Below are 57,671 nucleotides of genomic sequence, written 5' to 3' on the forward strand. Positions count from 1 at the left end.
CTCCGGTCCCGGCAGCCCCGAGGCTCCGCGTCCGGCCTCCGGTCCCGGCAGCCCCGAGGCTCCGCGTCCGGCCTCCGGTCCCGGCAGCCCCGAGGCCCCGCGCCGGACCTCCGGCCCCGGCGGCTCCGGCGCACGCGTGCGCGGTGGCCTCGGCGCACCGCTGTCCGCGCTGCCGCCGAGCGCCGAGCCGCCCGGTTCCGCCGCGTCCGGTGCCCGCGCCTCCCGTACCACGTCCGGCCCGGACGCCCGGCGTGCTCAGGCCCGCCAGGACCAGGCCTCCGCGTCCGCCGCGGCGCCGCCCACGGGGGCCACGGCGCCCGTGGCTCCGGCGGACGCCCCGTTGCTGGGGACGGCACACGTCCAACGCCGCCTCGCCGACCATTCCTCCACCAGGGACACCACCGAGGCCGCTCACGCCGGCCACGCGACCGGGCCCGCCACACCGCTGGTGACGCCGCCCCCGGCCGCCGTACCCGACCGGCCGCGACCGGCAGGCGCCGTGGACCCGGAACGCGCGGCAGCACATCCGCGACGCCCCGGCACGGCGTCCGGCGGGCCGGGCGCCGGTTGGGCGGACCCGGACGGATCGCGCGCCGGTCGGCCCGGCCCGGCGGGACCGCGCACCGATGGGCCGACGTCCGGTGGACAGCGGGCGGACGGGCCGGGCTCCGGCGGGCAGGGCTCCCAGCGGGCGGACGGGCCGGGCTCCGGCGGGCAGGGCCCCCAACGCCCCGCCGGTCCGCGTGGCCAGGTGGTCGTGGCCAGGGCGGTCGCTGCCGGCGTCACAGCCACCGGAGGCACCGCACGCGCTGCGGGCGGCTCGGCCGCCGGAAGCGGGGACGGCACCGCGAGCGACGGGGGCACCCGGCCTCCCGGCTCCGCGGGCCCCCTCCCTCTCACCGTGGCCCGCTCCGCGGCACGGTCCGCCACGGCCGCACCGCGTACCCTCTCGCTGCTCGCCGCCCGTCCGCTGACCCTGAGCACCGGGACCCCGGAAGGCGCGGTACCGCCCGTCGCCGTCCGTACCGGCAGCCGTCCCGTGGTGGCGGCGCGCTGGTCCGGCGCACCGGCTGCCGAGCCGGCCGGCATCGCGCGGAACAGCACGCGGGCCCGCGAGCGGACCACCTCGCAGGCCACCGCGCCGGCCGGAGCCCGGACCGGCGGGGCCCCCGTGTACCCGGCACCCCGCGCGCCCGCCCCGGCGACGCCGCAGGTCGCACAGGGCGCGACCGCGCACCCCGGATCGCCGGACAGGGGCTCGGGGAGCCCAACGACGGGTTCCCGGGCTCCCGTTCAGCGGGTTCCCGTCGTCCGCCCCGCGTCACCTCCGCCGACGACGGCCGGTGTGACGGCCGGTGCGTCCGCCGCCGTACCGGCGCGGCCCCTGCCGGTGACCGCCCCGCGGACGCCGCCGCTCGCGGACCGGCCGCCGGCGGCCCCGCCGTCGGTGGGGCCCGTGCCCGTGGTTCGGGCGCGGACCGCCCCGTCGGGCCGCGCCCGCACAGCGGGGTCGCCCGCCCCGGTGCAGCGGGACGCCAACGGCACCGCCGGTGCCGACCTGCTCAAGGGCGTACAGGTCAAGGAAGTACCGGCGCGGGGCCGGTCGCGGTCGTCGTCGGCCTCGTCCGCGCCCGCCGAGACCTCCGCATCCGGCCCGGGCAAGACCGCGGCCCACCGCACCGGGACCGCACCGGGTGACGCCGGTCTCGACCTCGACGACCTGGCGCGGCGCCTCCTTGACCCGGTGTCACGGCTGCTGCGCACCGAGTTGCGGCGCGGCCGGGAACGCACCGGCCGCCCCTACGACGGACGCCGCTGAGGGCCCCGATGGACGACGAACGACTGACTGGCGAGTGACGGACGAATGACCGACAGCATCTTCGCGACGAGCGTGTTCTTCCGGCTCGCGATCGGCGGCAACGACCTGGGTGCCTTCCACACCTGCTCCGGCATGGGAGCCGAGGTCGAGATGGAGACGTACGCCGAGGGCGGCAACAACGGCTTCACCTGGCAGCTGCCCAGCCGCGTGTCCTGGTCGAACATCACGCTGACCCGGCCCGTCACCGCCGACACGGCGAAGATCGCCCGCTGGCTCGACGAGACGCTGAAGCGGGTGGAGCCCAAGGACGGCGAGATCGTGGCGCTGAGACCGGACCTGACCCGGATCATCAGCTGGCAGGTGTTCGGCATCGTCCCGGTGCGCTGGCAGGGCCCGTCCTTCGATCCCGCCAACTCGCAGGCCGCGGTGGAGACCCTGGAGATCGCGCACCAGGGGCTGCGCCCCTCCTGACCCGCCGGGCACCACGACCACCACCCTCGACCGCCGTCCCCGGAAAGGAAGTCACGGCCATGTCCCCAGCGGTCCGCACCAGCCGGACCAGGGCCCAGCTGACCCTGAAGGAGCCCCCGGCCTCCGTCGGTGCGAAGCCCGGCGGGACGATCGCGCGGGTGGACCTGCAGTTCAACCCGTCCACCCTGCAGCTGCGCAAGACCACTGAGTGGCGGCGCTCCCCGTCCCGGATGGCGGGGCAGTCGGCGCTGCCCGAGTTCGTCGGCAGTGGACCGCGCGAGCTGAGCCTTGAGGTGTTCCTGGACGCCACCGCCACCCACGACAACTCCGTGGAGCAGGCGGTGGAGAAGCTGATGAAGGCGTGCGTGCCGACCCCGGCGAGTCTGGGCCGCAAGAAGCCGGCCAGCCCGTGGGTGAGGTTCGAGTGGGGCACGTCGCGGACCACCTCGTTCGACGGGGTGCTGTCGAGTCTGTCGGTGACGTACACGCTGTTCGACGTGGACGGAAAGCCGCTGCGGGCCACCTGCGCACTGTCCATCGAGGAGGCGAGCGTCGACCCTCCGGGCCAGAACCCGACCTCCGGCGCGCGCACCGCCCGCAGCACGCACACCGTGGTGGCGGGCGACAGCCTGGCGCTGCTGGCCTGGCGGGAGTACGGCGACGCGACGGCCTGGCGGGTCATCGCGGAGGCGAACGACATCGACGACCCGATGGCGCTCGTGCCCGGCACCGAACTGGTGGTGCCGGGACTGCGCGACGCGGGCGCTGAGGAGGATCAGTGACCACACCCGAGGCGCGGGGCGGCCGGTCGTTCGCGGCGGACCCCGTGATCGAGACCCCCGGCGAACTCCCGCGGATCTGGGCCGCCCAGCTGGTGAGCTGTGTGGTCGACGGGAACATGGGCCTGCCGGACGCGGCGGTGCTCACCTTCCGCGATCCCGACCACGAGTTCCTGCAGGCGACCGGCATCACCATCGGCACCCCGCTGCGGGTGTCGGTGGTGACCGTGTCCGGGCAGGCGCGTGAGCGGCTGTTCGACGGCGAGGTGACGGGCATGGAGCTGGACCGGGACGGCACGGGCTCGTTCACGGTGGTGCGCGCCTACTCCAAGGCGCACCGTCTCCAGCGGGGCCGCAAGGTGGTGGCGTACCGCAACATGACGGCGGCGGCGATCGTCCGCAAGGTGGCCGCGGGGGCCGGGCTGGCCTGCGGGAAGGTGGAGGCCGCGCCGGTCACCTACCGGCAGCTGTCCCAGGCGAACGTCTCCGACTGGGACTTCCTGCAGTACCTGGCGGGGGAGAGCGGCGCGCAGGTGCACGTCGACGACAAGGGACTGCTGCAGTTCACCAGGCCGCAGAAGGCGTCCGGCGCGCCCGCGCCGTCGACCCCGGCCACCCGCAGCCCGATGGTGCTGGAGTACGGGCGCAACCTGCTGGCGCTGCGGGCCTCGCTGTCGGCGGCGGACGGTGCCTCACAGGTGGAGGTGCGCGGCTGGGACGTCACCACGAAACGGCCGCTGGTGGCACGCAAGCCGTCGGTGAACAGCGACACGGTGGTGCCGGGGCTGAGCCCGGCGTTCGCCGCCCGGTTCGGCAAGTCGTCGAAGCTGACCGTCACGGACACCCCGTATCGCACCCAGGCGGAGGCCACGGCGGTCGCCGACGCCACGGCAGCTCACGTCAGTGCGGCCTTCGGCGAGTTGGAGGCGGTGGTCGAGGGGAACCCCGGGTTGCGGGCGGGCAAACCGGTCGCGCTCGGCAACGTCGGGCAGGCCTTCTCCGGCCGGTACACGGCGACGGCGGTGCAGCACGTCCTGGATCCGCACGGCGGGTACCGGACGACGGTGTGGGTCAGCGCCAGCCCGGACCGCTCCCTGACGGGCCTGGTGACCGGGGCGAACGCGCCCGGCCGCAGCCCGCGCATGCCCGGTCTGGCGATCGGCGTGGTGACGGACGTACGCGAACCGGGCGGCTCCGAACGCGGCGCCGTACGGCTGAAGTTCCCCTGGCTGGACGACACGTACGTCACGGACTGGGTACGTACCGTGCAGTGGGGCGGCAAGGGCGGCGGAGGTGTCGTCAGCCCCGAGGTCAACGACGAGGTACTGGTCGGCTTCGAACAGGGCCTGCTGGACAGCCCGTACGTCATCGGCGGTCTGTACAACGGCGTGGACAAGCCCTCGCCGCACGACGTCCCACTGATCGACAAGACCACCGGGAAGGTCAACCGCCGCTCCATCGTGTCGCGTTCGGGGCACCGGGTGGAACTGCTGGACGCGAGGGCACCCGGCCGCTCCGGGGTGCGGCTGACGAGCGCCGACGAACGCCTCGAAGTGTTCCTGGACAACCGCAGGGACCGCATCGAGTTGACCGTGTACGCCGCCAAGGGCCGCCAACGACCCCTCACTTCCGTCCTGCTCGACAAGAAGGGCATCACCCTCGACGCGGGGCGCGGCGACGTGAGTGTGTCGGGCCGCAACGTGGACATCCAGGGCAGGGTCGGGGTGAGGATCGGCGGCCGCACGGTGAGCGTCAACGGCTCGTCGAACGTCACCGTCGACGGCGGTCTGCTGGGCGTCCTCAAGGCCAGGCTCATCCGGATCAACTGACCTCTGTCTCCCCTGACCCCTGCTCTCCCCGAGATTCCCAAGGAGCATCCATGCCGGCCGCAGCCCGTACCGGTGACCCCACCAACCACGGCGGGGTGATCGCCACCCCGCCGCCCGGCGCCGCCGTGGCGGTCGCGACCGTGCTGATCGGCGGCCGTCCCGCCGCCGTCGCGGGCAGCCTGCACACCTGCGCGATGCCACCGCACCTGGCCCTGGGCCCGGGCAACGTGATCCTGCCCAATCCGGCCGCAGTCGCCTCGGGCGAGGTCCTCATCGGCGGGCTGCCGGCCGCCCGGATGCGCGACCAGACCACGTGCGGCGCGATGATCTCGGCCGGCGCGCTGAACGTCCTGATCGGGGGCGTGTGATGAGCGAGCGGTTCATCGGCCGCGGCTGGGGGTTCCCGCTGCGGGTCGGGCCGACCGGCGGGATCGGCATGGTCGAGCGGGAACGGGAGATCGAGGAGGCCATCCGCCTGGTCCTCGGCACCGCGCCCGGCGAGCGGCCGATGCGCCCCGAGTTCGGCTGCGGCATCCACGACCACGTCTTCGCGCCCGGTGACGGCGCCACCGCCGGCCGCATCGCACAGCAGGTGCGCGAGGCCCTGGAGCGGTGGGAGCCGCGCATCGCGGTGGACGACGTGGTGGTCGCCTACGACGCGGTCGAGGCCGGGACCCTCTACATCGACGTGCACTACACCCTGCGTTCCACCAACGACCGGCGCAACCTGGTCTTTCCCTTCTACACGATCCCCTCTGAGGAGGGGGCCGAGGAATGGGGCGCCGACTGATGGCCCTGCCCTCCCCGAACCTGGACGACCGGCGCTTCCAGCACCTCGTCGACGAGGCCAAGCGGTACGTGCAGCAGCGCGCCCCGGAGTGGACCGACCACAATGTCTCCGACCCGGGCGTCACCCTGATCGAGACGTTCGCCTACCTCGTGGACCAGCTGCTGTACCGGCTCAACCGGGTCCCCGACAAGAACTACACAGCGTTCCTGGATCTGCTCGGCATCCGCCTGTTCCCGCCGGCGGCGGCCGTGGCCGAGGTCGACTTCTGGCTGTCCGCGCCCCAGCCCGACACGGTGGCGCTGCCCGCGGGCACCGAGGTGACCACGGCGGGCGGCGAGGGCGACGAGGCCGTGGTGTTCACCACCACCGAGGAACTGCGCATCATGCCGAGCGAGTTGACCCGACTGGTCACCGCGCCCCGCACCGGAGAGCAGGCCGACCGGACCGGGGAGCTCACCGACGGCCGCCACGTGCCCGCCTTCCAGACGGCGCCGGAGCCGGGCGACGCGCTGCTGTTCGGTCTGCCGACGGCGGTGCCGCGCTGCGTGGTCGCGGTGCGCCTGGACAGCCGCGTGGAGGGCATCGGCGTGGACCCGCGCCAGCCCCCGCTGGTGTGGGAGGCGTGGGACGGCGGCGGCTGGCGGGTGTGCGAGACCGGCGAGGACTCCACCGGCGGGCTGAACCGGCCCGGCGAGGTCATCGTGTACGTACCGGCCGCGCACACGGCCTCCGTGATCGGCGGCACCCGGGCCGGCTGGCTGCGCTGCCGGGTCACCGAGCCGGAACCGGGCCAGCCGTTCTACTCGGAGTCCCCCACGGTGCGCGAGGCGTCGGTGTTCACCGTGGGCGGCACCATGTCCGTCGAGCACGCCGAGACCGAGACCGATGTGCCGCTCGGCACCTCGGAGGGGGTCGCCGGGCAGACGTTCCGGCTCGGCCGCCCGCCGGTCCTCGTCGACGGTGAGCCGCCCGTGGTGGAGGTGTCGTCCGCCGAGGGCTGGCAACGCTGGGAGGTGGTCGAGTACTTCGGCCGCTCGGGGCCGGCCGACCGGCACGTCCGGGTCGACGCCACCACCGGCGAGTTCACCTTCCCGCCGGTGCTGCGCGAACCGGACGGCACGCTCAGGCAGTGCGGCGCCGTGCCGCCCAAGGGTGCCCAGATCCGGGTGGCCCGCTACCGCACCGGCGGCGGCCCGGCCGGCAACGTGGCCCGGGGCGCGATCTCGGTGCTGCGCAGTTCCGTGCCGTACGTCGCGCGGGTCGTCAACCGGGAGGCGGCGCGCGGCGGCGTCGCGGGTGAGACCGTCGCCAACGCCAAGCTGCGGGCGCCGGAGGCTCTGCGCATGCAGGAGCGCGCGGTCACCGCCGAGGACCACGAGATCATCGCCCGTCAGGCGGCCCCCTCGGTACGCCGGGTCCGCTGTCTGCCCGCCAGCGAGGGCGCCGGCGCGGTACGCGTCCTGGTCGTGCCGGACGCGGTGGCCGACGAGAGCGACGGCCGGCTCCGCTTCGAGCAGCTCATCCCCTCCGACCAGGTCCTGCGGGCGATCACCTCCAGCCTCGACGAACGCCGCCTGATCGGCACCCGCCTCGTGGTCGAGCCGCCCGTCTACCAGGGCGTCACCGTGGTCGCCCGGCTCGCGGTGGCACCGGCCGACACCGACCGGGTCCGCGACGCGGCCCTCACCGCCCTGTTCCGCCACCTCAACCCGCTGACCGGCGGGCCGGACGGCACCGGCTGGCCCTTCGGACGACCGGTCCAGTACGGCGACGTGTTCGGCGTCCTGCAACGCGCCACCGGCAACGCCCTGGTCGAGGAGATCCTGCTGTTCCCCGCCGACCCGATCACCGGGCGGCGCGGCGCACCGACGGACCGCATCGACGTGGCCGCGGGCGCGCTGGTCTTCTCGTACCAGCACCAGGTGCTCGTCAAGGCCGTGGAACCGGAGGCACGGGGATGAGCCGCGCGGCCGTACCCGGTCTGCCGAGCCGGTACCCGATCGGTGGGCAACTGCCCGCGCTGTACGCCGACGACGACTTCGCGCAACGTTTCACCGCCGGACTCGACACGGTCCTCGCCCCGGTGTTCGCCACGCTCGACAACCTGCCCGCCTACCTCGACCCCCGGGTGACCCCGCCCGACTTCCTGACCTGGCTGGCGTCCTGGGTGGGCGCCGCCGACGATCCGAAGTGGCCGGTGGAGCGGCGCCGCGCGGTGGTCGTCCGCGCGGTGGAACTGCACCGGTGGCGCGGTACCCGGCGCGGCCTGGTCGAGGCCCTGCGGCTCGCGCTCGGCGTGCACGCGGAGGTCACCGGTGACGGCGCCGCGGTGTGGTCGAACACCCCGGGTGCCGACCTGCCGCCGGAGCCCCCCGCCGAAGTCCTGGTCCGGGTGTGGCCGGACCGCGGGGCCTGGGTGGACCCGGACAGGATCCACGAGGTCGTCAGGGCCATGTGCCCGGTCCACACCGTCTGCCGGCTGGAAGTCCTGCCCGGCCCGCCCACCGACGAAGGGAGGTGACGCCGTGCGCGCCTGTCCCGCGTGCGGGGCGTCCAACGACCCCACGGACGACTTCTGCGGCAACTGCGGGGCGTACTTGGGGTGGCCGGACCGCGCGGCGACACAGGGGGCGTCGTCTTCGGGTGCGTCGTCTTCGGATACGGCCTCGGAGCCGCCGACGTCAAGAACGCCGGCTCCGGATGCGGCGCAGGATCCACCGGTCCCCGGTACGTCCTCGGCGCCGCCCGCCCCGAGCGCGCCCCGGCCCACGGCCTCCCAGCCCCCGACAGCGGGCGCGCCCGCCCGGTCGTCGGCGCCGGGCACCCCGGCGCAACCCCCGGCCGCGACGGCTGCCCCCCGGGCCCCCTCGCCCCCGCCGGCTCAGGAGCCGCCTGCCCGGGGCTCGTCGTTGCGGCCCCGGCTGACGGGCCGCGGTCGTGGTGAGGCTCGGGCGGCGAGCACGGCGGCCGCCGCGGGCCCACGCCCCCGCGACGGTGCCGGCGAGACCTCCGGAGCCACCTCGGGCGAGGACGCCACGACGAGCCCCGCGGCCCGGCCCGGCCCCGGCGACGCGCGCTCCGCTACCGAACCCCGCCCGACCACCGGTGAGGCCCCGCGCACCGACGGAGCAGCCCCCACGACCGCGGCGCCCACCGGCCGCCCCGCTCGGGCCACCCCACCGGCTTCGGCCCCCCGGATCGCGCCGGGTCCCCGCCCCCCGGCCGCTCCCACCCCCGAGTCACCGGCCCCCGCCCCCATCCAGCCCGTACGCCCCGCGAAGCCGGTGGCCGCCCGCCCCGTCGTACGCCCCGTGGCGGCGCCCGACGACGTGGCGGGGCCGCCCTGTCCCGCCTGCGGTACGCCCAACCCGCCCGGCCGGCGGTTCTGCCGGCGCTGCGCGGCCGTGCTCGACCCCGCCGCGAAGCCCGAAGCGCTGCCGTGGTGGCGGACCGTGTGGCCGTTCCGCCGCAAGGTGCGGGCGAGTTCGGGCAGGACGGTGCGGCTGCTGGTGATCCTCGCCGTTGTGGTGGCGCTGTGCACCGGTGGTCTCCTGCTGCTCCCCGCCGGACGCGCCCTGTTCGAGGACACCCGGGACAAACTGGGCAAGGCCCAGCCCATCCCCCCGGTGGACATCAAGGCGAGCGCCGAGAGCCCTGGGTACCCGGCGAAGAACACCATGGACGGGGTGAGTAACAGCTACTGGGGCGCGCCCGCGCCCGGCGCCTCGGTGAGGTACACCTTCCGAAAGCCGTTCCGCCTGGTCGACATGATCATCACCAACGGCCCGTCCAAGGACCCGGAACAGTACGTCCGCCAGGCACGCGCCCTTCGCATGGACCTGGTGGTGACGACGCGGGACGGCGGGCAGCAGCGCAGGCAACTCACCCTCAGCGACAAAGCCGGCCCGCAGACGATCTCCACCGGCATCAGCGACGTGCGGACCGTACGCCTGGTCCTGCGCTCGCCCGTGGGTCTGACGGCGGGCCGCCGACTGGCGCTCGCCGAGGTCGAGTTCTTCCAGCGAGGCTGATTCGCACCACCCGCGACGTTCGCGACCGGCCTGCGTCGGCGCCGGACCGGCCGGATCGGCCTTCGCGCCTGCGGCGAGGAGAAGCGGCCTGCGGCCCGTCCGGAAAACTCCTCGGGCGGGCCGCAGATGCGGCAACGATGGTTGAGCTGGTTGATGGCCCGGCGGGTGGCACGTCCGGGGTCGCGTCGGGTGAAGCAGGTGCCGCCGAGTTCTGGTAGGCGACGTTGTGCCGGACCGCGTTGATGACCGCGGTCGCTGAAGTGATCATCGTGGAGACCGGCGGAGACATGAGCCGGTTCGCCTCGGCCCGCCACCCCGCCTCCTGGGCCGGGGAATGCCGTGGCGTACGCAACGTAGGTTTTACCGTCCCGTGGTTGCCGCCCTCACGGGCCCGTCGGATTCTTGGTCACCATGCCGTCTGGCAACTGGTTCTGCTGGTCACGGGGGGTGCATGGGCCCCTCCGCGCTGAGCGGGGGATGTTCATGCACCTCGAGTTCCGGCACCTCCGTGTCCTGCTCACCGTCGCCGAGGCCGGCAGCATCCGCAAGGCCGCCGCACGGCTGCAGCTCTCTCAGCCGGCCACGAGCGCTCAGCTGAAGCGGATCGAACACGAGCTGGGCGGCCCGCTCTTCATCCGCAGCGCCGACGGGGTGAAGCCGAACGAGAACGGACAGTACGTCCTGCGCTGCGCCCGTGACCTCGTCGTCGGCTTCGACCGGCTGCGCGAGTACGCGCGAACGGCGGCCGAGGCGGACAGACAGGCCGCCGCGCTGCTGAGGGCGGGCGGCACCGCCGGCCCCCTGGTGTCCCTGCTGGTCTCCGCCCTCTTCGAACTCGTCCCGGAACGCCGGCTCACCATAGATGCCCGTCGTTCCGTGCACACCCTGGCGAAATCGCTGAGCCTGTCGAAATGTGACATCGCGGTGTTCGGCGAGTTCCCGGGCTTCCCCCTTCCGGTCGGCGAGTCGGTGGCGACACACACACTGCTCCGCGAGCCCGTCTTCGTCCTGCTCGCCGAGGACCACCCGCTGGCGCGCCAGGAGACGGTCCGCCTCCATGAGCTGGCGGGCGAGGAGTGGGTCATGCCGGAGGCCGACGAGAGCGGGGTGCACGCGTACCTGCATCTCACCTGTCAGTCAGCGGGATTCACTCCGCGCATCGCCCATGTGACGCCGGACCTGTCCGTGGCGCAGGTCCTGGTCGCCGGCCGGCGTGCCGTCTGCGGCGTATGGCCGACCGCCGATGTCTCCCCCCACGGCACCGTGCAGCGGCCGCTCGTGGACATTCCGTTCCACCGGCGGCTGCTGCTGGCCTGGAACACGGAATCGGTTCCGCCCGAGCTCGCCGACGCGGCGTGCGAGCGTCTGCTGGCCGCCTATCTGTCGCTGGTGCGGCAGCGGCCGCCGTACCTGGCCTGGTGGGAGGGCGGGGGCGACGAGTTCGCCCTCGGTGAGCGCATGTGACCGGCCGGGCCGCGGCACCCCACGCCCTATAGCTCCGCAGTTATATCTCAAATGAAGTCACGTCAGGGACATGCCACCTGCTGAACACTTCGCGTCAACGTCCGAGGACGTCGTCACCCCACGACGAGCGAAGGAATCACCCCGTCATGTCCCGTCCCCTTCTTGCCCTTTCCACAATGGTCGCCGCCGGTGTCATCACCACGGGTGCGATGGCCGTACCCGCGCACTCGCAGACCCCTACAGTGCAGCGCGGAACCTCCGCCCGCGACACGGCGATATCCCAGGCCGAGGCCAACGTGACCCGGCACGCCGACACCTTCGGTTTCGGTGCGGGCCAAACGCTCAAGGTGAAGGACGTCGTGATCGACGCCGACGGCACCCAGCACGTCCGCTTCGAGCGGACCTACCGCGGCCTCCCCGTCGTCGGCGGCGACTTCGTCGTCCACCAGAAGGCCGACGGCTCGCTCAAGGGATCCACCCGTGCCAAGGCCCACAAGGTGGCGCTCACGTCCGTCACTCCCGCCGTCGACGCCAAGGGCACCGCAGCCAGGGCCCTGAAGCGCTCGCACGGATCGGTGCGCAACGCCAAGTCCACCCCCAAGCTGATCGTGTGGGCCGCCGACGGCATGCCTCGCCTGGCCTGGCGCACCACCGTGCAGGGCCTGGGCGACAAGGGCCAGCCGCACGGCGAGGTCTTCGTCACCGACGCCACCACCGGCGCCGCGATCGAGAACTACGACGCCGAGCGCGAGGCGACCGGCACCGGCCACGCCGAGTACACCGGTGACGTCGGCATCGACACCACCCAGCAGGCCGACGGCACCTTCGCCCTGATCGACCCGGTGCGCGGCCACATCACCAAGGACGCCCACAACCTCTCGTCCTCGTCCGTGAAAAGCTCGTCCGGCACCCTGTTCACCGACGCCGACAACACCTGGGGCGACGGCCGGAAGTTCTCCACCGACCGCGCCACCGCCGCCGTCGACGCGCACACCAACACCGCGCAGACGTTCGACTACTACAAGACGACTTTCGGCCGCAACGGCATCAAGGACGACGGCCGCGGCGCCACCGTCTTCGTCCATGTCGGCACCAACTGGGACAACGCCCAGTGGTCGGACTCCTGCTTCTGCATGATGACCGGCGACGGCAACGGCACCACCGACCCCGAGCAGGTCGACCTCGACACCATGGGCCACGAGATGACCCACGGCGTCACCTCGGCCACCGCCAATCTGCGCTACAGCGGTGAGTCCGGCGGCCTGAACGAGGCCACCAGCGACATCCTCGGCACCATGGTCGAGTGGTACGCCAACAACCCCGTCGACACCCCCGACTACCTCTTCAGCGACCAGTCCACCCCGCCGTGGCTGCGTCGCTTCGACAAGCCGTCCCTGGACGGCCGCTCCGCCGACTGCTGGTCGAAGTCGGTCGGCCGCCTCGACGTGCACTACTCCTCGGGCGTCGGCAACCACTGGTTCTATCTCGCCAGTGAGGGCAGCGGCGCCAAGACCGTCAACGGAGTCTCCTACAACAGTCCTACCTGCAACGGCTCCACCGTCACCGGCATCGGCAACCAGAAGGCCTCCGCCATCTGGTACCGGGCGCTGACCGTCTACATGACCTCCACCACGGACTACAAGGGCGCCCGCACCGCGACTCTGAACGCGGCGAAGGACCTCTACGGCGCCACCAGCCCCGAGTACGCCACCGTGGCCGCAGCCTGGAGCGCGGTCAACGTCCCATGAGGCACCGACGCACCACCTGATCCGCGGGAGCCGGCCCGGACGACGACGAAGACCCCCACGGTCGTCGCCCGGGCCGGGCGTTTCCGACGACGCCGTGCCTCTCGAGGCCGGTGAGCCTCTAGCTCCGCGTACGCCGCCTGATGGACGGCACATACGCCGGTCCCGACGTTGTGAAAACGCCGGTGAGAGGGCACGCCCGGCCGGCTCGCTCCCATCCGGGGTTGCCGCGGGTTGTGAAACCTTCACCCGGGCCTGCTCTGCCCGGACCGCGCACCGAAACCCCCGCGCCCAGGCCCCGGACGGCCCCCAGGCGAGAAGAACAGGCGACCGTCCTCGTCGTCGCTCCGCCACAGGCCGATTTTTTCGCGGTCGCGCAGCGCCACACGCAGTTCGTGCGGTGCTAGCTGGAATTCGACCGGGACGAGGCCGGTGCTGTGGAGCCGGCCCGCCGGCAGGTGGTCGACGGCGATGCCGGCGAGCAGCGAGGGAATGCGACCGCCTTCCTTCCGGGCCGTCATGCCCAGCCGACGGGTGACCGGCCGCCCGCGCCCTGGCTGGTGGTGCGTCAGGTACAGCCTGCGGAACCGCTCCGAGAGCGCCTGTTACGGCGATGTGTGCCGTATCACAGCCTCCAAGGGCTGCCCAAGTTGTCTGCATCACAGCGGATATGTCCATTTGGCGTCCATGCTTGAAAGGGATACCGAAAAGGGATACCGACTCCCGAAGTGGATCCCCTCGGCATCATCTTGGGCGCGAAGTTCCCAAGTCGCCCATGACACAGCCTTCGTGACGTTCCTCCTCGTTCCCCCGGAAAGGTGCCATCATGGCCGCTTACCTCTGTCCTCCTGCCGTAATACACGGCGAGTACGCCGTGGAGACCAGCCAGATCGTGGCGGAGGTGCGCGACCGGCACCCGCACGCGGCGTGGGCGCCGCGGATCGACGGCATCGCGGCCAGTACGGGCATCGAGACCCGCGGATGGATGCTGCCGCTGGAGACCGCCGTCGCGCCCGGCAACGGCGGCGGCCTGCGCACTGTCGGCATCGGGGCCGCCCAAAAGGCGCTGGCACGAGACGGGTTCACCCAGCGGGACGTGGACCGCGTGATCGCCGCCCTCGAGACGATACCCGGGCCGCAGACCGTCCAGGAGCGCACCGCGCCGGCCTGGGAGGCGGTGCAGTCCTATGGGGAGCGTGCGGCGCGCGGGGCCCTGCAGATCGCCGGTCTGGACGCCGCAGACGTCGACTGCCTGATCACCAGTCACTCCACCACCCCGGCGCTGCCGGGTCTCGACATCGCCCTGGCCAACAAGCTTCCGCTCCGCAACGACGTGATGCTGCTGCCGGCCACGCAGTGGGCCTGTATCGCGGGGACCCGCTCCCTGGCGCTGGCGGCGGATCTCGTGGCCGCGGACCCCGAGCGGGTGGTCCTGGTCGTGATCGCGGAGGCGCTGAGCACGACCTATCAGCCCGCGGACGACACCCTCGAGTCCCTGATCGTCCGGTTGCTGTTTGCGGACACCGCGGTCGCCGCGGTGGTCACGGGCCGCCCCAGGCCCGAGTCGGTGCTGCGGCTGGACGCCGCCTGGCACCACACCCTGCCCGGCACCCAAGACCTGCACCGCCTGGATACGCGGGCGGACGGCACCCACTTCGTGATGGACCGGCGCGGGCCGCGCGCAGTACAGGAGACGGTCACCGCGATGTGGGAGTGGCTGCGCGTCCGTTACCAGGACGACCCCGACTCCTGGCACCCCGACGTGCTGCTCGCACACCCCGGGGGGACCCGGGTACTGGAGTACATGGAGCAGACGATGCCCGACGCGTGGCCGTCGGGGCTGCTGGACCACAGCCGGGACAGCTACACCAGCGGCAACCGCGGAGGCGCCGCCGTGTTCGACATCCTGAGGCGCGCGCACGACGCCGGGCAGAAGGCGGGCGATCGCGCCGTCCTGTACGCGGCGGCACCGGGCCTCACCGCCACCGCCCTGGAAGGGCAGTGGCTGTAGCGCGAGCACGCACCACCCGTACCGGCAAACGGGCCGCCCGCGTCACCGGTCACGCCACCGGTACCGCAGAGGGTGCCGTCCGTACCGTCGCCGGCGTCGGCTGACGTGCACGCAGCCCTTGCCCTCGCCGCGCTCGCCTACGCCGACCGCGCTTCTGCAGCCGCGTCACTTCGCGACTTCCGCCCAGATCACCTTGCCGGTGTCCGTCCACCGCACCCCCCACCGGGTGGTGAGCCTGTGCACGACGTGCAGGCCACGACCGCCGTCGTCGAGGAGGCCGCCCCGGCTCAGACGCGGCCTGCCGTTGCCGGTGTCGCCCACCTCGCACAGCAGGCCGCGACCGGTCCTGATCAGTCGTACCGTGATGGGACCGGCGGCGAAGCGCACCGCGTTCGTGACCAGCTCGCTGACCAGCAGCGGCACGGCGTCCCGGACGCTGTCCCTGGTGTGCCATTGCCGCAGCCGCGCGGAGACGTGCGCGCGCGCACGGGCGGGCGCGTCGGCGCGGGCGGGCAGCCGCCAGGTCGCCGTGTCCCCCTTGCGGTAGCCGATCGTGCGCGCGAGCAGCAGGGTCACGTCGTCGCGCCGGCGCACGGGCGTCAGCGTGGAGACGACGTGCCGTGCGGCCTGCTGCAGGGCGTCCCAGGGGTGCACCGCGGACACGGCGTCCGCCAGCCTGCTGATGCCCTCGTCGATCGACAGGGCCGGATCCTCCACCAGGCCGTCGGTGTAGAGGGCGAGCAGGGAGCCCGGGGGCACGGCGAACGTGTGCACGTCCAACGGCTCCCGCAGCGCGAACTCGGCGCCCAGACCGGGGTGAGGGCGGACCGCGAGCGGGCCCGCGTGCCCGTTCGGCAGCACCAGGACCGGGGGGAGGTGGCCGGCGCTGGAGAGCGCCACGTGGTGACTGACCGGGTCGTAGAGGGCGATGCAGCAGGTCGACCCGAGGGCGCTGTAGCCGGCCGTCAGCCCGGACTCCGTGTCGTCCAGCAGCGTCACGGTCTCGTCCAGGTGTTCCAGCACCTCGTCGGGCGCCAGCCCCGCGGACAGCAGCGCGCGGGCCTCCATGCTCAGCTGGCCCATGGTCGCCGCGGCTCCCAGGCCGTGCCCGACGACGTCACCGACCACCAGCGCGGTACGGCCGTCCGGCAGCGGAAAGCTGTTCACCCAGTCGCCGCCGACGCCCGCGCTGTCGGGGCTGGCGGGCTGGTAGACGCTGGCGATCTCGATGGTGTCGCCGCCGGCCCGGGGCAGCAGCCGGCGCTGCAACGCCAGCACCTGCGTGTGCTCGCGCTGGTGCTGACGGGCCAGGTCGACGTGATGGACGGTCCTGGCCACCAGTTCCTGCAGGTCGAGCAGCTCGCTGTCGCGGAAGGGGCAGTCCGCCCGCCGCCAGACCTCCGCCACGCCCAGCACGACGGGCGGCGTGCCGTCCAGGACCAGCGGTATGCACGCCACACCCGCCGACCGGTCACCGGGCACGAGGGCACGCATCACCCGCGGACTGCCGAGCACCCGCTCGACCGCCTCCCGGTCGGGTATGACGATGGCCTGCGGGGCGTCGTCCCGCCGTACCGCCTGCGCCAGCAGGCGACTCGCGTCGCCGGGGAGATCGTCGCCCGGAGTCACGTAGCCGTCGGGCCACGCCCGGTCCGGCACCAGGGCCGCCCGTCGTAGCCGGATGCGCCCCTGCGCCTGCTCGGTGACTCCCTCCCCCGTCCACACCGCGAAGTCGAGGTCGACGGCGGCCACGTCTCCCCAAGCCAGCAGGGACTCCGCCAGCGACTGCGCGGTCTCGCCGATGTCCAGTGAGGTGCCGATCGCGGTCTCGGCGGCGTACAGGTGCAGCCTCTTGGCCATGGCGATCACGGAGACGGTCAGGCCCTCATGAGGGGCCGCGGCGGGCAGGATGCTCATCGAGACCACCAGCTCCGACCCATCGCCGCGCCGCAGGCGCTGGATCCGGGCGACGTGTGCCTCACCGGTCTCCAGGACCTGTCGCAACCGCCGGGTGACCGTCGGTACGTCCCCGGGGGGCAGGAGATCGACGAAAGGACTTCCGGCCACGGCGTCCAGACCCGCGAATACGGGGGCGTCCAGATTGCAGCGGGCGATACTCAGGTCCCTGTCCAGGTTGACCACGCCGAGAATCTGATCCTGACGGTCGGCTGCCGGACTGTCGGGTACGCGTGGGCGGGTGGTGCGGTCGCCCTGCGCGTCGGCAGGACCGCTGGCCGCTACCGCTCCGCCGCGCGGGATGTAGCGCCCTAGGGAGCTGCTGACCAGGTCGAACGGCGACGAGGAGGAGGGGGAGGGGGTGCAGTCCATGCGGCTCTCTCAGCAATCCCCGGCGCAGCGCCGGGGCCGTACTCGAAACCCGTGCGACGGGGCCCCGAGATCCCTGACCGCACACCTCATTGAATAACACCGGGGGGCGCTTCGCCCACACCAGCGGATCGCGCGGTGAACGCGGACAGTGCGGGCATGCAACGAGCGCGCGCCACTCTCCCGCTGGGACAGGGGTCGCCCGGGGGTGAGTCGCGTCGCATCGGAGCGGGCGAGGCTTGCTATGCAACGAGTTGCATAGCAGGATCGGTGTCATGGCGCTCGAACACGCGATTTTGGTGTCGCTTCTGGAGAAGCCGGGATCCGGCTATGAGCTGGCCCGGCGTTTCGAGCGGTCCATCGGCTACTTCTGGACCGCGTCCCACCAACAGATCTATCGCGTGCTCAAGCGCATGGAGAACGACGGTTGGGTCGACGTCCGGGACGTCCCGCAGCAGGGGCGGCCGGACAAGAAGGAGTACAGCGTCGCCGACCTCGGCCGGGCCGCGCTGTCCTCCTGGTTGCACGATCCGATCGAGCCGGAGAGCGTCCGCCACGACCTGGCCGTGAAGATCCGGGGCGCCGCCTTCGACGACCCGGCCGCCCTGATCCGCGAGGTGGAGCGACACCGGGAGGCGCACCAGGACCGGCTGGCGCACTATCTCGCAGGAGAGGCACGGGACTTCACGCGGCCCGAGGCAGGCGCGACCGGTGCAGAGGCGCCGCTCGATGCGGAGCGCGACCTCCAGCATGTGGTACTGCGCGGCGGCATCGCCTACGAGCGGATGATGATCGACTGGCTGGACGACGTGCTTGCCACGCTGGCCCGGTTCGGTCCGGGCTGCTGATCGCCGCCGCACCCTCCGCCGGCCCGACCGCTCAAGCCGGTCCAGCCGTCGGCCTCCCGATTCCCACCCGTCCACCAGCCGAAAGGCGTCCCCATCATGGCTGACCAGCTGCTGTTCAACCCTCGCACGTACGACCCCGCACACTTCGACCCCGAGACGCGCCGCTTGCTGCGTGCCACCGTCGACTGGTTCGAGGAGCGTGGGAAGAGGCGGCTGATCGAGGATTACCGGACGCGCGCGTGGCTCGGCGACTTCCTCGCCTTCGCAGCGAAGGAGAACCTGTTCGCCACCTTCCTGACGCCGTCGTCCGCTGCGGGGAAGGGGGAACCGGACAAGCGGTGGGACACCGCGCGGATCGCCGCGCTCAACGAGATCCTGGGCTTCTACGGCCTGGACTACTGGTACGCCTGGCAGGTCACGATCCTCGGTCTCGGTCCGGTCTGGCAGAGCGACAACGCCGCCGCCCGCTCCCGCGCCGCGGAACTCCTCACGCAGGGAGAGGTGTTCGCGTTCGGCCTGTCCGAGAAGGCCCACGGTGCCGACATCTACACCACCGACATGCTGCTGGAGCCCGACGGCAACGCTGGCTTCCGGGCCACCGGCTCCAAGTACTACATCGGCAACGGCAACGCCGCCGGACTCGTCTCCGTCTTCGGCCGCCGCACCGACGTCGAGGGCCCCGACGGCTATGTGTTCTTCGCCGCCGACAGCCGTCATCCCGCCTACCACCTGGTCAAGAACGTCGTCGACTCCTCGAAGTTCGTCAGCGAGTTCCGCCTGGAGGACTATCCCATAGCGGCCGAGGACGTCCTGCACACCGGCCGCGCCGCCTTCGACGCCGCCCTCAACACCGTCAACGTCGGCAAGTTCAACCTGTGCACCGCCTCGATCGGGATCTGCGAGCACGCGATGTACGAGGCCGTCACCCACGCCCGCAACCGCATCCTCTACGGCCGTCCCGTCACCAGCTTCCCGCACGTGCGGCGCGAGTTGACCGACGCGTACGTCAGGCTCGTCGGCATGAAGTTCTTCAGCGACCGTGCTGTCGACTACTTCCGCTCCGCCGGCCCGGACGACCGCCGCTACCTGCTCTTCAACCCGATGACGAAGATGAAGGTGACCACGGAGGGTGAGAAGGTCATCGACCTGATGTGGGACGTCGTCGCGGCCAAGGGCTTCGAGAAGGACAACTACTTCGCCCAGGCGGCCGTGGAGATCCGCGGTCTGCCGAAGCTGGAGGGTACGGTCCACGTCAACCTGGCGCTGATTCTGAAGTTCATGCGCAGCCACCTCCTCGACCCGGTCGAGTACCCCCGCGTGCCGACCCGCCTCGACGCGGCCGACGACGACTTCCTGTTCCGGCAGGGACCGGCCCGCGGCCTCGGTTCGGTGCGCTTCCACGACTGGCGGCCCGCCTTCGACGCGTACGCGCACCTGCCCAACGTCACTCGCCTGCGCGAACAGGCCGACGCGCTCTGCGCGTTCGTCGCCACGGCCGCCCCCGACGAGGAGCAGAGCCGCGACCTCGACTTCGTCCTCGCGGTCGGTCAGCTCTTCGCCCTCGTCGTGCACGGGCAGCTCGTCCTGGAACAGGCCGCCCTGACCGGACTCGACGAGGACGTGCTCGACGAACTCTTCGCCGTCCTCGTCCGGGACTTCTCCGCGCACGCCGTCGAACTGCACGGCAAGGACTCGGCGACCGAACAGCAGCAGGAGTGGGCGCTGGGTTCGGTCCGGCGGCCGGTCGTCGACGAGGCCCGCACCGAGCGGGTCTGGCAGCGCGTCGAGGCGCTGTCCGGCGCGTATGAGATGGCCCCGTAGGCGCGCCCGCGCATCACCGGTGGCCGGGCCGCGTGGGCCCGGCCACCGGCCGGTCGGTGTTCGGCTCCGTCCCCGTTCCTCTGCGGACAACGAGTACGCGGGGTGTGGCCCGGTGGGCCTGACGCCCGAGCACACGAAGGTGGCGACCCCTCGAAGCCTCCGTCCGCCTGCACCTCGCCGAACCGGCACAACGGCTCGGCCTGCACCGCACCGGCGAGCTCGGCAGCCGAACCGGCTGGGAGATCACCTGCGTGCTACCGGGCCCGAGAGTTACTCCTGTCCGGGGACCGCCATCTCCCCAAGGAGCGACCAGTCGTCCTGCGGCACGGTCGCGTTCACGATGCGCGGCGTCTCGACCAGATGGGGCGGCAGCGTCTGCTGCGCAGCCTTGAAGTGCGCGGACTGCACATGCGCGGCCCCGGACTCGTCGTCGCGGAAGGCCTCGACCAGGACGTACTCGGTCGGCTCCTCCACGCTGCGCGACCAGTCGAACCACAGGCAGCCGGGTTCGGCGCGGGTGGCCCGGGTGAAGTCGGCGGTGATCTCGGGCCAGCGGTCGGCGTGCTCGGGACGGACTCGGAACTTGGCGGTGATGAAGATCATGGGATTCCTTCGCTGATTTCTGTGCGTCCTGCATCACAACAGGCGTTGCGTACGGCGCGGGTGGGGACGACGAGGCGGTCCACGGGCAGGCAGGGCTTTGCCTCCCGGCCGCGCCACCAGCGCTCACGGCGACACGATCGTACGAGCTCGGCTTGCAGTCGCCGGCTTACGGATCCTCCGGCACCGAACGCGTCGCGGCATTCCGCCGCACGGCCCACGGGCCGCGGTTCAACGATCCTTCCAGCAGAGTTACCTACCCCACTTTTCAGCTGGCGGCTGAGCGCTCGCTCAATCCGCCCCGTTGACCCCAGTAGCCGGTGACCCGTCTGCAGGCCGGTAAGGAGGGGAGGTTCGCACATGTCAGAGATCGGTCCGAAACAAACCAGGTGACGTCTCCCCGCCGCTGACTGCTGCCCGGCTTGGGGGCACCTTCTCTCCCGTCGACTCAAGGACTGAGATCGGTCGCTTCATGGACTACTGCATCCCGTGCAGCCGCACGCTCAACGGCGCCGTAACCTGCCCGGAGTGTGGGGCATACGACCCCGACATGGCACAGTTGGGTGATCGGAGAGACGGTGCTCCGGCCGTCGACGCCGCGATGCCCGAGGTCCGCTTCATTGGGGGACCGAGCTCTTCCGGGTCCCCCTCTCCCGGGTCACCGACGCCCTCGCGAGACCTGCCGGCAGACGACCGACCGTCGCGGCTGAAGAAGTATGCCGTCCGGTCTCTTGCCGCAGCCGCCTTCACCCTCCTCGGAGGCCTGGCCACTGCATCGGTGCTCTCCCAGCCGACAGCCCCACGAGCAGCCTCGATTCCGGAACAGCTCTCCCCCGAGGAGCCAGGGGCCCGCGTCACCGAGTCACCGGCTTCACCGGCTTCACCGGAGCGTGTGACCACGCACCCGGCCCGAAAGGGCGTCCGGGACGGAAACAATGACAGGATCCGGCGTCCCCTGCCGACGGCAACTCGCAGCAAGTCACCGGCCTCTCGGCCTCCCGCCGCCACCACCAGTGCGCCGCCACCGGGGAAGGCGAAGCCGACCCCCCGAACCTCCAGTAGCCGCCCCAGCACGCCCTCGCGGAGGGCAACCCCTTCCGCGACGCCCTCCGCCAGTCCTTCCGCCAGCATCAGCGCCTCTCCCACCATCAGTGGCTCACCGAGCGGCAAACGGGAAGCCGGTGGCTGAGTCGCTGGCCGGGCTCCCCGGCGCGCAGAAATCTCCACCTGTCCGCGGGTGCGCGTCGGTGCCATAGGCGGCGTCGGCCACCACGACCGGCGGCCTCGTGCCCCAGCCGGCGAGTGTGTCGAGCATGCCGCGAACCGGCCGGCAGCGCGCAGTTGCCGGACTGACCGTATTGGCCGCTTCCCGCCGCGGGGGTCCAGTGGGCGCCGCACCGCAGTGCGCGGGCAGCCGCGGTCGACTCCACGACCGTGCTCGGGGTTCTCCGTGCCGCCCGCGGTGCCCGAGTACCCACCCGGTTCGAGCAGGTCGAGCGCGAGGCCCGGTCAGCCGATCTTCAGGAGGCCGGCTTGCACGACGGCGCGGCCGAAGGGGCTCGCGAGTTCGGCGAGACGCTCGCAGTCGGCGTCACCCAGGGCGGCGTAGGCGGGAAGGGCCAGGCGGTCGGTGCGATCCTCGATGTGCCGGCGCAGGAGTACGCCTTCCGAGCTGAGGGAGTCGCCGTCGAGGAGACCTCGCTTGCGCAGGCGCTCCTGGGTGTCGGCCCACTCCTCCTCGGGCCAGGCGCGGCTCGCCTTGAGGAAGTCGACGGGAACGTCACCGGTGGCGGCGTGCAGTACCAGGGCCTCCAAGCCCCCGATGCCCTCGCTCAGCAGGCACGCGACATGGCCGTCTCCACGGAACTCCCGAAGCAGCGTCTGGGCGTGCCACAGCCGCAGTACCGGCTCCTCCGGCCAAGGCAGTGCGGCATGCGCGGCGAACAGCGGGCGGCCCTGCGCGTGTTCGCAGGCCGCCTCGGCGGCCCGGCGGGTCAGCACCAGGACCTCGTCCAAGTCGGGCAGCTCGTGGATCCCCGCCCGCCGCAGAGCTTCGCCCGCAGCGGCGTACCGCGCGTCCAGCACCTGCTGCGGCGTCGTTGCGTCCCAGGCTCCGTCGACCGCCCGCCGTACGAAAGCGGGGTTGAAGTTGTAGAAGGTCGAGATGACCAGCTCGGCGGAGGCTCGGCCGAACGCGGCGCTCCGGGAGGTGAAGTACCCGGCGCGTCCGCTCAGTCCGAGGTCCGCGTACCGTCGCCTCGCCTCGGGGACGAAGTAGATCATGGCGTGTACGGGCTCGAGGCGGTGCCAGGCCGTGCGCGCTGTCTTCATGGGGTCACCTCTGCGGAGAGTCGACGAACGGGGTATTCGCTGCGGGTTCAGTACGCGCCGTGCGCTCGCAGGTGTTCGAGCAGCAGGCGGCTCAGCGTTTCGGGTGCTTCCTCGGGGACCCAGTGGCTGACGCCCTGAAGGGTCTCGAACCGGTACGGCCCGTTGACCCACCGACCGGTCTCCTGGGCGGCGGCCGGACCGAACGCGCTGTCCTCCGTGCTCCAGACGTACAGCGTGGGCACGTCGATGACGCCGATCGCGCCGTCGGGGCGGCCGGCCCGGTACCAGTTCAGCGCCGCGGTGAGAGCGCCCGGCTGGGACAGGTGGCGCACGTAGGCATCGGCACTGTCTCGCGGGACCTTTCCGGCGTAGAGGTTGCGAAGCTCCCGGGCGTCGTGGGCGAGCATGCGCTCTTCGGTCGCGGGTGTCTCGCGCCAGTCGATCATGTAGTGCGAGCGTTTGCGCTGATCCTGGTCGGTGCGCAGGGCGGTGGCCAGAGCACGGGGGTGCGGTGTCGAGACAACCGTCAGGGTGCGTACGCGGCCGGGGTGGGCGTGAGCGGTCCACCAGGCCACCGCGCCTCCCCAGTCATGGCCGACCAGGTCGAACGCCGCCCAGCCCAGTTCCTCGCCGATCGCGACCAGGTCGTCGACGAGAAGGCTGATGCGATAGTCCTCGGGCCGCTGTGGGCGGGCGCCGGGGGAGTACCCACGCTGGTTCGGTGCCACCACCCGGTAGCCGTGCGAGGCCAGCGCCGCGATCTGTCGTTGCCACACCAGCCCCGTCTGAGGGAAGCCGTGCAGCAGCAGCACCGGGCGGCCCTCGGGCGGGCCCGCCACGACCGCGTCGAACACGCCCGCACCTGTGGAGATGCTCAGCTGGGTCACGATCCACCTCCCGTACCAACTGGTCGGTACCCTCCAGGGAGGGAAGCGGGCTGTCAAGCGCGAGCAGGCACTCATCGGCCACGGGCGTGGTTGAACATGACGCCGAATTCAACTATAACCGACCGGGAGGCCGACTCCCGTCGCCCCTGCGGTCATGGCTCATGTCCTCGGTCACCGCAAGAGACGATCAATGAGCCCGCGCCGCCCAGCAGTTGGCGCTCGGCACCGCCTATCAGCATCGATCCCGGCTCACGGAGCCCTGAATTCGGGCCCCGAAGCTCCCGGACGATCGGACCAACAGCAGACAGTGAGGCGACATGAGGGAAGCAGTCATCGTTTCGACGGCACGGACGCCGATCGGAAAGGCGTACCGCGGCGCGTTCAACGACACCCAGGCGCAGGAACTCGCCGCCCATGCCCTTTCGCACGCGGTGCAGCGTGCCGGGCTCGAGGGCGGTGAGGTCGAGGATGTGATCCTCGGCTGCTCCGTGCAGCAGGGGTCCTCTGGTGGCAACGTCGCACGTCAGGCCACTCTTCGTGCCGGACTTCCGGACACCGTGTCGGGGATGTCGATCGACCGGCAGTGCTCGTCGGGCCTGATGGCCATTGCGACGGCCGCCAAGCAGATTGTCACGGACGGTATGCACATCGCTGTCGGCGGCGGTGTCGAGTCGATCTCCCTGGTGCAGAACGACCACATGAACACCCACCGCATGGCGGATCCCTGGCTGGTCGAGCACAAGCCGAGCATCTACATGCCGATGTTGCAGACGGCGGAGATCGTCGCCGAACGCTACGGCGTGAGCCGGGACCGCCAGGACGAGTTTGCGCTGGTGTCGCAGCAGCGCACCGCGGCGGCGCAGGAGGCCGGCCGGTTCGACCGGGAGATCGTCCCACTCACCAGCGTCAAGAAGGTTCTCGACAAGCACTCCGGGGAGGTGCGGAACGAGGAGGTCACCCTGACCCGGGACGAGGGCAACCGGGCGTCCACGACGCTCGAAGGCCTGGCCGGGTTGGCGCCGGTGCTGCCCGACGGTCAGGTGACCGTGCATTCCAGCGTGACGGCGGGCAACTCCTCGCAGTTGTCGGACGGGGCTTCGGCGTCCGTGTTGATGGAGTCGAAGGAGGCCGAGCGCCGCGGACTGGAACCGCTGGGCGTCTACCGGGGTATGACCGTTGCCGGTTGTGGGCCGGAGGAGATGGGCATCGGTCCGGTGTTCGCCATTCCGAAACTGCTGAAGCAGCACAACCTCACCATTGACGACATCGGCCTGTGGGAACTCAACGAGGCGTTCGCTTCCCAGGCGTTGTACTGCCGTGACGAACTGCACATCGACCCGGAGCGGTTCAACGTCAATGGCGGCGCGATCTCGGTCGGTCATCCGTACGGAATGACCGGTGCCCGGCTGGTGGGGCATGCCCTTATCGAAGGCAAGCGCCGAGGCGTCCGGTATGTGGTGATCTCGATGTGCGTCGGCGGCGGAATGGGTGCGGCCGGACTCTTCGAGGTCGCCTGAGCCGGGCGGCCCTGCTGAAAACGGGGGATGCAAGGACCGGCCGGGCGCGGTACCAGGGGCGCTTCGTGAGAGCCGGCGAAACATGGCTGCCGTCGCACGGTCCGACGGCAAGCCGACCGCGAGAGAGAGGCGTGGACACCGTGTCCAACGTGGTGGAAAAGACCCGAATCGGGGTCCTGGTGGACTTCGGCGGGGTCATCACCTCCAGTGTGTTGCGGGCTTTCACCGACTTCGGCGCCTCGCTCGGCGGTGACCCGCGCCTGCCTCTGGACCTCCTCGGCCGGGACGAGCCGTCACGCACCCTCCTGGCCGACCACGAGTGCGGCCGTATCGACGCCGAGGCCTTCGAGCGGGGATTCGCCGAACGTCTCCGCGTCCACGGCGCCGACGTACCGGCCGAGGGGCTCACCGCGCGGATGCAGGCGGGAATGTCGATCGACCAGGACATGCTCGCACTGCTCGGTGATCTTCGAGTCGCCGGCCGTCCGGTTGCGCTCGTGTCCAATTCGTTCGGTACCGGAACCTACGACGGCGTCGACCTCGCCGCTGTTGCCGATGTGGTCGTCATCTCCGCCGAGGTCGGGATCCGCAAGCCCTCCCGGAGGATTTACGCGATCGCATGTGAACGCCTCGGCATCGACCCCGAGGAGGCAGTCATGATCGACGATCTGCAGCAGAACCTCGACGGAGCGGCACGGATCGGAATCGGGGGCGTACTGCACACCAGCGCCGCCGACACCCGCCGCCAACTCGCCGAACGCTTCGGGATCACCGCCTGATCGATCGACCTACCGGACGCAGTGAGGCCGGTCATCCGGCCACACCGGCCGCGGACCCTGCCGGGGCCGGGCCAAGTCAACTGATCGGCGAGGGCGAGACCCGCACCGTCACCTCCTCACATCCCGGAAGGCACCACCCATGACCAACGTGTTCGATCCTGTGCGCCGCCACGCGGCCGCCACTCCCGACAACATCGCGCTGCGCGGCGCCGACGAGCAGTGGACCTACCGTCAGCTGCGCGACGCGAGCGCACGGTACGCGGGCGCCTTGGCCGCCGCGGGCCTGTCCCCCGGGGACCGGGTGCTGCTCGCGGCGCCGTCGGTGCCCGAGTTCGTGGTGGCCTACCTCGGGATTCAGGCCGCGGGCTGTGTCGTGGTGCCGGTCAACACGATGTCCACCCGGGCGGAGGTCGAATATGTTCTCGGCGACGCCGGGTGCTCATCGGCGATCGCATGGCACGCCCTCGGCCCCGCCGTCGCGGAGGCGGCAGCGGCGCTGAAGGTGCCCTTCCGGCCGCTGTCCCCGGGCGCATCGGTGACCGGAGCAAGCCCGGCCCACGTAGTCGACCGGGACCGCGACGACACCGCGGCCATCCTGTACACCTCGGGCACCACGGGTCGGCCGAAGGGGGCCCAACTCACCGTCGGGAACCTGTTGTCCGCCGGCGAGATCGGCGCCGAGTGCAGCCGCGCCTCGAGCACCGACCGAACCGGCACCGGACTCCCGCTGTTCCACGTGTTCGGGCAGGCGGCGGTCATGATGGCGACGTTGACCGTGGGTGGTTCTATGTCGTTGCTGAGCCGATTCGACCCGGCGTCGATGCTGGAGATGCTGCGCCGCGACCGGCTCACCATCATGGCCGGCGTACCGACCATGTGGAACGCGTTGCTGCACGCGGCGGGCGATTCCGACCCGGCGGACTTCGCCCAACTCCGTGTCGCCGTCTCCGGCGGCGCCTCGCTGCCCGGAGATATCGCCCGGGCCTTCGAGGCCCGCTTCGGCTGCACCATTCTCGAAGGCTATGGGCTCACCGAGACCACCGCGTTCGGCACCTTCAACGACATCGACCGCGGCGGCAAGACCGGGTACACCGGCCGGGCGGTCCCGGGGATGCAGGTCCAGGTGCGCGACATCGAGGGCAACGAGTGTCCGCCGGGTACCGTCGGCGAGGTCCACATCAAGGGACCCACGGTGATGAGCGGCTACTGGAACCGCCCCGCGGACACCGCCGCGGCACTCTCGTCCGCCGGCTGGTTCCGGACGGGCGACCTCGGCGAAACCGACACGGCAGGCGACCTGCGCATCGTCGACCGGATCAAGGACCTGATCATCCGCGGCGGTTACAACGTCTACCCCGGTGAGGTCGAGGAAGTTCTCTACGAGCATCCGGACATCGTCGAGGCGGCCGTGATCGGCGTTCCCGACGAGCACTACGGCGAGGAGGTCGCCGCGCTCATCGCCGCCCGGCCCGGTTCGGAAATCGGTGCCGCCGAGGTGTCGAGCTGGGCACGAGAGCGGCTGTCCGCCTACAAGATCCCGCGCATCGTCCGGTTCGTCGACGCGCTGCCCAAGGGCCCGACCGGGAAGATCCTCAAGCGGTCCATCGACCGTACCGCTCTGAGCCGCGACACGGCGCCCGGCGACGTTGCCGCCTCCCACTGAACATCCCGTTTCGGCGGCGCCGCCCGTGGGCCCCGCGCGCCCTGCGGGTTTGTGACTATGGCGTCGGATTCAAGTACAGTTTCCGGGATGGACACCACTGTGCCCGAGGGGATCGACGGCGAGAAGGCACCGCCCATGGCGCCCCTCTCGCACCTTCGCGAGCCGCCTACGACGAAGCGCGGAGCGCGGACACGAGCGGCTTTGGTGCAGGCCGCGCGGAAGGTGTTCGAACGGGACGGCTACCTCGACACCCGCCTGACCGACATCACCAAAGAGGCTCAATGCGCGGCGGGGTCCTTTTACACCTATTTCGCCAACAAGGAAGAGGTGCTTGCCGCCGTCCTCCTGGAGGCGCAGGAGGACATGATGCACCCCGGCATGGGCCGGGTGCAGGGCACCGACGATCCCTATGCGGTACTCGAGGCGAGCAATCGCGCGTATCTCGAGGCGTACAGACGGAATGCGAAGCTGATGGCCCTGCTCGAGCAGGTCGCACAGGTCGAGCCGGAGTTCCGTAAGTTCCGAAGCCGGCGCGCTGACGCGTTCATCCGCCGCAATGCCCGCGGCATCGCCGACCTCCAGGCGCGGAGTGTCGCAGACCGTGAGCTGGATCCGATGATGGCCTCCCGTGCACTGTCGGGCATGGTCAGCGTCATGGCCTACAACGCCTTCGTGCTCGGCGAACGGCAAGAGGGTGATGCCCCGGTGGACTTCGAGGAACTCGTCTCCACGGTCACCCGGCTCTGGGCGAACGCCCTGCGGTTCCCCGGCCACCGCTGATCCGGCGGCCTGGCCCGGGACGAAGCCTGCCCCTTACGGCCGTTCGGCGTTTCCTGGCGCCACATCCGAGCGAGGACCGGCTTGCGCGAGCGCGCGCTCGACCGCCTGCCTGATCGCACCGGGTGGTGCCGGATGCCTTCTCTCCGGCCCGTTCGCTGAGCCCGGCGATGCCGACGGTTCCCGATTCGCAGTTCAACGAGGCCGGGCGGCCCCCTCCACGGGGAGCCGCGGGCCCCAACTGTTGAACTTGACGTCAGATTCAATTATACAGGTGGGGAAGAGCACGACGCGGACGGCACCTACGCCGATGCCGCGGCCCGGGCGGAAGGCCTCACGCTTCAGACCTTCCGGGTCCGATGTGGTCGAAGGCGTGGCCAGTCACCTCGACAAGCGCCCGCCGACCTTTCCCTCCCTACCCGTCAGGAGTTCGGATGTCCCTGTTCGAGATGTCGGACCGCGCCCAGAAATACCAGGCGGATCTGCTGGAGTTCATGGATTCGCACGTCTACCCCGCTGAGGCGGTCTACCACGAGCAGATGCGCGCGTCGGGTGACCCGCACTTCCACCCGCCGATCATCGAGGATCTCAAGGCGGAGGCGCGGGGGCGCGGACTGTGGAACCTCTTCCACCCGCACCCGGAGTGGGGCCCCGGGCTGACGAACCTCGAGTACGCGCCGCTGGCGGAGATCATGGGGCGCAGTCACATCGCCTCCGAAGCGTGCAACTGCAACGCTCCCGACACCGGCAACATGGAGGTGCTCACGCTGTTCGGCAGCGACGAGCACAAGGAGAAGTACCTCAGGCCCCTGCTCGACGGGACGATGGCCTCGGCCTTCGCGATGACCGAGCCGCGCGTAGCCAGCTCCGACGCCACCAACATCGAGTTGCGGATGGAGCGCGACGGCGACGAGTACGTGCTCAACGGCCGCAAGTGGTTCGCGTCCAACGCCCTGCACCGCAACTGCAAGGTGCTCATCGTCATGGGGAAGACGGACCCCACCGCTGCTCCGCACCGCCAGCAGTCGATGATGGTCGTCCCGATCGACGCCCCCGGGGTCACGGTGATGCGCGGCCTGCCGGTGTTCGGCTACCAGGACCGTGAGGGGCACGCCGAAATCGACTTCACCGACGTACGGGTGCCGGCCAAGGACGTTCTCAAGGGCGAGGGAGAGGGGTTCGCGATCAGCCAGGCCCGGCTCGGGCCCGGTCGAATCCACCACTGCATGCGGGCCATCGGCGCGGCCGAGCGGGCGCTGGAGCTGATGTGCCGGCGCGCGCAGTCACGGGTGACCTTCGGCAGTCCGGTTGCCGAACGCTCCAACATCCAGGACTGGATCGCGGAAGCGCGGATCGACATCGAGATGATCCGCCTGCTCACGCTCAAGGCCGCGTATCTGATGGACACGGTCGGGAACAAGGAAGCCCGCACCGAGATCGCGGCCATCAAGGTGGCCGCTCCGAACATCGCGTTGAAGATCATCGACCGCGCGATCCAGGTGCACGGAGCGGCAGGAGTGACCGAGGACTTCCCGCTGGCGATGATGTACGCGCAGCTGCGGACGCTGCGGCTCGCGGACGGTCCCGACGAGGTCCACAAGCGGGCCATCGCCAGGCACGAACTGCGGCAGTACCGCGACGAGGTCACCGGCACGGTCACCGCCGGCGGTCACAAGGCAGTGGTGAACTGACATGACAGGACTGGATCTCACCGGTCGCACCGCCGTCGTCACGGGCGCCTCGCGCGGGATCGGGCTGGCGATCGCCCAGGCCATCGCCGCCGCCGGCGGAAACGTCGTCCTCACCTCCCGGTCCCAGGAGGCGGCCGACGCCGCCGCGGCCCAGGTCGGGGGCACGGCGGTCGGCGTCGGCGCGCACGCGGTCGACGAAGAAGCGGCCCGGCGCTGTGTCGATCTGACGCTCGAGCGCTTCGGTAGCCTGGACATCCTCGTCAACAACGCGGGAACCAACCCGGCCTTCGGGCCCGTCATCGATCAGGACCACGGCCGGTTCGCCAAGACCTTCGACGTGAACCTGTGGGCTCCCGTCCTGTGGACGGGTCTGGCCACGCGGGCCTGGATGGGCGAGCACGGCGGCGTGGTCGTCAACACCGCGTCGGTCGGCGGCATGGCCTTCGAGGCGAACATCGGATTGTACAACGCGTCGAAGGCCGCACTGATCCACCTCACGAAACAACTGGCCCTCGAACTCTCGCCGAAGGTTCGCGTCAACGCGGTGGCACCGGGTGTGGTGCGCACGAAGCTGGCCGAGGCTCTGTGGAAGGAGCACGAGCAGGCCGTGTCCGACGCGACGGCACTTGGGCGCATAGGGGAGCCTGCCGACATCGCCTCGGCGGTCGCGTTTCTCGTCTCGGACGCCGCGAGTTGGATCACCGGCGAGACGATGGTGATCGACGGCGGGCAACTCCTCGGTGACGCGCTCCCGTTCAGGCGAGGCGCCGGCACCGGTTTCCAGCGCGGCTGAATCCACGCATCGGCCCGTCGGTCTCGTGTCGTCCAGAGTCAGCGGTATGACGGAGGCACCGGCCCAGGACCGCGGCGCACGGTCCCGGGACGCGATTCTCGACACCGCCGGCGAACTGATGGCGCGGTACGGCTGTGCCGCCACGTCCACCTCGATGATCTCCGCCGCGTGCGGTCTGCCGACCAGTTCCCTCTACTGGCACTTCGGCAGCAAGGACGGTATTTACGTCGCGTGCTGGAGCGCCAGGACCGAGCTGCCGGCGGCCCTGCCTCCGGCCGAGGTGCCGGGCGCCGACGTCACCCACCGCCTGGACACCTTTCTGGCCGAGGTCAGGGACGCGTTCGAACGTCATCCGCACGGGCTGCGGCTGCTGCTGGGGCTGGGCATGGTGCAGCAGGATGCCAGTGCGGCGGCCGTGGCCGAGGTGCGTCGGTACCGCGACGCGCTGGTGGTCTGGGCACGGCACTCGGTGAGCGCCGTCTCCGGGTTGCGTGACCGCCCGGAGGTGGCGGACGAGTTGGCGCGCTTCACGCTCAGGACGGCGAGCGGAACAGCCGTGGCCCGCTGGTTCGATTCGTGGACCGCCCTGGAGACGGCGCCGTTGCGTGTGGCGTTGCTGGCACTGGCCGCTCACCACGGCACTCCGGTACGGGGCGTCCCGGGCGAGGACGCCCCGTCGCACGGCGTCACGAACAGGGAATGACGAACCGGTACCCGGGACGGGCGGGTGTGGTGGCGTCCCGTACGCCGGACCACCGTGCGACGGGTTGCGGCGGACGCCGGCGCAGGTCACCGGTCGGCGAGGCGGCGAACGGAATCCCCTGGAAGATTCGCCCGCCGTCACGGGCGGCTGCCCCGTGAACCCACGGTCGGTGCGCACGACCGGGGAGTCGTGGCCGGCATCGGCATGGGCCGTGGCCGGGGGAGTGGGAAAGGACAGCAGCAGGGCCGCTACGGCGGCCACGGCGGTGGCCAGGGCGGGGCGCGGGCTCGAAGATCTCCATGGCTCACCGGGACCAGGGGCTTCCCGGCTCTCCGGGCACGTTCACAGCCGGCGAGACTACTTCGTACGCAGCATGAGGGCGTAGCGGGTGTTGTCCCCGTACACGCCGGTCTCGTCCCCGCGGATGCCGAACCCTTTCTGGAATCGGGCCACAGCCTGCCGGACCTCCGTGTCGAAGCGGCCGTCGATCGCACCGCCGTCGTAGAGCCGCGGGATCTGGAGCAGACGCACCTGCAACTCGTACACCCCATGCCCGCTGTCGCCCTCACGCAGTACGCCGGTGCCCGGGATCTCGGGGAGCGAGGTGTCGCCGGGCAGCGGCCGTTCGGGTTGCTCCAGGGAGGCAGGCGGCGCCGCCGGCTCGGAGTGCTCGTTCCTGAGCAGCGAAGAGGCAAGGATCAGTCCGCTCACGGCACCCAGCCCGAAGATTCCGGCGGCCCGGACGTGCCGCCGGTTGGTGAACCGCCGATGTCCTGGGCTTCCCTTCGGTACGGGCGGCTGGACGGTGTCCGGGCGCGGTGGCGTCTGATGGGGCGGGGCGCCGAGAGGCGCCGTGTACGGAGCAGAGCGTCCCGGGTCGGCCGTCCAGGGGGAGTCCGGAGGCGAGCCGGCTCCGCAGCGCACGCTCGCCGGCACAGGCCCGGGGACAGGGCGGGCTGCCGACGGCTCGGACCGCGTCGGGCCTGCCTCGCTCGCGGTGGGCTGCGCCCCCGCCTCCTGCGGCACGCCGCGCGACCACAGCGGCTGCACCACGGGGTCCTGCGGAGACCGGCGCACATGACCGGTCCGCGGCGGATCCACGACGGACGGCGGAACGCCTTGCGGAGGGGCGGGAACTGGGGCGGGAACCAGACCTGCGGGCCCAGGCCCCATCCGCTGTGTCCGCGGATACGCGGCCGGAGGCAGGGGAGCCGGCGGGGACGAGGGGGCCTGGGCAGGATCTGCTCGGCTGCCGTTCGCGGCCGCTTCGCCGTGGTGATCGAAGGATCGCGGCGGGCTCGCCGTTCGCCGGTTCCCGTTCTCGACATAGAGCTCGGTGCGTGCGGCGTCAAGGGCGTCCAGGATCGCCTGGAAGGATTCCTGGATCTCTTGCCCGGCGTCACGCTCCAGAGCGAGGGCCGGCTGCGGTTCGGCGCCGTCGCGTTCCATCGGCATTCCTCCTCGGCCCACATCCGTGGGACGCCCGTTTCCTTGTGCAGCGATACGCAGTCCGTCCAGGGCTGTCTCAATCCGCTGCCAGAAGTCGGCAGATGAGAAACAGGAAGGACAGCGGCCGCACCGTCAACCGATGGCGTGAGGACGGCGAGCGGGGTGCCGAGCGCGGGCATGCGGAGAACGCGCCAGTGTCCTGGCCAGGCGAGTTCATCCCCCTCCGGGCCATTCGCGACCAGCGAGGGTAGGAACTCCACGACGCGGTGCGTGGCAACACCGTTGAGCGCGTACGGATCGGCGGCCAGGATCCGGTCGAGGTGCTCGGCAGGAATCCCGGCAGCGAGGTAAACGCCACCCACCGGTCCTGCAGTATCCGGACCGGTGCGGCGGGGCAGTCAGCGAGACTGCCCCGCCGGCCTGCTGGCTACCTGCCCGCAGCCGGCAGTCGACGCTGCTGTGGGCAGGTGCCGGCGGCTGCCACGATCAGCGCCGCCTTGGCTGCTCCTGGCGGTGCTTCCACTGGTCGGAGGGGAGCTACCGGCGCAGTCCGCAGCTGCCGTCGGAGTCCGTGTTGCCACCCAGGTCCTCGAACCGGGCGAGTACGGCACGGCAGTTGTCCTCGCCTGCCAAGCGGGAGTTGTCCTTGACGATGGTGTTCTTGAGCCGGACCGTGCCGGGGCCGACCCTGACCGGCGGGGCCGGAATATAGGCGAGGGTGATGTTGATGCCGCCACCGCCCTTCTCGGCATGGTTGCCGGTCACCTTGGAGCCCACGAGGGTGACGTCCTTGCTGCCCCGTACGTCGATGCCACCGCCGTATCCGGCCAGTTCGCCGGGTCGGGTGGGATCGTACGGGTCGACGACCCGGTTGTTGGTGATGACCGACCGCTCGATCCGCCCCGACCAGTCGAAGCGGATGCCGCCGGCCTCGCCCGCCTCGTTGTGATCCACCAGGCTGTCACGCAGAGTGAATGAACTGAACGGAATGTTCTGGACGGCACCGCCGATCCTCCCGCTGTTCCGGGTCAGACGGACCCGCTCCATCGTCAGGTTGGAGGCGTTCAGCGCGGCGCCACCGCCGTAGTAGTTGTACGCGGACGCCGTGGGTTCGGAGCGGCCACGGGTAATCGTGAGGCCGGAGATCGTGGCCGGCCGCATGACGGTGAACACCCGGTCGATGCCGTGGCCGTCGATCACGGTCTTGTCCGCCCCGGCACCGGTGATGGTGGTGGGCGCGAAGATTTTCAGGTTGCCGTGTGCCGCGTCCGCGAGGGTGTAGTCGGTGAAGGGCCGCCCGAGCAGGGGAGGTATGCCGAGACTGTAGCGGCCTGCGGGGATCGTGATCGTCGAACCGGGGTGCGCGTTGGCTTCCATGACTGCCGCACGCAGCGTGCATCCTCCCTTGGTCGACAGGCACTTCCCGTCACGGCGGGACGCATCGGGGGCGTCCTGCGTGCTGTCGACCACGATCGGCTGAGCTGTCGCCGCGTGAGCGTCACCGTGGCCCGGCACCACGGTGACGACACCGAGCACCGCGGCCGCCACGGCTAACGCTTTCCCGTTGGTTGCTGCTGTCTTCTTGGCCTTGGTCATGGACCCAGAACCTAGAGTCGGCTCCTCACTCCGAATAGGATGAACATCACTTAACGGGATTTTGGCGCAACTGCTCTCATAGTGCCCCGCCTGAGGGGCTGAAGGCTTGATCCGGGTTCCCCTGTTCCCCCGTCCGCACCCCTTTCACCCCCACGAATGAACGCGCAAGGGCTTGGCCTGCCGGCGAGAACTGGCCCTAGCTGCCGCGACGGGCCGCGGACGTCTGACTGCTTCGGCACTGCAGGCTTGAGACAACCTGGCCAAGACCGCTCCCTTGCCGAGGACGGCACGGTGGTCAACCACGGCTACTCGCCACCCTTTGCCCAAGCCGCATCGGAGGACGGATCAGCCTGCTGCCGGCCATCGCCGAGCACGTTCGCATACTGGCGAGAACCGCCCCCGAACCTCCCGTGGCGGCTTGCCGCCCGGCGGCGTGCGTTCCGCGGGGCGGCAGTGGGTCAAGGAGCCTCGTGCAGGGAGACGACGGCCTGCACCAGGGCGTCGGGGTTCTCCCAGTTCAACATGTGTCCGGCGTCCGGCACGGTGACGAGCCGTGCGCCCGGTATTCCGGCGGCCAGGCGCCGGGAGTGGCTGGGCGGTGTGCTGCGATCGGCCGAGCCGACCATGACGACGGTGGGGACCGTGATCGCGGTCAGGCGTGGGTAACGGTCCTCGCGGGCGAACGCCCGCACGATCGGCACGAGGGAGGTGTGGGCCTGGCGGAGGAAGACCTCGAGGAAAACGTCGATCATCGCTGGCGAGGGGCGTTTGCCGCACTGAGCGGCTCCGAAGAGGATTCCGCCCGTGCGGGTGCGTGCCAGCCGCTGGAGGAGGCCCGTCCGCAGCAGCGGGATCTGCAGCCGGTTGTGCGGCGCTCCGTCGTAAATGCGGCCCGCCCACGTCGCGAACAGCACCAGACCGCGCAGTCGCCGGGCGACGCAGGGATGGTCGAGCACGGCACGAAGCGCGACGAATCCGCCCATGGAATGCCCGACGAGCACTCCGTCGTGTACGTCGAAGTGTTCGAGGACCGCCAGGTAGTCCTGCGCCATGGGGGCGGAGCCGATGCCGTCCGCCCCGAACGTCGACCCTCCATGGCCACGCTGATCGAAGACGATGACACGGTAACCGCTCGCCACCAGGGTGGCCTGCACCAGGTTCCACTCCAGGAGAGAGACACCGTATCCATGGGCCAGCACCACCGGTGGCCCTTCACCCGCGACGAGGGCGCGCAGCACCGTCCCGTCGGGACGGGAGAGGAACACTTCCTCGCCCTCGGGCTCGCGGCGGAGCCGTTCGTAGGGGACGGGATCCGGCCGACGTTCGATCCGGCGGGCCGCTGCCCGCGCCGCGATGGCAGCGACGGCCGCCGCAGCGGCACCCCAGATCGGTCGCACCTTCATCGAGACCCCTGAATCCGCCCCCGTGGTGGGTCAGGCCGGTCCAAGCGCGCTGACGGCACCCATTGTGCCTCTCAATGGTCTGCGGTGCGCCGGGGATTCAGCGGATTGGCTCGCAAGCCGCTGTTCCGACGGGCCGTGCGCGGTGGGTGGTTGCTGGTGGGGCATCAACTCGTGTACGGGGGAGAGACGGGGCGTTGTACTTCCTGAAGGCCAGGGAGGGTCGGCAGGGGTGGAGGGCACCGGCGGCCGCGTCCCCGAGGGGATGACGGCGGAGGCCTCTGCCTTGGTCTGCCGACCGATCATGGACGGACTGGGCGCGGGCCCTCACAAGATGCCGCGGGTGGGCATCGGGGACCGGGTCGACAGCTGAAGAAAGGGACGAGACGTGGGTATCCGAACCGCTTGTGGCTCCACACTCGCCGTCGCTCTGCTCTCCTTCGCGGCCGTTCCGGCGTCCGCAGCCGGCGACGGGGCGCGGGCCGACCGCTCCTGTGGTGATCTGCGGTTGACGGGCTCAATGCCCGCGCCGCCCGCGGGTATGGCCTTACAGCAGCAGGTCTCGATCGGCGCCGACTGCAGGCCACGGCTCGGTGAGGTGCGGGTGACGCCGCTCGGCCGGGCCGAGAAAACCGCGGCAGCGGCCGGGGCCGAAGACACCGAGAGCGGCCGGCATCGGCTCTCCAGCTGGAACGAGATGTACGACTGCTGCAATATCCGTATGACCGCCCTGTACTTGACGTCGGACTGGACCACCGAGGGAGGCCGCGTCGTGAGCACGGCCGCGGACGCCACCCAGCAGTGGAACCGTGAGCCGTGGGACGCGGGCTGGTCGCGGAAGTCGGCCACCGAGGGCGTCGGCTGCGCCACCGGCTGCGCCGCCTCCCGCAGCGAGGCACACGCGGACTTCACCTACCGGGGCATCTTCGACGCGACCGGGACCTGGTACGCCAACACCCACCACTCGTACGTCGAAATCAGGGCCGACGGCACCGCCTTCTGCCACTTCGAGGTGGAGCTGCGTCACACCTTCGTCGGCTGGAACTGGCGGCGCGGCTGCGCCTGACCGGCCCCGGACGACGGCCGGAGCGTGCCGCACCGGGCAGTAGTCCGTCACCTGGGTCTTCGCCCCTGGTCCCAGCTTCCCGGGACGGGGGTCGCTTCCGGCGGCCCGCGCAACCGGGACGGCGTGCTGCAGGGTGGGCGCCGTCGTGGATGCGGGGCTCGCCGGGGTGAGCACACGTTCGGCGGCAGGCTGCGGCCGGCCGGGGTCCGCTGTGCGCAGGCCGGGGGCGGGGTCGAAACGCGGCAGGGAGATATGCCGCTGCCCGACGGACCGAACACACGTGAACCGGCCGAAGCAGGGCTGCCGAACACCCGCTCGGCGCGCACTCATCCGGACAGTCGTCCTTCACCTGCTCGCAGTCGACCTGGTAGCTCCGGGCCCGCCGGTCACAAACACAGGCAGCCACACGCCGAATCGCCTGGCGCAGCAGTGCGCCCTCCGGCGGGCTTCCGGGCTGATTCACCACGGAGAGTGAGGATGCCCAGCTTCGGGCGCCGGGTTGCGGACAGGGTGAGTTGTCGTACCAAGCCCTTCCGCTGTCTCCGGGTCACGAACATCCCCAGGCGTGCATGCCCTGAAGCTCCGCCAGGCGCTCGGCCACGGTGATCTGCTCCCTCTTGGTCGCCAGATCCGCCCGATGCGCGTACTTGCGTCCGCCTGCGGCGATCCAGCTCGACTGCGTGAACTGGAGGCCGCCGTAATAGCCGTTGCCGGTGTTCGCGTGCCAGCGGCTGCCTGACTCGCATCTCGCGATGGCTTCCCAGTCGGTGCCCGGACCGGTGGCCGTCGCGGCCCGCGCGGACGGTGTCACGACCGTCAGCAGGGCCGTGACGGGTAGAAGGAGTCCCAGCGTCAGACGGCGCGTCATGTTCGACCTTCTCTCTGCGTGCAGACGAAATTACCTGATTTGAGACCATGTCAGATGATCATAAAGTCGGTTCGTGGATTTGCATGCTTTCGGCGCCTTTTCCGGTGTGCTACGTGTCGGAAAGGGGCGTGTACTGCCGCGGTGCGGGTGAACGCAGGTACGCCGGGTACGGGGGCGCGCAGGCCACCGGACGCCGTGACCGGTGCCCTGCCGGGTGAAGCCGGTCTGGTCGCGGGCGGTGATCGACTCCTCCCACATGGGGAGCCCGGCGGGGCCGAAAGCGGGCCCGGCCCGGTCGACCGCGCACGGCCGGGCGGACTTCCGTCCACGGCACGACGCCGTGGTGGACGAAGCGGGTCCGCCCCAGCGCCGGGCCTTCACCCGACGGCGGCACGGGACGCCGCGCACAGCCGCGCCCCTCCGACTCGTTGCCCTTCAGTGCGGGACACCGCGCCCGCGACCTGGAAGTCAGCTGAGCGACACCGATTACCTGGATGTCGCTTTCCGGTCCCGACCACCACAGTCCTAGACTTCACGAGCGGCGGGAACGCGACGGGGAAGCCATGGGTACGGGTACGAATACGAGCGGTGCCGTGGACGGCGAGTCTCCCCTGATCGCCGCGGTTCGGGTCGGTGACACCGACCTGGTGAAGAGGCTTCTCCTGGACGGCGGCGACCCCGACGCGCGCGACGCTCGGGGAACACCCGTGTTCTGGCTCGCCGTCGGGACCTACTCCGCAGCCATCGGCCAACTGCTGCTCGACCACGGCGCCGATCCCGGCCAGTGCGGGCCGGACGGTCCGCTCCCGTTGCGCGCGGCGGCCGACTGGGGGTCGCCGGCGTTGGTCGAGGTGCTCCTGCACGACAGGGTGCGGGGACGGTACCGCAAGTCCGAGCTGCTGGAGATGCGGGACCTCGCGCGTCACTGGCACGAGACGGGGATCGAAGCCGAGCTGAGCCGCCGCACAGGGGCCGGAAATGCCGTCGGCCGTACCCGGGTCCAGGACGACGAGTTCAACAGCGTCGACGAGTGCTTCCTCGGCGGGACGACTGTACGGGACGGGCACGCGGCGATTCTCACGCGCCTGGAGGAACTGCTCGGCATCCGCGCCTCCTTCGAGGAACTGATGGACCGCGCGTTGGCCCATCCCGACCAGGACCACCCCGCGTGGGGAAGCTCCACCATCCTGCTGGCCAACCGACGGGACAAGGAGACCTGGACGGCGGCCGCGACGCTGCGCACCCATCCGGACCCGCTCCGCCGACTGTTCGGTGCCGAGGTGCTACGGCTGACCCATCTCTTCGACGGCAGCGACGAGGACGCGTTCGCCGGCCCCGCCCTGGACGTCTTCACCGACTGGTCGGCCGAGGAGGCGGACCTCGCCGTGCTCACCGAGGTGCTGGTGGCCCTCGCAGAACACCCCGGCCCCCGCGCGGAGGCGGCGCTCCTGCCCCACGCCGGGCACCGCGACGCCCGAGTGCGGCGGGCGGTGGCCCAGGGGTTCAGCACCTGGTCCTCACCGCCTGTCTTCTCCGACGCCGTCCGCAAGGCGCTGCCGGAGCTGATGACCGATCCGGAGGCGGTGGTACGGCAGTACGCCTGCCTCACGATCGCCGAGGGCAGGGACCGGGACCCCGTCTTCGCCGACGCCCTGGCCGCTCTGCTGGACGACGCGGACCGCAGGGTCCAGGCCAGTGCCGTGTACGGTCTCGCCCTCCACGACGACGAACGGTGCGTGGAAGGGGCACGCCGCCTCGGCCCGCCGCGACCCGACTGCCCGGACGAGGATCGCTACCTCGACGCGGCGTGGCGCTACGAGTGGCGCCGCGACGGCCGATGACGCCCTCGTTGAGGGACGCAGGGCATGACCACGGATTCCCGGTGACTGGGGACGCGTGCTCTCCAGCCGCGGTACATGGACGGCCGGCCGGGCCGGAGTGCCGGCTCGCCCTGGACAGCGGGCTCCTCGAGCACTCGTCGGCGACCTCGGCCCGGCCATGTCTGCCACCAGTTGTCGTGCACCGGTGGTCCGAGCACGTCCCGTCCCCACATCACGGCCTCCGCGCTGAGGGGCTCGCCGACCCAGGCGATGAACCGCAGCGCGCTCAGATCGACGAGTTGCCGTACGGATGGGGCGTGGAGCTGGAGGCCGGGCGGTGCCGGCTGCGGGAGCGGTCGGACGGTGTGGCCTTCGCGAACGCCGCGGGCACTCAGCGAGCGGGCCGCTTCGTGCTCCAGCTCGGCCGGGTGAGCCACGCACTTCTCCACCACGCCCAGTGCCCGGTCGCGGTCGTGCCGGAGCGGGCGTGCTGCTCGCGTCTTCCCGCTGTCAGCCGAACAGGCTCCGCACGCGGATGGTCTCGACGCGCCGCCACGTGCCCCCGGGCAGCAGCATCCAGTCTCCGGACGCGCCGCGGGCACGCAGGTGGACGGAGGCGGCCGTCGGCCGCGCCGCCCGCAGCCGCGCCGTCCTGGTCGACGGCAGCGGGGCGCCGCAGGGAGCGCGGCCGATGTGCCGGCCGGCCCGGCTGCGCTTGCTCATCGTCCCTCCGTCCACAGGTTCGTCGCCTCGACGCCTGCCCGAAGCCGTGGGGCCCCAGGGAGTAAGTCTCTGCCAGGCCGAGACGATCGGCGACACCTACCAGCATGGCCGCGTCTTCCTGACGGTTGTCGCCGTCGTGAGGCTGCCGCTCGCGGCCTGGGCTGCCGGGGCAGGCGACATACATGGTGTGGCGGTGGCTTTCGCCGCCGTCTCTCCCGGTGGGGTCGCGAGGGGGGGTGCGGGCCCCGGCTGGGTGACGCGCTACGGCCGCCGAACGCAGCACCCCGCGTCATGCCGCCGGAGGCCCTTCTCTGGCGGCGCGGCCATGTGTCCCGCAGCGTGGAGAACAGAGGGGACCCGGCGGCCAGGTGCGCGCACACGTCGAAAGAGAGGTGGGACCCATGGACAAGGATGTCTCCCCGAAGGTGGTGGTCGGCGTCGACGGGTCGCCGTCCTCGTACGAGGCCCTGCGTTGGGCCGTGCGTTATGCGGTCCTGGTCGGCGGCACCGTCGACGCGGTCGCGGTGTGGGAGCTGCCCGGTCTGTACGGCTGGTCGGCGCCGGCCGTGGACATGGACGTCGACGAGGACGAGACCCGGCAGCGGATGCGGAAGGAGCTGACCGACGTGCTCGGTGCGGACGCGGCCGGCTCGGTCCGCACCCATGTGGTGCACGGCAACCCCGCCGACGTCCTGCTGCGGGCAGCGGAAGGAGCCGAGGTCCTGGTCGTGGGCAGCCGGGGCAGGGGCGGGTTCGCGCGTGCCCTGCTCGGCTCCGTCAGCCAGCACGTGTCGCAGCATGCGAGCTGCCCGGTCGTGATCGTGCGCTCAAAGGAGAAGTGATCCGGCCACTGGCCGCTCGAAGCGGTCCAGCAGCGACTAGCCGCCGCCGGCCTCGTGCGGGCCGTGGCAGCGCCTCTGACGGCACCGTGCATCTGCTGCGCGTCGATCGGCGGGCGCATAGGCGATCGACGAGGAATCGGAGTGGCACTGATGCGACGCCACGAGCGGTCAGCGAGGTAATGGTGGCTCGCTGACCGGGACGGCAGGAGCACCGATCGCTGGTTCCCGACCGGCATGGATCGGGGCTGCGCACCCTCGACGTGCAGCCTGCTGCCTGCTGCCGCCGCGCGAGCGCATCCGGCCCGGCTCTGCGGCCAACCTGGTCCCTTCGTCACGGAGGGACCGCCGGGCTGGAGGCCCCAGCGGCCATTCAGGAGCGCCAGCCGTGCTCCCTCTCAGGCGCGTCGTGGTTCAGCTTGGAGGGGTAGTCCGGCCTTACCGGGTGTTCGGGCTTGGAGGGGTACTCGGGCTCGACCGGGTGTACGGGCTTGGAGGGGTACTCGGGCTTGACCGGGTGTTCGGGCTGGCTTCGACGGGTACTCCGGCCTGACCGGATGCGCCGGCTTGGAGGGGTACTCCGGCTTGACCGGGTGGATCGGATGGGCGGGCTTGTCCGGGTGAGTGGCTGACTTCGGGTGCGCGGGCGTCGGGTGCGGGGTGGTGTCGTCCTGTGCGTAGGCGGTTCCTGCGTTCGCCAGCAGGGCTGCGGCAAGCGCGGACGCCATGGCGGATGACGCCGGAACAGATCGCCATCGCGGCGATGTCATCATGTACTCCACTCTCCTTGACTGGGGTCTGAGCGTTCTGACGGCTGGTCAGCACCAAGAGCTGGATAGTGGAATGAATAGGAAATCGCATTAGCTGCATAACGCTGCGACAGTCATAAGCCACCGGATGGTGTAGCGCCGTCAGCCCACGCGGCCGTCCGAGGACCCGCCATGCAGCCGCGCGCGCCCATCTGGCGTGGTTGGCCAGGTACGGCGGCCGCGTTGATCGCCCGCCCCGGTGAGTGAAGTCGCCCCTCGGGAGTGGACGTGTTTGTGCCGGCATCCCGCCGGCACTGTCCGGACATGCGGGGCCTGCCGCCGGGTGTTGCTATGAGGGGAGGGGCGTGGTGATCCCTGTGGCGGTCCTCCCCGCCGAGGCCGGCTTCGTGACCGTGACGTTGCTGCCGCCCTGGCGCGCCGTACCGCCGGTGGGCAGGCCGGCCGTGCCACCGGACACCCGGCCCGACGACAGCCCCGAGTGCCGGCCGGGGCGCTTCCGCAGGAGTTCCTGATGACGTCACACCCGCAGCCCAAGCATCCGCGTTCCACGGCACCGGAGCCCATGCCCGAGGCGGCCTTCCGCGACCTGTACCGCCGACTGCGGGGCCAGGCCGAGGACAGCGGGTGTCACCGGCGCGGGGCGCTGGACCGGCTCACGCCCGAGCGAGTGCTGGCGGCCGTGGCCGAGGTCGGGAGCGGACGTACCGTGTCGCTGGCCGCGCCCGTCGAGACCCGGTCCGCTCCGGACAGTCCGGAGCCCGCGACCCACCGCATGACCGCACCGACGCACGGGGAGACCGGTGAGCGCGGGCTGCATTTCGCCCGGGACCGGTTCGCCATGAACGTGCACGGCGACGTCGACAGCCACCTCGACGCGCTCTGCCACGTGATCTTCGACGGCGAGCTGTACGGCGGCGTACCGGCGAGCACGGTGACGCCCGAGGGCGCCGGCGCGCTGACGCTCGACCTGGTCAGCGACGGCATCGTCGGGCGCGGTGTCCTCCTGGACATTCCGCGCCTGCACGGAGTGCCGTGGCTCGAACCGGGGGAGCAGGTGACCGCCGAGGACCTCGCCGCGGCCGAGACCGCGCAGCGGACGACGGTGGGACCCGGCGATCTGCTGTTCGTGCGGGTGGGGCACCGCCTGCGGCGCCGGACCCTCGGCCCCTGGGACGTGGCCGAGGCGAGGGCGGGACTGCACCCCACGGCCATGGGTTTCCCGGCCGAGCGGCAGGTGTCCGCGCTGGGGTCGGACGGCAACAGCGACGCCGCGCCGAGCGCTGTGGCCGAGGTCCCGTTCCCCGTGCACGTGCTGGCTGTCAACGCCATGGGGCTGCATCTGCTGGACTACCTGGACTTCGAGGAACTGGTCCCGGTGTGCGAGCAGCGGGGCCGTTGGTACTTCCTGTGCGTGGTCGCCCCCTTGCGGCTTCCGGCGGCCACCGGCTCCCCGGTGAACCCGATCGCGATTCTGTGACCGGGCCGGCGCGAGGCTCGCTCCAGGTGCCGCACGATCGGACTGCGCGTACGTTCGAAGAGGGAAAGCCGGCAACAGCCAGACATCCGCACGAGCAAGGACGGTGCTTGCCGTGGACGCCCTGCCCCCTTACGACGTCATCGTCATCGGTACCGGCGCCGGCGGCGGCACACTCGCCCACCGCCTCGCCCCGTCGGGCAAACGCGTGCTCGTCCTGGAACGCGGCGACTACCTACGACGCGAACGCGACAACTGGGACTCCACGGCCGTGTTCGTCAAGGCCAAGTACCGGGCCCCGGAGTTCTGGCTCGACCAGCACGGCAACGAGTTCCCGCCAGAGGTGAACTACTACGTCGGCGGCAACACCAAGTTCTACGGCGCCGCGCTGTTCCGGCTGCGCCCCGAGGACTTCGGCGAACTGCGCCACCACGACGGCATGTCTCCCGCCTGGCCGATCGGTTACGACGACCTGGAGCCGTACTACACCCAGGCGGAGCACCTCTATCTGGTGCACGGCCGGCACGGCGAGGACCCCTGGGAAGGGCCGAGCAGCGCGCAGTACGCCCATCCACCGGTGGAACACGAGCCCCGCATCGAGCAGTTGAGCCTCGACCTGGAGAAACAGGGACTGCATCCCTTCCACCTGCCGATCGGGGTCGACCTCATCCAGGACGAGTCCGGCCGGGCCACCCGCTCCAGCGCCTGCATCCGCTGCAATCGGGTGGACGGATTCCCGTGTCTGCTCCGCGCCAAATCCGACGCCCAGGTGATCTGCGTGGAGCCGGCCCTCCGACACCCCAATGTCACACTGGTGACCAACGCTCGCGTCACGCGACTGGAGACCGACCCCACCGGGCGCAGCGTCACCTCCGTCGTCGCCCAGCTCCCGGGCGAGGAGGAGGCCCGGTTCTCGGCCGACGTCGTGGTCGTGGCCTGCGGAGCCGTCAACTCCGCGGCACTGCTGCTCGCTTCGGCCAACGACCGGCACCCGCGCGGACTGGCGAACAGCTCGGATGTGGTCGGCCGGCACTACATGCGCCACAACAACCTCGCGTTGATGGCCATTTCGAAGGAGCCCAACGACACCCAGTTCCAGAAGACTCTCGCCCTGCACGACTGGTACCTGGGCGCGGACGACTGGGACTACCCGCTCGGCGGAATCCAGATGCTCGGCAAGTCGGACACCGAGCAGATACACGGTCAGGCCCCGCGCTGGGCCGGGGCCGTGGCGCCGGACATGCCCTTCGAAGTCCTGGCCCATCACGCCGTCGACTTCTGGCTGTGTGGAGAGGACCTGCCTCAGCCCGACAACCGGGTGACCCTGGAGGACGACGGCCGTATCCGTCTCACCCTCGACGAGGGCAACAACGTCGCCGGCCTCAAGCGCCTGCGGCACAAGCTGCAGCACATGCTCGGTCATCTCGGCATGCACGAGCACCACCTGCTGTCCCGCAGCATCTACCTGCACAAGGGCATGCCGATCGGTGCCACCGCACACCAGGCCGGCACGGTGCGCTTCGGCACCGACCCGGCGACCTCGGCGCTGGACGTCAACTGCAAGGCCCACGACGTGGACAACCTCTACGTCGTCGACACCAGCTTCTTCCCGAGCATCGGCGCGGTCAATCCGTCCCTGACGGCCATCGCGAACGCCCTCCGCGTGGGCGACCACCTGCTGGAGCGGCTCGGCTGATGCACAGTCCGCGCTTGCGCCCCGTCCGGGCGAACAGCCTCGGCCAGGCAGCGCAACGCACTCCACCGCGGCATGCGGACGCCCCGGCACGGTGATTGTCTGACGCCTGAACCCGGGCCCGGCACGTAGTGGAGGAGCAGGACATCGTGAGTTCCACCGAGGGCGCAACGCAGGGCCTGATCCCCGCGCATCTGCTGAAGGGCCAGAAGGCTTTGGTCACCGGGGCGAACTCCGGAATCGGCAGGGCGACCGCCGTCGCCCTGGGCCGTGCCGGGGCGGACGTCGTGGTGAACTACGTGGCCGGCCGCGAGGACGCGGAGAAGGTGGTCGAGGAGATCACCGCCTTCGGAGTCCGTGCGGACGCCTACGAGGCGGACGTGTCCGACGAGGACCAGGTCGTCGCCATGATGAACCGGATGGTCCAGGAATTCGGCACGATCGACATCCTCGTCGCCAACGCGGGACTGCAGCGCGACGCGGCGGTCACGGAGATGACCCTCGCCCAGTGGCAGAAGGTTCTGGACGTCAACCTCACCGGCCAGTTCCTCTGTGCCCGTGAGGCGGCCAAGGAGTTCCTGCGTCGCGGGATCGTCCCGGAGGTGTCGCGCGCGGCCGGGAAGATCATCTGCATGAGCTCGGTGCACCAGCTCATCCCCTGGGCCGGTCACGTCAACTACGCCGCGTCCAAGGGCGGCGTGCAAATGATGATGGAGACCCTGGCCCAGGAACTCGCCCCGAAGCGGATCCGCGTGAACGCGGTCGCCCCCGGAGCCATCAAGACACCCATCAACCGCAGCGCCTGGGAGACTCCCGAGGCGCAAGAGGATCTGATGCGGCTGATCCCCTACAAACGGATCGGCGACCCCGATGACATCGCCAACGCCGTCGTCGGCCTCGCCTCCGACCTCATGGACTACGTCGTGGGGACCACTCTGTACGTGGACGGCGGCATGACCCTCTTCCCCGGCTTCGCCACCGGCGGCTGACCCACGTCACCCGCGTCCGCCCCGGAAAGGCCCCCATGCACACGGTCCTGCTGCTGGCGGACACGCCGCCGCAGACGCTCCCGGCCAGATCGATGATGGCCTTCACCCTCGCCTCCCACATCATCCTGGTACCCCTGGGCGTCGCACTGCCGCTGATCACGCTCATCATGCACGGCTACGGTCTGCGCCGCGACGATGCGACCGCCCTGCTGCTGGCACGGCGGTGGTCGGCTGTCATGGCGGTCCAGTTCGCGATCGGAGTCGTCACCGGCACCGTGCTGTCCTTCGAGTTCGGGCTCCTGTGGCCGGGCATGCTCGGCCGATGGGGTGACGTGTTCGGCATCGGGTTCGGTGTCGAGGCCTGGGCCTTCTTCCTGGAGGCCGTCCTCATCGCCATCTATCTCTACGGCTGGCGACGGCTTCCCTCCCGGACCCACTTCCTGCTCGGCCTGCCCCTGCCCGTCACGGCCCTGCTCGGCGCTTTCGGCATCCTGGCCGCCAACTCGTGGATGAACACCCCGCGAGGCTTCACCCTCGACTCCGCCGGCAACCCCGTCGACGTGAAGATCTGGAAAGCGGTCTTCACGCCCATGTTCGGCCCGCAGTTCTGGCACTTCGTCGTGGCCATGCTGGTGACGGCGGGCTATGTGGTGGCCGGTGTCTACGCGGTCGGGTGGCTGCGCGGCCGCCGGGACCGTTACCACCGGCTCGGCTTCACGATCCCCTTCACGCTCGCCGCGGTGTTCACACCCGTGCAGTTCGTGCTCGGTGACTCCATCGCCCGGCAGGTCTTCCACAAACAGCCGGTCAAGTTCGCCGCGATGGAGATCGTCTGGAAGACCCACACGCACGAGCCGGAATACCTCTTCGGCCGGCTGCATCCGAACGGAACCATCTCCGGCGGCATCCGGATCCCCCAGCTCGACTCCATCCTCGCCGGGTTCCGCCCGGACACCAAGGTGACCGGGCTGACGTCCGTGTCCGCGAACGACCGGCCGACGGCCACTCAGGCCACCATCGCGCACTGGACCTTCGACATCATGGTCGGGATCGGCTCCGTGCTGGTGCTGCTCGCCCTCTGGTACGCCGCACTCTGGCTGCTGCGCCGCAGGCTGCCCGGATCACCCTGGTTCTTCCGGTGCGCGGCCGTGGCCGGCCTCGCCTCCGTCGTCGCCGTCGAATGCGGCTGGATCACCACCGAAGTCGGACGCCAGCCCTGGATCGTGTACCAGAACATGCGGGTCGCCGAAGCCGTGACGGCCACGCGTTCCAGCAGTCTGTGGGTCATGTTCGGTGTGATCGTCGCCGTGTACGTCTTCGTGTTCGGGTCGTTCCTCGTGGTCCTGCTGAAGATGCGGTCGCGCTGGCGGCTCGCCGACGAGACGGGCGGACCGCCGGCACCCAAGGAGACCCCCGAGGCGGACACCCCGTACGGGCCGCGCTCCGCCGGGAGCCGACTGTGATCGCCGGGGTCATCGCCATCGTCCTGCTGCTCGCGATCGCCGCCTATGCCTGCGGCGGCGGCACCGACTACGGAGCCGGCTTCTGGGACCTGACGGCGGGCGGCGCGGAGCGCGGCAAACGCTCCCGATGGCTGATCGACCACGCGATGGCTCCCGTCTGGGAGGTCAACAACGTCTGGCTGATCTTCGTACTCGTCATCATGTGGACGGGCTTTCCCGTCTTCTTCCAGCAGGTCTTCACCACGATGTGGCTGCCCCTGGCGCTGGCCGCCGTGGGCATCGTGCTGCGCGGCGCCGGCTTCGCCCTGCGCAAGCCCGCGCGGCGGCTGGCCGGCCGGCGCCTGTACGGAGCGGTCTTCGCCGTCTCGTCGCTCTTGACCCCGTTCTTCCTGGGGGCCGCGGCCGGGGGAGTGGCATCCGGCCGGGTGACCTCCACGGCGACGGCGTCGACGGATGCCTGGGCCAATCCCACCTCCCTGCTGTTCGGTCTGCTCGCCATCGCTGCCACGGCATCGCTCGGCGCCGTCTTCCTCGCCGCGGACGCCCGGCGCTTCGACGCGCCGGATCTGGACGCCTACTTCCGCCGACGGGCCCTGGGCGCTCTGGGCGCCCTCACCGTCCTGGCCGTGATCATGTTGGTCGTCACCCATGGGGACGCGCCGCACGTGTGGCACGGGCTCACGCACGGCGTGGGACTCTTCTTCGTCGTCGTTGCGGCGCTCGGCACCCTCGCCACCGCATGGTTGCTGACCCGTTCCTCCGCAGGCTGGTCCCGGGTCACGGCGGTCGGCGTGGTCGCGTCGGCCGTCCTCGCCTGGGGCATGGCGCAGCGCCCCTACCTCGTCCCGACCTCCCTGACCGTCGCCGAGGGCGCGGGCGCGCACACCACACTGCGCTGGCTGGCCCTCGTCACCCTCGTCGCCGTCGTGCTCGTCGTCCCCGCAGTCGCCTTCCTCTACTGGCTGGACACCCATGGCGAGCTGGAGGGGCTCACCGACGCCGACCTGCGGGGCACCGGTACCGGTGACGGGGGCTGACCTTGGGGCGGGCCCGCACTCCCCAGGCGCGCCCCCGAAAGTGGGAGCCCGGTGACCGAGGACGACATCCTGCTGGGCATCGGTCTGACCTTGCCCTCGCCGTCGGGTGCCGGATTCTCGCGAGCCGGTTGCGGGTCCCGGCCCTGATCCTGCTGCCGGCCGGATTCGCAGTTCAGCCCGCGCAGACGCCCCGTGCACCGGGGTACGACGCCCTGTTCGTCGTACGGCGTGACGGCCGGCTGGAACCGGTCACCGAACTCGGCCCGCCCCGGGGCGCAGGGCGACACGCCGGTGCTTCCCGGCCCCGCACCGCCGGCCGGTTGACCTGCCCGGACTACCGCCGGTCCAGAGCCTCGTTCAGGGTGAGGGCGGCGTCGATGAGGGCGAGATGAGTGAACGCCTGGGGGAAATTGCCCAGCTGACGGCCCGTCGGGTCGATCTCCTCCGAGTACAGGCCCACATGGTTGGCGTACCCCATCATCTTCTCGAACACCAGCCGCGCCCGATCGGCCCGACCAGCCCGCGCCAGGGCGTCGACGTACATGAACGTGCACAGCGAGAAGGTGCCCTCCGAGCCCCGCAGACCGTCGGGCGAGGCCGCGGGGTTGTAACGGTAGACCAGGCTGTCGCTGACCAGTTCCTCCTCCATCGCGTCGAGGGCCGACTTCCACATCGGATCCTCGGGGGTGACGAACCCGACCGTCGACATGCGCAGGAGCGAGGCGTCGAGCACGTCACTACCGTAGTGCTGGACGAAGGCCTGACGTCCCTCGCTCCACCCCTTGCTCATGATCTGCTCGTAGATCGCGTCCCGCTCCCTGCTCCAGCGGGCGGCAGCGGACGGCCGCCCGTTCGACTCGGCGAGCCGCAGCGCGCGGTCGAAGGCCACCCATGACATGACACGGCCGTAGGTGAAGTGCTCGCGGCCGCCGCGGGTCTCCCACAGGCCCTCTTCCGGCTGGTCCCAGTTGTCGACCAGCCAGTCGAGGTTCGTCAGCAGCGAGGTCCAGCCGTGGTGCCCCACCTGGAACCCGTGCTGGTGCGCGAAGTACACGCTGTCCAGGGCTTCGCCGTAGATGTCCAGCTGGAGCTGTGTCGCGGCGCCGTTGCCGATCCGCACCGGGGCCGAACCGGCGTAGCCCTCCCAGTGTTCGAGGATGTCCTCCTTCAGATCGGAGGAGCCGTCCACCCGGTACATGATGTTGAGCGGGCCGGAGCCCCCGCCGGAGCCGGCCCGTTCGCTGACCCGGTCGCCCAGCCACTTGATGAACCCCCTGGCCTCGTCGGTGAAACCCAGGCCCAGCAGGGCGTACACGGAGAAGGCGGCGTCACGGACCCAGGTGAACCGGTAGTCCCAGTTGCGCTCGCCGCCCAGCTGCTCGGGAAGGGCCGCCGTCGGGGCGGCCACCACGGCGCCGCTCGGGGCGTACGTCATGAGTTTCAGGGTGATCGCGGAGCGCTCCACCGTCTCCCGCCAGCGACCCGAGTACCGCGACTGGCTCAGCCAGGAGCGCCAGAACCTGACGGTCTCGTCGAAGAGTTGATGGTATTCGGCGAGCCGCATCTGCCTCGGCGGCCCTTCGGCGGCCGACTCCAGGACCAGTCCGCGCTGCTGGCCCGCCCGCAGGGTCAGCGAGAAGTGCAGGTCGTTCCCCCGGTCCACGAGAACATCCGTCAGCCGCTTGTCCTCCGGCTCGCGAATGGGGTGCACGGTGAGCTGCATGCCGTTCTCGGCGGCGAACACCGATCCCTGCTCGGTGATGTGCAACTGATGGGCCGTGCGGCCGTAGTTGAAACGCGGAGCGATGTCGATCTCGAATGTCATGCTGCCGCGCACGCAGCGGACCATGCGGACCAGTCGGTGGCTGGGCGTGGCCGTCGCCCCGGTCACGGGCATGAAGTCCAGCACTTCCCCGGCACCCGCCTCGGTCATGAACCGGGTCACCAGGATCGCCGTGTCGGGAAGGTACAACTGCTTGGTCCCATACGTCTCGTGTATCGGCCGGACCGTGCAGTGGCCGCCCTTGTCCTTGTCCAGGAGCGCGCCGAACACGCTGGGCGAGTCGAACCGCGGGACACACAGCCAGTCGACCGTCCCGTCCGTGGTCACCAGCGCCGATGTCTGTAGATCACCGAGCAGACCATGATTCTCGATCAGGGGGTAGTCGTCCATCGGGGCGCCCTTCCGGTGTGCGGTTCACCCGACTGACCCCCTCGATCAGCCTAAGCCGCAGGAACGGTCACGGCCTGTCGGGGCCGGCCCGCGTCATGGACGCCCGTCGCGGAGGGTGACCTGTTCACCGTCCGTAGCGCTCCGCCGCGGCACGGCGAGCCGCGCGGCGCCACAGGCGTCGCTGCAGACGCGGGGTGAGGACCCCGACGATCACGAGCACGACTACGTTGAGCAGCAACTGCACCAGCGACCCCCATGCCTGGTGCCAGTCGGCGAAGGCGAGCGAGACGGCGATGTCCGAGGCGGCGGGGATCGTGGTCACGGAGATGAAGACCCCGAGGAGAGCGCTGCCGCGTGCCTCGGCGAGCGAGACGATGCCCACGATGGCGGCGAGGACGGCGACGGCGACGGAGAAGAAGTCGGGTGTGTCGATGAGGTGGGACACGGGACGCAGACCCAGCTCGAAAGCCGCCGACTGCGGGCCGGCGGCCCGCACCATCGCCGCGAATCCCAGTGTGACCACGATGGCCGGCGAGAACCCGGCCGTCAGGGCGCGCACCCCCTCCCGGACCGGGCGACGGTTCCGGCGGTCGAGGCCGAGGGCGATGCCGGTGATCGCGTTGTACTCCGGACCGACCACCATGGCCGCCACGACGAGGATCTGCGAGTTCGTCACGATGCCGACGCTGCCGATGAGCGCCGCGATGACCAGGAACAGGTAGAAGGACGGCGGATAGGTCCCCTCCTTCCGGATGTGGGCCTCGGCACAGCTAGTCCTCGTCCCGCAGTCTGCGCCAGATGCGGGTGCGGTGCAGCGTGTAGAGGGCGATGAGCAGTACGGCCACCTGAAGCCCCACGGCGAGCTGCCAGAAGACGGATCTGCTCTCCAGTTCGTCCGTCAGAAAGGTGAAGTTCATGCCGAATAACCCGGTCAGGAACGTCAACGGCAGGAAGATCACCGACACGATGGCCAGTCGGTTGATCACAGAGTTCTGCTCGCCCGCGACCAGGGACGAGTAGCTGGCGAGGGCCCGGCGGGTGGCATCCTGGAGGGACTCGATGGTCGCGAGGACCGGACGTGCCGCGTGCTGGAACTCCCGAGCGAGTCGTCGCCGTTCCTCCGGGAAGTCGCCGCTCGTCAACCTGCGGGTGATGACCTCGTCCATCACCTGGAGGTAGGGCAGCAGTGAGTGGTGCAGCATGGCCGAGCGACGGCGCAGCTGCGCCAGCCGGTAGACGTACTCGGGGCGCCGCTGCTGGAACAAGCTGTCCTCCAGTTCCTCCACCTCCAGCAGCGCCGCGACCGCGGCCCGCCGGAAGGTCGCCAGGGCCTCCTGGAGGATGAGGAAGAGCACGGCCACGGAGTCGTGGGGCTTCTCCCGCAGCAGCTGTCCCACGATGTCCGCCGCCGGGACCGCCTGGCCATGGTGCGCCGTGACCAGGAAGCGGTCGCTCGCCACCGCGTGGATGTGAGCGATGCGCTCGTCATGGATCACCGGCACGACCAGTCCGAGGAGGTCTCCAAGGAAATCGGCTCGGACGGGCTCCTCGGTCCGGCCGAACCAGGCCAGCTCCTCGGCCCCCAGACCGAGCCGCCGGGCCAACGGTTCGGTGGCCGCCGGGGCTTCCTGGGCCAATTCGACATCGACGAGCAGAAAGCGGGCCGCGTGGAGCCGCCGATGTGCCTCCGCCAGATCCGTCCGCGTACTGGTCGCGTCCGGCATCGACACCACCGTTACGATCATCGCCCCTCACCATCGGTTCCGAGCCCGTGGCTTCCAGCGTCCGTGCATTCAGGCGTCCCCGCACGCCAAGCCAGGCGTGTGTGTCAGCGGGCTGTGCCGAACGGACGAACGCGTTCCCATGGCCGACGAAGTCCCTGAGGGCCTTGCGTGTGTTTCATCACAGCGCGTTAGGTTGTGCGCAATTGAATTGCTGACTAGCGTCTGGGGCAGGACACCACGACACAGGAAGGTGGCATCGTGAACCCCGTACGCCACGAGGACTACCGCCCCACCGAACGTCCGACCTACCAGCAGGAGTTGGAAGCGGTTCTGGCGCAGGTGGCGCATCGCACCCGCTCCTCCGTGGAGCGCCAGGCCGTCGGCCGCGCCATCCGGACCGCCCACGGAAAGACCTACGGCCTCCTCAAGGCCACGGTTACCGTGGGTGACAACCTCGGCCTCCATGGCCAGGGCATCTTCGCCCGTCCGACCGTGTACGACGCCGTCGTCCGCTACTCCAACGGCCTGGGCCATCACCGCCCCGACCACCAACTGGGCGCGGCGTGCGGCATGGGCATCAAACTGTTCGGTGTTCCCGGCCCCTCGCTGCTGGACGACGAACGCGACAGCGGCACCTTCGACCTCAATCTGATCAACAACGAGGTCTTCTTCGCGAACACCGCCTACGACTACATGGTCATCGAGGACCTGTTCGCCGAACTGCCCGAGGCCCTGGTGAACCCGGCCCGCCGCAAGACCTGGATGGCGGAGTTCCTGACCCGCCGGGGGACGCTCACCGGTCCCGACAGCTGGCTGTGGGACGAACTGTTCGCCATGCTGTCCTTCACGACCGTCCCGCGCAGGAACCTGCTGTCGTACACCTACAACAGCATGGGTGCGTTCCGGCACGGCGACCACATCGCCAAGATTCGCACCGCCCCGACGGCCACGTCCTTGGCCTCCCTCACACACCAGATCGTGGACGTGCGCGCGGACAACGAGGCATTCCGCCGCACCCTGGTGGCCGAAGTCGCGGAGCGCGACCACTCCTTCGAACTCCAGGTCCAGCTCAACACCGATCTCGCCCGGATGCCGGTCGACAACACCTCCGTGAAGTGGCCGGAGGACCTGTCGCCCTGGGTCACGGTCGCCCGCGTGGATCTACCGCGCCAGGACATCGGCGGCGACGACAACCTGGCCGCCGCCGACGCCACGTCGATCACACCCTGGCGATCACGCGAGGAGCACCGGCCCATCGGCGAGATCCAGCGGGTGCGGCAGGAGGTGTACCGGCGCTCGTCCATCGAACGGCACCGCATCAACGGACAGGCGCGACGCGAACCGGCCGGCAGCGCGCAGTTGCTGGACTGACCGTATCGGCCGCTTCCCGCCGCCTCGCACGCTCCCAGCACGATCGCTGCCGGGCGCACCCCGCCGCTGCACAGAGCGCTCAGTCAGCCACTTCCTGGCCCTCACCGGCAATCGCCTGCGGATCGTCTGCTGCCGCCGACCAGTTGCGATGTCCCGTCAGGGATCGCAGTACGGCGGAACCGACGCGCACGAGTGCGGACACAGGTGGTTCCATCCACTGGGTCAGGTCACGGGGTAGGGCAGGGTCGAGTTCGATGGTCACCCGGACGTATCGGGTATGCAGCCGACTCACCTTGACGCGACGGGGTTCGGTGACGTCCGGTCCGCGCTGCAATGCAGCTCGGTAGGTGTCCTTGCGCTGATTCACGTCTTGTCCTGACGCTTGATGAGTTCGCTCGCGAGGTCCATGTACGCCGAGCCCTTGACCTGCACCGGGCTGCCGAACGACTGGGCGTACAGGTCGAGCCGCGGAATATGGGTGGACAACACGTCGAAGCCCCGCTCGGTGAGAGCTTCGCGGGCGTCGGCGTCGGGACCGGTGCGCGTGGCGTCGGGACGATTCGTGCGGTTCAGCAGGACAGCGGCGCGGGCCGGCTGAGCACGCAAGGACTGCACGTCGCCCATCTCACCGCCGATGGGTGCCATGCGGTCCAGCTCGATGGGGGCTGGCGTCACCGGCACGAGCCACTCGCTCGCGTATCTCATGATGCTCCGGGCGATGTGGGCGTGGTCCTCGAGCTGCGGGGCATCGAACACCACTGCCCGCCGACTGCCGAGGAAGTCGTTCACGCGCCGGTGCACGTCGCCCACCGGGAGGGCGATCACAGGAAACGGGAAGCCACCTGCCAATTCGCTCCACCGCAGCGCGGAGGAGGCGGGGTCACTGTCCACCAGAAGGGGCGAGACGCCCAACTCGTCAAGTGCGTGAGACAGCCAGACTGCGCTGGTCGTCTTTCCCACTCCGGGTTTCAGGTTCACGAAGGCATAGCTGAGCGACACAAGAGTGAACGCTAACGGCCGCGAGTGGCCGGCTGCCGTCGGCGCGGGGCACACCATCCCGTGGTTCACCCTGCGGCGCCGCTGAACCATTTGTATGGGCTAATGCGGAGGCCGCCGGCGCATCACTTCGTCGCTGCCGGATGACGGCCTCAGTGGAGACAGAGGCAGAACGGATGGCCGGCCGGATCCGCGTAGACCCGCCAGTTGGCCCGCGGGCGGATCTGGTCCGTTCGCTCCAGTACGGTCGCGCCGAGGGCGAGCGCCCGCTTCTCCTCCCCGTCGAGGTCGTCCACGTCGAAGTCCAGGTGGAGCTGCTGCGGATGCTGCCGGCCGGGCCATTCGGGCGGCCGGTAGCCGTCCACCCGCTGGCAGGCCAGCGGCGTTCCCTCGAACCCGTGCACCTCGACCCAGTCGGGATCCTCCGGGTCCTCGACCACCCGGCCACCGAGCAGATTCGCGTAGAACTCCGCGAGCCGTACCGGATCGGCGCAGTCCAGCGCGACCGCCTGCAGCTTTCGAATCACTTCCGACACCCCTCGTTCCTCGGCCGCTTCCGCGGCTCCCCGTACGGGAGGGGTCGTACCCGCCGCCGCGGCGGGCATGCGCAGCGGTACGCCGGTACGCCGCCGGGCTGCCGCGTGGCGAGTGGTGCTCGGTCATGGTGGCCCGCCGGGAGGTGCGGCGCAGCCATCGTCGTGGACCATCAGGGCAGTGAGGCGCCGCGTGCGGCGACCCACAGGTCGTACCACTCCTCATGGGTGAGGTCCGGCTCGCGGAGTACCGCGTCCGCGCAGGCGCTGATGCGCTGGGGGCGGGTGGTGCCGACGAGGGGGGCGATGCCCGCCGGATGGCGTTGGAGCCACCAGAGGAGGATGGTCTCCGGTGTGGTGTCCTTGCGGCGGGCGAGATCCGCGACGAGCCGGTTCACCCTCGTGTCCACGGGGCTGGTGAGGTGGCCCCGGGCGAGTGGCCCCCAGGCCTGCAGCCGGACGCCGTTGGCCGCGCACCACTCCAGCGTGCCGGGCGCGAAGCCGTTCCGCGTGGCGTCCGGTGTGTTGAACAGGACGCCCGCCTCCACCCAGTCTCGCTGCGCGAGGCTCATCTCCAGCTGGTTGACGACCAGCGGGACATCCGCGTGGGCCTGAAGGGCGGCGATCTGCGGGCCGCTCATATTCGAGACGCCGAACTGCCGTACCAGCCCCTGGGCGTGCAGAGCGGACAGCGTTTCGGCGATCTCCCCGGGATCGGCCAGGGGGTCGGGCCGGTGCAGGAGGAGGACGTCCAGGACGTCCGTGCGCAGCCGGACGAGGCTCTCCTCGACTCGTCGCAGGATGCCGGCTCCCCGCAGGTCGTAGTGCCCGGGCCGGTCGCCGTCGGGCAGCCGGATGCCGCACTTGGTCTGCAGGACGATGCGTTCTCGCAACCCGGGGCTGCGGTCGAGCACCTCGCCGAAGACGGCCTCCGACTTGCCGTACCGGTAGATGTCGGCGTGGTCGAAAGCCGTGATGCCGGCGGCCAGGGCCGCCTCGATGGCGGTCTCGGCGTGCTGGACGTCCTCGGGTGTGTACGGCTTCGTGTCCCAGCCTCCGCCGAGTCCCATGCAGCCGTAAATCAGCTTGTGCGCGCGTATGTCGGTCTCTGCCGCCATGGCGGTCTCCGTGGTGAGTGCGGGTGGTGGAGGGGCGGTCAGGCGCGAAGGGTGTCGGCGAGCATCTCGGCGACGGCCAGGACCGGCAGTTGAGTGTTGGCGGCGGGCACGGTCGGCAGGATGGAGGCGTCGGCGACGCGCAGTGCCGCCACACCATGGACGGCGCCCTGCCCGTCGACCACGGACCGCGGATCCTCCGCCGGGCCCATGGCACAGGTCCCCACCGGATGCCAGTAGGTGCCCACCCGGTCGCGGAGGCCGGCGTCGGACAGCGCCTGGGCCGGGGTCCCGTCCGAGGGGTCCGCCAGCGGCTTCATGGCCGCGGCGAGTTCCCGCACCTTCTCCAGCCCCGCCCGGACGACGGCCATGTCGCGGCCGGCCGGATCGGTCAGGAAGGCGGGGTCGATCTCGGGGGGCTCCAGGGGATCGGCCGAGCGGAGCCGGACGTGCCCGCGCGAGACCGGCTTCATCAGGAACGCGGAGATACCGGCCTCGTACTGCCCGGGCGGAAGCGTGCCGAACAGCGGCGGGCCGGCCGTGGGCAGCAGATGCAGATCCCACGCCCCGTCCGGACAGTACTCGCTGGCCGCCCGGATCAGCATGCGGCTGACGTACAGGTCCCCGGCCGACTCCTTGGCCGCCAACGCCCTGTTCAGGCCGTCCGTGGGCGACAGGGGTACGAAGACACCCGGTTGGTCGGACAGGTTGGCGCCGACGCCCGGCAGATCCACCTCGCAGCGGATTCCGTTCTCCTTCAGGTGCGCGGCGGGACCGATGCCGCTGCGCAGGAGCACGGTGGGGGAGCCGAACGTGCCGGACGCCAGTACGTACGTGTCGGCCCCCAGGGTCACCTGCTCCCCGTTCAGGACGGCATGCACGCCGAGCACCCGGCCCG

Annotated in this window: 48 protein-coding genes and 2 pseudogenes (1 of these 50 running past the window's edge); 31 read left to right on the top strand and 19 right to left on the bottom strand. The window is 70.8% G+C overall.

Features of this window, described 5'->3' with window-relative positions; genetic code table 11:
- From AC07C1_RS01370 to AC07C1_RS01420, 11 genes and pseudogenes are all read left to right on the top strand, one after another.
- Window positions 1-1,819: pseudogene (locus AC07C1_RS01370) on the top strand (hypothetical protein); the annotation flags it as partial.
- A 45-nt stretch (window positions 1,820-1,864) separates the two neighbouring features.
- Complete coding sequence (locus AC07C1_RS01375; RefSeq protein ID WP_478936126.1) at window positions 1,865-2,290, top strand: phage tail protein; 426 nt, start codon at window positions 1,865-1,867, stop codon at window positions 2,288-2,290.
- A 59-nt stretch (window positions 2,291-2,349) separates the two neighbouring features.
- Complete coding sequence (locus AC07C1_RS01380; protein WP_478936127.1) at window positions 2,350-3,072, top strand: CIS tube protein; 723 nt, start codon at window positions 2,350-2,352, stop codon at window positions 3,070-3,072.
- On the top strand, window positions 3,069-4,898 hold the full coding sequence (locus AC07C1_RS01385) for a VgrG-related protein (RefSeq protein WP_478936128.1): 1,830 nt from the start codon (window positions 3,069-3,071) through the stop codon (window positions 4,896-4,898). The genes AC07C1_RS01380 and AC07C1_RS01385 overlap by 4 nt, the downstream gene beginning before the upstream one ends.
- Before the next feature lie 50 nt (window positions 4,899-4,948).
- Entirely contained in the window at window positions 4,949-5,266 is a 318-nt protein-coding gene (locus AC07C1_RS01390) for a PAAR domain-containing protein (RefSeq protein WP_478936129.1), read from the top strand.
- On the top strand, window positions 5,266-5,688 hold the full coding sequence (locus AC07C1_RS01395; protein WP_478936130.1) for a GPW/gp25 family protein: 423 nt from the start codon (window positions 5,266-5,268) through the stop codon (window positions 5,686-5,688). Before AC07C1_RS01390 ends, AC07C1_RS01395 begins: the two co-directional genes overlap by 1 nt.
- Complete coding sequence (locus AC07C1_RS01400) at window positions 5,688-7,649, top strand: putative baseplate assembly protein (RefSeq protein ID WP_478936565.1); 1,962 nt, start codon at window positions 5,688-5,690, stop codon at window positions 7,647-7,649. The genes AC07C1_RS01395 and AC07C1_RS01400 overlap by 1 nt, the downstream gene beginning before the upstream one ends.
- A complete protein-coding gene (locus AC07C1_RS01405) occupies window positions 7,646-8,209 on the top strand; it encodes a phage tail protein (RefSeq protein WP_478936132.1) in 564 nt (187 codons plus the stop codon). The genes AC07C1_RS01400 and AC07C1_RS01405 overlap by 4 nt, the downstream gene beginning before the upstream one ends.
- Window positions 8,210-8,972: 763 nt before the next feature.
- Window positions 8,973-9,719, top strand: a complete 747-nt coding sequence (locus tag AC07C1_RS01410) for an NADase-type glycan-binding domain-containing protein (RefSeq protein ID WP_478936133.1) — start codon at window positions 8,973-8,975, stop codon at window positions 9,717-9,719.
- 483 nt (window positions 9,720-10,202) lie between these two features.
- Window positions 10,203-11,183: a LysR family transcriptional regulator gene (locus tag AC07C1_RS01415; protein ID WP_478936134.1), complete on the top strand. Its 981-nt coding sequence runs from the start codon at window positions 10,203-10,205 to the stop codon at window positions 11,181-11,183.
- Between the two features lie 146 nt (window positions 11,184-11,329).
- Window positions 11,330-12,931 carry a M4 family metallopeptidase gene (locus tag AC07C1_RS01420; RefSeq protein ID WP_478936135.1) on the top strand — a complete coding sequence of 534 codons (1,602 nt, stop codon included), beginning with the start codon at window positions 11,330-11,332 and terminating at the stop codon, window positions 12,929-12,931.
- A gap of 242 nt (window positions 12,932-13,173) precedes the next feature.
- On the opposite strand, the gene AC07C1_RS01425 is transcribed toward AC07C1_RS01420, so the two are convergent.
- The gene (locus tag AC07C1_RS01425) at window positions 13,174-13,449 is read right to left on the bottom strand and encodes a hypothetical protein (protein WP_478936136.1); all 276 of its coding nucleotides are present in this window, start codon (window positions 13,447-13,449) and stop codon (window positions 13,174-13,176) included.
- 305 nt (window positions 13,450-13,754) lie between these two features.
- Here AC07C1_RS01425 and AC07C1_RS01430 point away from each other — a divergent pair, with 305 nt between their 5' ends.
- Window positions 13,755-14,939, top strand: a complete 1,185-nt coding sequence (locus AC07C1_RS01430) for a beta-ketoacyl-[acyl-carrier-protein] synthase family protein (RefSeq protein ID WP_478936137.1) — start codon at window positions 13,755-13,757, stop codon at window positions 14,937-14,939.
- A gap of 165 nt (window positions 14,940-15,104) precedes the next feature.
- Here the strand turns inward: AC07C1_RS01430 and AC07C1_RS01435 are convergent, their stop codons facing one another.
- Window positions 15,105-17,267 carry an ATP-binding SpoIIE family protein phosphatase gene (locus AC07C1_RS01435; protein ID WP_478936138.1) on the bottom strand — a complete coding sequence of 721 codons (2,163 nt, stop codon included), beginning with the start codon at window positions 17,265-17,267 and terminating at the stop codon, window positions 15,105-15,107.
- A 272-nt stretch (window positions 17,268-17,539) separates the two neighbouring features.
- Between AC07C1_RS01435 and AC07C1_RS01440 the strand changes: the two genes are divergently transcribed.
- On the top strand, window positions 17,540-18,112 hold the full coding sequence (locus AC07C1_RS01440; RefSeq protein ID WP_478936139.1) for a PadR family transcriptional regulator: 573 nt from the start codon (window positions 17,540-17,542) through the stop codon (window positions 18,110-18,112).
- Window positions 18,113-18,208: 96 nt separating this feature from the next.
- The gene (locus tag AC07C1_RS01445; RefSeq protein ID WP_478936140.1) at window positions 18,209-19,933 is read left to right on the top strand and encodes an acyl-CoA dehydrogenase family protein; all 1,725 of its coding nucleotides are present in this window, start codon (window positions 18,209-18,211) and stop codon (window positions 19,931-19,933) included.
- Between the two features lie 270 nt (window positions 19,934-20,203).
- Here the strand turns inward: AC07C1_RS01445 and AC07C1_RS01450 are convergent, their stop codons facing one another.
- From AC07C1_RS01450 to AC07C1_RS01460, 3 genes are all read right to left on the bottom strand, one after another.
- Window positions 20,204-20,536: a putative quinol monooxygenase gene (locus tag AC07C1_RS01450; protein ID WP_478936141.1), complete on the bottom strand. Its 333-nt coding sequence runs from the start codon at window positions 20,534-20,536 to the stop codon at window positions 20,204-20,206.
- Window positions 20,537-22,042: 1,506 nt separating this feature from the next.
- Window positions 22,043-22,864: an SCO6745 family protein gene (locus tag AC07C1_RS01455; RefSeq protein WP_478936142.1), complete on the bottom strand. Its 822-nt coding sequence runs from the start codon at window positions 22,862-22,864 to the stop codon at window positions 22,043-22,045.
- A gap of 47 nt (window positions 22,865-22,911) precedes the next feature.
- Window positions 22,912-23,751: an alpha/beta fold hydrolase gene (locus AC07C1_RS01460; RefSeq protein ID WP_478936143.1), complete on the bottom strand. Its 840-nt coding sequence runs from the start codon at window positions 23,749-23,751 to the stop codon at window positions 22,912-22,914.
- Window positions 23,752-24,068: 317 nt separating this feature from the next.
- Here AC07C1_RS01460 and AC07C1_RS01465 point away from each other — a divergent pair, with 317 nt between their 5' ends.
- The 7 genes from AC07C1_RS01465 (at window position 24,069) to AC07C1_RS01495 (ending at window position 31,674) form a co-directional block, all read left to right on the top strand.
- Window positions 24,069-25,268 carry an acetyl-CoA C-acyltransferase gene (locus AC07C1_RS01465; protein ID WP_478936144.1) on the top strand — a complete coding sequence of 400 codons (1,200 nt, stop codon included), beginning with the start codon at window positions 24,069-24,071 and terminating at the stop codon, window positions 25,266-25,268.
- A 152-nt stretch (window positions 25,269-25,420) separates the two neighbouring features.
- Window positions 25,421-26,047 (top strand): HAD family hydrolase, encoded by a 627-nt coding sequence (locus AC07C1_RS01470; RefSeq protein WP_478936146.1) that lies wholly within the window; start codon window positions 25,421-25,423, stop codon window positions 26,045-26,047.
- 139 nt (window positions 26,048-26,186) lie between these two features.
- A complete protein-coding gene (locus tag AC07C1_RS01475; protein ID WP_478936147.1) occupies window positions 26,187-27,710 on the top strand; it encodes an AMP-binding protein in 1,524 nt (507 codons plus the stop codon).
- An 87-nt stretch (window positions 27,711-27,797) separates the two neighbouring features.
- Window positions 27,798-28,490: a TetR/AcrR family transcriptional regulator gene (locus tag AC07C1_RS01480; RefSeq protein ID WP_478936148.1), complete on the top strand. Its 693-nt coding sequence runs from the start codon at window positions 27,798-27,800 to the stop codon at window positions 28,488-28,490.
- 431 nt (window positions 28,491-28,921) lie between these two features.
- Window positions 28,922-30,178 (top strand): acyl-CoA dehydrogenase family protein, encoded by a 1,257-nt coding sequence (locus AC07C1_RS01485; protein ID WP_478936149.1) that lies wholly within the window; start codon window positions 28,922-28,924, stop codon window positions 30,176-30,178.
- Between the two features lies 1 nt (window position 30,179).
- Window positions 30,180-30,971 (top strand): SDR family oxidoreductase, encoded by a 792-nt coding sequence (locus AC07C1_RS01490; protein WP_478936150.1) that lies wholly within the window; start codon window positions 30,180-30,182, stop codon window positions 30,969-30,971.
- A 46-nt stretch (window positions 30,972-31,017) separates the two neighbouring features.
- Window positions 31,018-31,674, top strand: a complete 657-nt coding sequence (locus tag AC07C1_RS01495; RefSeq protein WP_478936151.1) for a TetR/AcrR family transcriptional regulator — start codon at window positions 31,018-31,020, stop codon at window positions 31,672-31,674.
- Here the strand turns inward: AC07C1_RS01495 and AC07C1_RS01500 are convergent.
- The 4 genes from AC07C1_RS01500 to AC07C1_RS01515 all read right to left on the bottom strand — a co-directional run bounded on the left by AC07C1_RS01500 (window position 31,658) and on the right by AC07C1_RS01515 (window position 36,122).
- Window positions 31,658-31,975, bottom strand: coding sequence for a carboxylesterase family protein (locus tag AC07C1_RS01500; protein ID WP_478936152.1), 318 nt, complete (start codon window positions 31,973-31,975; stop codon window positions 31,658-31,660). The genes AC07C1_RS01495 and AC07C1_RS01500 overlap by 17 nt on opposite strands.
- Before the next feature lie 56 nt (window positions 31,976-32,031).
- Complete coding sequence (locus tag AC07C1_RS01505; RefSeq protein WP_478936153.1) at window positions 32,032-32,385, bottom strand: peptidoglycan-binding domain-containing protein; 354 nt, start codon at window positions 32,383-32,385, stop codon at window positions 32,032-32,034.
- Window positions 32,386-33,660: 1,275 nt separating this feature from the next.
- On the bottom strand, window positions 33,661-34,719 hold the full coding sequence (locus AC07C1_RS01510) for a right-handed parallel beta-helix repeat-containing protein (RefSeq protein WP_478936154.1): 1,059 nt from the start codon (window positions 34,717-34,719) through the stop codon (window positions 33,661-33,663).
- 458 nt (window positions 34,720-35,177) lie between these two features.
- Entirely contained in the window at window positions 35,178-36,122 is a 945-nt protein-coding gene (locus tag AC07C1_RS01515) for an alpha/beta fold hydrolase (RefSeq protein ID WP_478936156.1), read from the bottom strand.
- Between the two features lie 538 nt (window positions 36,123-36,660).
- On the opposite strand from AC07C1_RS01515, the gene AC07C1_RS01520 reads away from it, so the two are divergent.
- Entirely contained in the window at window positions 36,661-37,185 is a 525-nt protein-coding gene (locus tag AC07C1_RS01520; RefSeq protein WP_478936158.1) for a hypothetical protein, read from the top strand.
- 547 nt (window positions 37,186-37,732) lie between these two features.
- Here the strand turns inward: AC07C1_RS01520 and AC07C1_RS01525 are convergent.
- Window positions 37,733-38,053 (bottom strand): transglycosylase family protein, encoded by a 321-nt coding sequence (locus AC07C1_RS01525; protein WP_478936159.1) that lies wholly within the window; start codon window positions 38,051-38,053, stop codon window positions 37,733-37,735.
- A 563-nt stretch (window positions 38,054-38,616) separates the two neighbouring features.
- Here AC07C1_RS01525 and AC07C1_RS01530 point away from each other — a divergent pair.
- Complete coding sequence (locus tag AC07C1_RS01530) at window positions 38,617-39,894, top strand: ankyrin repeat domain-containing protein (protein WP_478936160.1); 1,278 nt, start codon at window positions 38,617-38,619, stop codon at window positions 39,892-39,894.
- A gap of 489 nt (window positions 39,895-40,383) precedes the next feature.
- Here the strand turns inward: AC07C1_RS01530 and AC07C1_RS01535 are convergent, their stop codons facing one another.
- Window positions 40,384-40,596: a hypothetical protein gene (locus AC07C1_RS01535; protein ID WP_478936161.1), complete on the bottom strand. Its 213-nt coding sequence runs from the start codon at window positions 40,594-40,596 to the stop codon at window positions 40,384-40,386.
- Between the two features lie 401 nt (window positions 40,597-40,997).
- On the opposite strand from AC07C1_RS01535, the gene AC07C1_RS01540 reads away from it, so the two are divergent.
- The 7 genes from AC07C1_RS01540 to AC07C1_RS01570 all read left to right on the top strand — a co-directional run bounded on the left by AC07C1_RS01540 (window position 40,998) and on the right by AC07C1_RS01570 (window position 48,861).
- On the top strand, window positions 40,998-41,438 hold the full coding sequence (locus AC07C1_RS01540; RefSeq protein WP_478936162.1) for a universal stress protein: 441 nt from the start codon (window positions 40,998-41,000) through the stop codon (window positions 41,436-41,438).
- A gap of 1,111 nt (window positions 41,439-42,549) precedes the next feature.
- Window positions 42,550-42,717: a hypothetical protein gene (locus AC07C1_RS01545; RefSeq protein ID WP_478936163.1), complete on the top strand. Its 168-nt coding sequence runs from the start codon at window positions 42,550-42,552 to the stop codon at window positions 42,715-42,717.
- Window positions 42,718-42,767: 50 nt separating this feature from the next.
- Entirely contained in the window at window positions 42,768-43,682 is a 915-nt protein-coding gene (locus AC07C1_RS01550; RefSeq protein ID WP_478936567.1) for a cyclase family protein, read from the top strand.
- 112 nt (window positions 43,683-43,794) lie between these two features.
- The gene (locus AC07C1_RS01555; RefSeq protein WP_478936165.1) at window positions 43,795-45,375 is read left to right on the top strand and encodes a GMC oxidoreductase; all 1,581 of its coding nucleotides are present in this window, start codon (window positions 43,795-43,797) and stop codon (window positions 45,373-45,375) included.
- Window positions 45,376-45,521: 146 nt separating this feature from the next.
- Window positions 45,522-46,361, top strand: a complete 840-nt coding sequence (locus AC07C1_RS01560) for an SDR family oxidoreductase (RefSeq protein ID WP_478936167.1) — start codon at window positions 45,522-45,524, stop codon at window positions 46,359-46,361.
- A gap of 35 nt (window positions 46,362-46,396) precedes the next feature.
- Window positions 46,397-47,824, top strand: coding sequence for a cytochrome ubiquinol oxidase subunit I (locus tag AC07C1_RS01565; RefSeq protein WP_478936168.1), 1,428 nt, complete (start codon window positions 46,397-46,399; stop codon window positions 47,822-47,824).
- On the top strand, window positions 47,821-48,861 hold the full coding sequence (locus tag AC07C1_RS01570; RefSeq protein WP_478936169.1) for a cytochrome d ubiquinol oxidase subunit II: 1,041 nt from the start codon (window positions 47,821-47,823) through the stop codon (window positions 48,859-48,861). Before AC07C1_RS01565 ends, AC07C1_RS01570 begins: the two co-directional genes overlap by 4 nt.
- 334 nt (window positions 48,862-49,195) lie before the next feature.
- Here AC07C1_RS01570 and AC07C1_RS01575 read toward each other — a convergent pair whose 3' ends face one another.
- The 3 genes and pseudogenes from AC07C1_RS01575 to AC07C1_RS01585 all read right to left on the bottom strand — a co-directional run bounded on the left by AC07C1_RS01575 (window position 49,196) and on the right by AC07C1_RS01585 (window position 52,779).
- On the bottom strand, window positions 49,196-51,034 hold the full coding sequence (locus tag AC07C1_RS01575) for a glycoside hydrolase family 15 protein (RefSeq protein ID WP_478936171.1): 1,839 nt from the start codon (window positions 51,032-51,034) through the stop codon (window positions 49,196-49,198).
- A gap of 124 nt (window positions 51,035-51,158) precedes the next feature.
- Window positions 51,159-51,797, bottom strand: a pseudogene (locus AC07C1_RS01580) (DUF389 domain-containing protein); the annotation flags it as partial.
- Window positions 51,798-51,804: 7 nt separating this feature from the next.
- A complete protein-coding gene (locus AC07C1_RS01585; RefSeq protein ID WP_478936172.1) occupies window positions 51,805-52,779 on the bottom strand; it encodes a magnesium transporter CorA family protein in 975 nt (324 codons plus the stop codon).
- 237 nt (window positions 52,780-53,016) lie between these two features.
- Between AC07C1_RS01585 and AC07C1_RS01590 the strand changes: the two genes are divergently transcribed.
- Window positions 53,017-54,129 (top strand): catalase family protein, encoded by a 1,113-nt coding sequence (locus AC07C1_RS01590; RefSeq protein ID WP_478936174.1) that lies wholly within the window; start codon window positions 53,017-53,019, stop codon window positions 54,127-54,129.
- Window positions 54,130-54,208: 79 nt separating this feature from the next.
- Here AC07C1_RS01590 and AC07C1_RS01595 read toward each other — a convergent pair whose 3' ends face one another.
- The 5 genes from AC07C1_RS01595 to AC07C1_RS01615 form a co-directional block, all read right to left on the bottom strand.
- Window positions 54,209-54,496, bottom strand: a complete 288-nt coding sequence (locus tag AC07C1_RS01595) for a hypothetical protein (protein ID WP_478936176.1) — start codon at window positions 54,494-54,496, stop codon at window positions 54,209-54,211.
- Window positions 54,493-55,128, bottom strand: coding sequence for a nucleotide-binding protein (locus AC07C1_RS01600; RefSeq protein ID WP_478936177.1), 636 nt, complete (start codon window positions 55,126-55,128; stop codon window positions 54,493-54,495). The genes AC07C1_RS01595 and AC07C1_RS01600 overlap by 4 nt, the downstream gene beginning before the upstream one ends.
- A gap of 149 nt (window positions 55,129-55,277) precedes the next feature.
- A complete protein-coding gene (locus AC07C1_RS01605; protein ID WP_478936569.1) occupies window positions 55,278-55,652 on the bottom strand; it encodes a VOC family protein in 375 nt (124 codons plus the stop codon).
- A 179-nt stretch (window positions 55,653-55,831) separates the two neighbouring features.
- Complete coding sequence (locus AC07C1_RS01610; protein ID WP_478936178.1) at window positions 55,832-56,776, bottom strand: aldo/keto reductase; 945 nt, start codon at window positions 56,774-56,776, stop codon at window positions 55,832-55,834.
- 38 nt (window positions 56,777-56,814) lie between these two features.
- Window positions 56,815-57,671, bottom strand: partial view of a GMC family oxidoreductase gene (locus tag AC07C1_RS01615; RefSeq protein WP_478936180.1) — the 3' portion only. 634 nt of this gene lie beyond the right edge of the window; the window shows 857 of its 1,491 coding nt (coding positions 635-1,491); the start codon falls outside the window, past its right edge; the stop codon is at window positions 56,815-56,817.

It is taken from the genome of Streptomyces sp. NPDC045022 (genome assembly GCF_056432605.1).

What these genes read in the sequence shown, in the direction of transcription:
- AC07C1_RS01375 (WP_478936126.1), top strand. Translation starts at nt 1,865, where the DNA reads ATGACCGACAGCATCTTCGCGACGAGCGTGTTCTTCCGGCTCGCGATC.
- AC07C1_RS01380 (WP_478936127.1), top strand. Translation starts at nt 2,350, where the DNA reads ATGTCCCCAGCGGTCCGCACCAGCCGGACCAGGGCCCAGCTGACCCTG.
- AC07C1_RS01390 (WP_478936129.1), top strand. Translation starts at nt 4,949, where the DNA reads ATGCCGGCCGCAGCCCGTACCGGTGACCCCACCAACCACGGCGGGGTG.
- AC07C1_RS01395 (WP_478936130.1), top strand. Translation starts at nt 5,266, where the DNA reads ATGAGCGAGCGGTTCATCGGCCGCGGCTGGGGGTTCCCGCTGCGGGTC.
- AC07C1_RS01400 (WP_478936565.1), top strand. Translation starts at nt 5,688, where the DNA reads ATGGCCCTGCCCTCCCCGAACCTGGACGACCGGCGCTTCCAGCACCTC.
- AC07C1_RS01405 (WP_478936132.1), top strand. Translation starts at nt 7,646, where the DNA reads ATGAGCCGCGCGGCCGTACCCGGTCTGCCGAGCCGGTACCCGATCGGT.
- AC07C1_RS01415 (WP_478936134.1), top strand. Translation starts at nt 10,203, where the DNA reads ATGCACCTCGAGTTCCGGCACCTCCGTGTCCTGCTCACCGTCGCCGAG.
- AC07C1_RS01420 (WP_478936135.1), top strand. Translation starts at nt 11,330, where the DNA reads ATGTCCCGTCCCCTTCTTGCCCTTTCCACAATGGTCGCCGCCGGTGTC.
- AC07C1_RS01425 (WP_478936136.1), bottom strand. Translation starts at nt 13,449, where the DNA reads ATGACGGCCCGGAAGGAAGGCGGTCGCATTCCCTCGCTGCTCGCCGGC.
- AC07C1_RS01430 (WP_478936137.1), top strand. Translation starts at nt 13,755, where the DNA reads ATGGCCGCTTACCTCTGTCCTCCTGCCGTAATACACGGCGAGTACGCC.
- AC07C1_RS01435 (WP_478936138.1), bottom strand. Translation starts at nt 17,267, where the DNA reads ATGGACTGCACCCCCTCCCCCTCCTCCTCGTCGCCGTTCGACCTGGTC.
- AC07C1_RS01440 (WP_478936139.1), top strand. Translation starts at nt 17,540, where the DNA reads ATGGCGCTCGAACACGCGATTTTGGTGTCGCTTCTGGAGAAGCCGGGA.
- AC07C1_RS01445 (WP_478936140.1), top strand. Translation starts at nt 18,209, where the DNA reads ATGGCTGACCAGCTGCTGTTCAACCCTCGCACGTACGACCCCGCACAC.
- AC07C1_RS01450 (WP_478936141.1), bottom strand. Translation starts at nt 20,536, where the DNA reads ATGATCTTCATCACCGCCAAGTTCCGAGTCCGTCCCGAGCACGCCGAC.
- AC07C1_RS01455 (WP_478936142.1), bottom strand. Translation starts at nt 22,864, where the DNA reads ATGAAGACAGCGCGCACGGCCTGGCACCGCCTCGAGCCCGTACACGCC.
- AC07C1_RS01465 (WP_478936144.1), top strand. Translation starts at nt 24,069, where the DNA reads ATGAGGGAAGCAGTCATCGTTTCGACGGCACGGACGCCGATCGGAAAG.
- AC07C1_RS01475 (WP_478936147.1), top strand. Translation starts at nt 26,187, where the DNA reads ATGACCAACGTGTTCGATCCTGTGCGCCGCCACGCGGCCGCCACTCCC.
- AC07C1_RS01480 (WP_478936148.1), top strand. Translation starts at nt 27,798, where the DNA reads ATGGACACCACTGTGCCCGAGGGGATCGACGGCGAGAAGGCACCGCCC.
- AC07C1_RS01485 (WP_478936149.1), top strand. Translation starts at nt 28,922, where the DNA reads ATGTCCCTGTTCGAGATGTCGGACCGCGCCCAGAAATACCAGGCGGAT.
- AC07C1_RS01490 (WP_478936150.1), top strand. Translation starts at nt 30,180, where the DNA reads ATGACAGGACTGGATCTCACCGGTCGCACCGCCGTCGTCACGGGCGCC.
- AC07C1_RS01495 (WP_478936151.1), top strand. Translation starts at nt 31,018, where the DNA reads ATGACGGAGGCACCGGCCCAGGACCGCGGCGCACGGTCCCGGGACGCG.
- AC07C1_RS01500 (WP_478936152.1), bottom strand. Translation starts at nt 31,975, where the DNA reads ATGGAGATCTTCGAGCCCGCGCCCCGCCCTGGCCACCGCCGTGGCCGC.
- AC07C1_RS01510 (WP_478936154.1), bottom strand. Translation starts at nt 34,719, where the DNA reads ATGACCAAGGCCAAGAAGACAGCAGCAACCAACGGGAAAGCGTTAGCC.
- AC07C1_RS01515 (WP_478936156.1), bottom strand. Translation starts at nt 36,122, where the DNA reads ATGAAGGTGCGACCGATCTGGGGTGCCGCTGCGGCGGCCGTCGCTGCC.
- AC07C1_RS01520 (WP_478936158.1), top strand. Translation starts at nt 36,661, where the DNA reads ATGGCCTTACAGCAGCAGGTCTCGATCGGCGCCGACTGCAGGCCACGG.
- AC07C1_RS01525 (WP_478936159.1), bottom strand. Translation starts at nt 38,053, where the DNA reads ATGACGCGCCGTCTGACGCTGGGACTCCTTCTACCCGTCACGGCCCTG.
- AC07C1_RS01530 (WP_478936160.1), top strand. Translation starts at nt 38,617, where the DNA reads ATGGGTACGGGTACGAATACGAGCGGTGCCGTGGACGGCGAGTCTCCC.
- AC07C1_RS01535 (WP_478936161.1), bottom strand. Translation starts at nt 40,596, where the DNA reads ATGAGCAAGCGCAGCCGGGCCGGCCGGCACATCGGCCGCGCTCCCTGC.
- AC07C1_RS01540 (WP_478936162.1), top strand. Translation starts at nt 40,998, where the DNA reads ATGGACAAGGATGTCTCCCCGAAGGTGGTGGTCGGCGTCGACGGGTCG.
- AC07C1_RS01550 (WP_478936567.1), top strand. Translation starts at nt 42,768, where the DNA reads ATGCCCGAGGCGGCCTTCCGCGACCTGTACCGCCGACTGCGGGGCCAG.
- AC07C1_RS01565 (WP_478936168.1), top strand. Translation starts at nt 46,397, where the DNA reads ATGCACACGGTCCTGCTGCTGGCGGACACGCCGCCGCAGACGCTCCCG.
- AC07C1_RS01575 (WP_478936171.1), bottom strand. Translation starts at nt 51,034, where the DNA reads ATGGACGACTACCCCCTGATCGAGAATCATGGTCTGCTCGGTGATCTA.
- AC07C1_RS01585 (WP_478936172.1), bottom strand. Translation starts at nt 52,779, where the DNA reads ATGATCGTAACGGTGGTGTCGATGCCGGACGCGACCAGTACGCGGACG.
- AC07C1_RS01610 (WP_478936178.1), bottom strand. Translation starts at nt 56,776, where the DNA reads ATGGCGGCAGAGACCGACATACGCGCGCACAAGCTGATTTACGGCTGC.